This window comes from Hafnia alvei (assembly GCF_900095695.1).
Classification (GTDB): domain Bacteria; phylum Pseudomonadota; class Gammaproteobacteria; order Enterobacterales; family Enterobacteriaceae; genus Hafnia; species Hafnia alvei_B.
Genome location: NZ_FMIQ01000035.1, coordinates 1 through 57671 on the forward strand (window position 1 = coordinate 1; position 57671 = coordinate 57671).

General features: G+C 47.4%; 58 protein-coding genes and 1 pseudogene (1 of these 59 running past the window's edge). 32 read left to right on the plus strand and 27 right to left on the minus strand.

The annotated features are described in order from the left end of the window. Both BN1044_RS23570 and BN1044_RS09635 read left to right on the plus strand, forming a co-directional pair. A pseudogene (locus tag BN1044_RS23570) lies at window positions 1-748 on the plus strand (hypothetical protein); the annotation flags it as partial. A 106-nt stretch (window positions 749-854) separates the two neighbouring features. Next, window positions 855-1283 carry a hypothetical protein gene (locus tag BN1044_RS09635; protein ID WP_072308490.1) on the plus strand — a complete coding sequence of 143 codons (429 nt, stop codon included), beginning with the start codon at window positions 855-857 and terminating at the stop codon, window positions 1281-1283. Window positions 1284-1380: 97 nt separating this feature from the next. On the opposite strand, the gene BN1044_RS09640 is transcribed toward BN1044_RS09635, so the two are convergent. The 5 genes from BN1044_RS09640 to adiC all read right to left on the minus strand — a co-directional run bounded on the left by BN1044_RS09640 (window position 1381) and on the right by adiC (window position 8513). Next, window positions 1381-3159 carry an FUSC family protein gene (locus BN1044_RS09640; RefSeq protein WP_438830565.1) on the minus strand — a complete coding sequence of 593 codons (1779 nt, stop codon included), beginning with the start codon at window positions 3157-3159 and terminating at the stop codon, window positions 1381-1383. Window positions 3160-3359: 200 nt separating this feature from the next. Beyond that, complete coding sequence (mdtN, locus tag BN1044_RS09645; protein ID WP_072308492.1) at window positions 3360-4379, minus strand: multidrug transporter subunit MdtN; 1020 nt, start codon at window positions 4377-4379, stop codon at window positions 3360-3362. Window positions 4380-4391: 12 nt separating this feature from the next. Further along, entirely contained in the window at window positions 4392-4685 is a 294-nt protein-coding gene (locus BN1044_RS09650; protein WP_072308493.1) for a YtcA family lipoprotein, read from the minus strand. 106 nt (window positions 4686-4791) lie between these two features. After that, a complete protein-coding gene (locus BN1044_RS09655) occupies window positions 4792-7098 on the minus strand; it encodes an Orn/Lys/Arg family decarboxylase (protein WP_072308494.1) in 2307 nt (768 codons plus the stop codon). Between the two features lie 83 nt (window positions 7099-7181). Beyond that, window positions 7182-8513, minus strand: coding sequence for an arginine/agmatine antiporter (gene adiC / locus BN1044_RS09660; RefSeq protein ID WP_072308495.1), 1332 nt, complete (start codon window positions 8511-8513; stop codon window positions 7182-7184). Window positions 8514-9187: 674 nt separating this feature from the next. Between adiC and evgA the strand changes: the two genes are divergently transcribed. Next, a complete protein-coding gene (gene evgA / locus BN1044_RS09665) occupies window positions 9188-9802 on the plus strand; it encodes an acid-sensing system DNA-binding response regulator EvgA (protein ID WP_072308538.1) in 615 nt (204 codons plus the stop codon). Window positions 9803-9806: 4 nt separating this feature from the next. Continuing rightward, a complete protein-coding gene (locus BN1044_RS09670) occupies window positions 9807-13400 on the plus strand; it encodes a response regulator (protein WP_081329563.1) in 3594 nt (1197 codons plus the stop codon). Window positions 13401-13467: 67 nt separating this feature from the next. Here the strand turns inward: BN1044_RS09670 and BN1044_RS09675 are convergent, their stop codons facing one another. The 5 genes from BN1044_RS09675 to hha form a co-directional block, all read right to left on the minus strand. Then, entirely contained in the window at window positions 13468-14388 is a 921-nt protein-coding gene (locus tag BN1044_RS09675) for an ion transporter (protein ID WP_247650280.1), read from the minus strand. A 59-nt stretch (window positions 14389-14447) separates the two neighbouring features. Continuing rightward, window positions 14448-15386: a glutaminase A gene (glsA, locus tag BN1044_RS09680; RefSeq protein ID WP_072308496.1), complete on the minus strand. Its 939-nt coding sequence runs from the start codon at window positions 15384-15386 to the stop codon at window positions 14448-14450. A 106-nt stretch (window positions 15387-15492) separates the two neighbouring features. Beyond that, the gene (gene gadC, locus BN1044_RS09685; protein ID WP_072308497.1) at window positions 15493-17040 is read right to left on the minus strand and encodes a glutamate/gamma-aminobutyrate antiporter; all 1548 of its coding nucleotides are present in this window, start codon (window positions 17038-17040) and stop codon (window positions 15493-15495) included. A gap of 152 nt (window positions 17041-17192) precedes the next feature. Next, window positions 17193-18593: a glutamate decarboxylase gene (locus BN1044_RS09690; protein WP_072308498.1), complete on the minus strand. Its 1401-nt coding sequence runs from the start codon at window positions 18591-18593 to the stop codon at window positions 17193-17195. A 228-nt stretch (window positions 18594-18821) separates the two neighbouring features. Further along, complete coding sequence (gene hha / locus BN1044_RS09695; protein WP_072308499.1) at window positions 18822-19031, minus strand: hemolysin expression modulator Hha; 210 nt, start codon at window positions 19029-19031, stop codon at window positions 18822-18824. Between the two features lie 738 nt (window positions 19032-19769). Between hha and BN1044_RS09700 the strand changes: the two genes are divergently transcribed. The 4 genes from BN1044_RS09700 (at window position 19770) to BN1044_RS09715 (ending at window position 22757) form a co-directional block, all read left to right on the plus strand. Continuing rightward, the gene (locus BN1044_RS09700; protein WP_072308500.1) at window positions 19770-20084 is read left to right on the plus strand and encodes an HdeA/HdeB family chaperone; all 315 of its coding nucleotides are present in this window, start codon (window positions 19770-19772) and stop codon (window positions 20082-20084) included. Window positions 20085-20297: 213 nt separating this feature from the next. Then, a complete protein-coding gene (locus BN1044_RS09705) occupies window positions 20298-21758 on the plus strand; it encodes an NAD-dependent succinate-semialdehyde dehydrogenase (RefSeq protein ID WP_072308541.1) in 1461 nt (486 codons plus the stop codon). A gap of 256 nt (window positions 21759-22014) precedes the next feature. Then, window positions 22015-22473, plus strand: a complete 459-nt coding sequence (locus tag BN1044_RS09710) for a ribonuclease domain-containing protein (RefSeq protein ID WP_072308501.1) — start codon at window positions 22015-22017, stop codon at window positions 22471-22473. Window positions 22474-22478: 5 nt separating this feature from the next. Further along, window positions 22479-22757 carry a barstar family protein gene (locus BN1044_RS09715; RefSeq protein WP_072308502.1) on the plus strand — a complete coding sequence of 93 codons (279 nt, stop codon included), beginning with the start codon at window positions 22479-22481 and terminating at the stop codon, window positions 22755-22757. A gap of 87 nt (window positions 22758-22844) precedes the next feature. On the opposite strand, the gene yjgA is transcribed toward BN1044_RS09715, so the two are convergent. Beyond that, window positions 22845-23402, minus strand: coding sequence for a ribosome biogenesis factor YjgA (gene yjgA, locus BN1044_RS09720; protein ID WP_072308503.1), 558 nt, complete (start codon window positions 23400-23402; stop codon window positions 22845-22847). A gap of 188 nt (window positions 23403-23590) precedes the next feature. Here yjgA and pmbA point away from each other — a divergent pair, with 188 nt between their 5' ends. The 3 genes from pmbA (at window position 23591) to BN1044_RS09735 (ending at window position 26377) form a co-directional block, all read left to right on the plus strand. Next, complete coding sequence (pmbA, locus tag BN1044_RS09725; RefSeq protein WP_072308504.1) at window positions 23591-24931, plus strand: metalloprotease PmbA; 1341 nt, start codon at window positions 23591-23593, stop codon at window positions 24929-24931. A 538-nt stretch (window positions 24932-25469) separates the two neighbouring features. Continuing rightward, window positions 25470-25862 (plus strand): cytochrome b562, encoded by a 393-nt coding sequence (cybC, locus tag BN1044_RS09730; protein ID WP_046459780.1) that lies wholly within the window; start codon window positions 25470-25472, stop codon window positions 25860-25862. A 14-nt stretch (window positions 25863-25876) separates the two neighbouring features. Continuing rightward, window positions 25877-26377, plus strand: coding sequence for a cytochrome b/b6 domain-containing protein (locus BN1044_RS09735; RefSeq protein WP_168780229.1), 501 nt, complete (start codon window positions 25877-25879; stop codon window positions 26375-26377). A gap of 61 nt (window positions 26378-26438) precedes the next feature. Here the strand turns inward: BN1044_RS09735 and BN1044_RS09740 are convergent, their stop codons facing one another. Both BN1044_RS09740 and rnk read right to left on the minus strand, forming a co-directional pair. Next, a complete protein-coding gene (locus tag BN1044_RS09740; protein WP_072308506.1) occupies window positions 26439-27533 on the minus strand; it encodes a transglutaminase-like domain-containing protein in 1095 nt (364 codons plus the stop codon). Window positions 27534-27690: 157 nt separating this feature from the next. Then, window positions 27691-28101, minus strand: a complete 411-nt coding sequence (rnk, locus tag BN1044_RS09745) for a nucleoside diphosphate kinase regulator (protein WP_025801109.1) — start codon at window positions 28099-28101, stop codon at window positions 27691-27693. Between the two features lie 430 nt (window positions 28102-28531). Between rnk and BN1044_RS09750 the strand changes: the two genes are divergently transcribed. The 9 genes from BN1044_RS09750 (at window position 28532) to BN1044_RS09790 (ending at window position 36644) form a co-directional block, all read left to right on the plus strand. Next, entirely contained in the window at window positions 28532-28879 is a 348-nt protein-coding gene (locus tag BN1044_RS09750) for a transcriptional regulator (RefSeq protein ID WP_072308507.1), read from the plus strand. A 2-nt stretch (window positions 28880-28881) separates the two neighbouring features. Further along, a complete protein-coding gene (locus BN1044_RS09755) occupies window positions 28882-29244 on the plus strand; it encodes an SFCGS family glycine-rich protein (RefSeq protein ID WP_072308508.1) in 363 nt (120 codons plus the stop codon). 3 nt (window positions 29245-29247) lie between these two features. Beyond that, window positions 29248-29547, plus strand: a complete 300-nt coding sequence (locus tag BN1044_RS09760) for a DUF4312 family protein (protein WP_072308509.1) — start codon at window positions 29248-29250, stop codon at window positions 29545-29547. Between the two features lie 169 nt (window positions 29548-29716). Continuing rightward, the gene (locus tag BN1044_RS09765) at window positions 29717-30493 is read left to right on the plus strand and encodes a DUF4311 domain-containing protein (protein WP_025801113.1); all 777 of its coding nucleotides are present in this window, start codon (window positions 29717-29719) and stop codon (window positions 30491-30493) included. An 18-nt stretch (window positions 30494-30511) separates the two neighbouring features. Then, window positions 30512-31159: a DUF4310 family protein gene (locus BN1044_RS09770; protein WP_046459776.1), complete on the plus strand. Its 648-nt coding sequence runs from the start codon at window positions 30512-30514 to the stop codon at window positions 31157-31159. A gap of 76 nt (window positions 31160-31235) precedes the next feature. Next, window positions 31236-32369, plus strand: coding sequence for an amidohydrolase/deacetylase family metallohydrolase (locus BN1044_RS09775; protein WP_072308510.1), 1134 nt, complete (start codon window positions 31236-31238; stop codon window positions 32367-32369). Next, window positions 32359-33471 carry a DgaE family pyridoxal phosphate-dependent ammonia lyase gene (locus BN1044_RS09780; RefSeq protein ID WP_072308511.1) on the plus strand — a complete coding sequence of 371 codons (1113 nt, stop codon included), beginning with the start codon at window positions 32359-32361 and terminating at the stop codon, window positions 33469-33471. Before BN1044_RS09775 ends, BN1044_RS09780 begins: the two co-directional genes overlap by 11 nt. A 16-nt stretch (window positions 33472-33487) precedes the next feature. Next, window positions 33488-34228, plus strand: coding sequence for a 2-dehydro-3-deoxy-phosphogluconate aldolase (dagF, locus tag BN1044_RS09785; protein WP_072308512.1), 741 nt, complete (start codon window positions 33488-33490; stop codon window positions 34226-34228). A gap of 496 nt (window positions 34229-34724) precedes the next feature. Continuing rightward, window positions 34725-36644 carry a BglG family transcription antiterminator gene (locus BN1044_RS09790; RefSeq protein WP_072308513.1) on the plus strand — a complete coding sequence of 640 codons (1920 nt, stop codon included), beginning with the start codon at window positions 34725-34727 and terminating at the stop codon, window positions 36642-36644. Window positions 36645-36716: 72 nt separating this feature from the next. On the opposite strand, the gene npr is transcribed toward BN1044_RS09790, so the two are convergent. The 11 genes from npr to BN1044_RS09845 form a co-directional block, all read right to left on the minus strand. Continuing rightward, entirely contained in the window at window positions 36717-36989 is a 273-nt protein-coding gene (npr, locus tag BN1044_RS09795; protein ID WP_025801118.1) for a PTS phosphocarrier protein NPr, read from the minus strand. A gap of 11 nt (window positions 36990-37000) precedes the next feature. Next, entirely contained in the window at window positions 37001-37852 is an 852-nt protein-coding gene (gene rapZ / locus BN1044_RS09800) for an RNase adapter RapZ (protein WP_072308514.1), read from the minus strand. A gap of 142 nt (window positions 37853-37994) precedes the next feature. Continuing rightward, complete coding sequence (ptsN, locus tag BN1044_RS09805) at window positions 37995-38459, minus strand: PTS IIA-like nitrogen regulatory protein PtsN (protein ID WP_025801120.1); 465 nt, start codon at window positions 38457-38459, stop codon at window positions 37995-37997. A 124-nt stretch (window positions 38460-38583) separates the two neighbouring features. Continuing rightward, window positions 38584-38871 (minus strand): ribosome hibernation promoting factor, encoded by a 288-nt coding sequence (gene hpf / locus BN1044_RS09810; RefSeq protein ID WP_040047149.1) that lies wholly within the window; start codon window positions 38869-38871, stop codon window positions 38584-38586. A gap of 23 nt (window positions 38872-38894) precedes the next feature. Then, window positions 38895-40328 carry an RNA polymerase factor sigma-54 gene (rpoN, locus tag BN1044_RS09815; RefSeq protein WP_025801122.1) on the minus strand — a complete coding sequence of 478 codons (1434 nt, stop codon included), beginning with the start codon at window positions 40326-40328 and terminating at the stop codon, window positions 38895-38897. A gap of 131 nt (window positions 40329-40459) precedes the next feature. Further along, complete coding sequence (lptB, locus tag BN1044_RS09820) at window positions 40460-41185, minus strand: LPS export ABC transporter ATP-binding protein (RefSeq protein WP_025801123.1); 726 nt, start codon at window positions 41183-41185, stop codon at window positions 40460-40462. Between the two features lie 6 nt (window positions 41186-41191). Further along, window positions 41192-41821, minus strand: coding sequence for a lipopolysaccharide ABC transporter substrate-binding protein LptA (lptA, locus tag BN1044_RS09825; RefSeq protein ID WP_072308515.1), 630 nt, complete (start codon window positions 41819-41821; stop codon window positions 41192-41194). Beyond that, window positions 41790-42368, minus strand: a complete 579-nt coding sequence (gene lptC, locus BN1044_RS09830; RefSeq protein WP_072308516.1) for an LPS export ABC transporter periplasmic protein LptC — start codon at window positions 42366-42368, stop codon at window positions 41790-41792. Before lptC ends, lptA begins: the two co-directional genes overlap by 32 nt. Then, on the minus strand, window positions 42365-42931 hold the full coding sequence (gene kdsC / locus BN1044_RS09835; protein WP_072308517.1) for a 3-deoxy-manno-octulosonate-8-phosphatase KdsC: 567 nt from the start codon (window positions 42929-42931) through the stop codon (window positions 42365-42367). Before kdsC ends, lptC begins: the two co-directional genes overlap by 4 nt. A 25-nt stretch (window positions 42932-42956) precedes the next feature. After that, complete coding sequence (kdsD, locus tag BN1044_RS09840) at window positions 42957-43943, minus strand: arabinose-5-phosphate isomerase KdsD (protein WP_040047151.1); 987 nt, start codon at window positions 43941-43943, stop codon at window positions 42957-42959. A gap of 75 nt (window positions 43944-44018) precedes the next feature. Further along, window positions 44019-45002 (minus strand): calcium/sodium antiporter, encoded by a 984-nt coding sequence (locus BN1044_RS09845; protein ID WP_072308542.1) that lies wholly within the window; start codon window positions 45000-45002, stop codon window positions 44019-44021. 578 nt (window positions 45003-45580) lie between these two features. Here BN1044_RS09845 and mlaF point away from each other — a divergent pair. The 7 genes from mlaF to murA all read left to right on the plus strand — a co-directional run bounded on the left by mlaF (window position 45581) and on the right by murA (window position 50475). Further along, a complete protein-coding gene (gene mlaF / locus BN1044_RS09850; protein ID WP_072308543.1) occupies window positions 45581-46411 on the plus strand; it encodes a phospholipid ABC transporter ATP-binding protein MlaF in 831 nt (276 codons plus the stop codon). 4 nt (window positions 46412-46415) lie between these two features. Beyond that, a complete protein-coding gene (gene mlaE / locus BN1044_RS09855; RefSeq protein ID WP_025801130.1) occupies window positions 46416-47198 on the plus strand; it encodes a lipid asymmetry maintenance ABC transporter permease subunit MlaE in 783 nt (260 codons plus the stop codon). 4 nt (window positions 47199-47202) lie between these two features. Continuing rightward, window positions 47203-47742, plus strand: a complete 540-nt coding sequence (gene mlaD / locus BN1044_RS09860) for an outer membrane lipid asymmetry maintenance protein MlaD (protein WP_072308518.1) — start codon at window positions 47203-47205, stop codon at window positions 47740-47742. Window positions 47743-47759: 17 nt separating this feature from the next. Further along, the gene (mlaC, locus tag BN1044_RS09865) at window positions 47760-48401 is read left to right on the plus strand and encodes a phospholipid-binding protein MlaC (RefSeq protein WP_072308519.1); all 642 of its coding nucleotides are present in this window, start codon (window positions 47760-47762) and stop codon (window positions 48399-48401) included. Continuing rightward, window positions 48401-48715 (plus strand): lipid asymmetry maintenance protein MlaB, encoded by a 315-nt coding sequence (gene mlaB, locus BN1044_RS09870; RefSeq protein ID WP_072308520.1) that lies wholly within the window; start codon window positions 48401-48403, stop codon window positions 48713-48715. Before mlaC ends, mlaB begins: the two co-directional genes overlap by 1 nt. Window positions 48716-48894: 179 nt before the next feature. Next, entirely contained in the window at window positions 48895-49149 is a 255-nt protein-coding gene (gene ibaG, locus BN1044_RS09875; RefSeq protein WP_008815209.1) for a BolA family iron metabolism protein IbaG, read from the plus strand. 66 nt (window positions 49150-49215) lie between these two features. Beyond that, window positions 49216-50475, plus strand: coding sequence for a UDP-N-acetylglucosamine 1-carboxyvinyltransferase (murA, locus tag BN1044_RS09880; protein ID WP_072308521.1), 1260 nt, complete (start codon window positions 49216-49218; stop codon window positions 50473-50475). Between the two features lie 79 nt (window positions 50476-50554). Here the strand turns inward: murA and degS are convergent, their stop codons facing one another. From degS to zapG, 3 genes are all read right to left on the minus strand, one after another. After that, complete coding sequence (gene degS, locus BN1044_RS09885) at window positions 50555-51631, minus strand: outer membrane-stress sensor serine endopeptidase DegS (RefSeq protein WP_072308522.1); 1077 nt, start codon at window positions 51629-51631, stop codon at window positions 50555-50557. A gap of 122 nt (window positions 51632-51753) precedes the next feature. Further along, a complete protein-coding gene (locus BN1044_RS09890; RefSeq protein WP_072308544.1) occupies window positions 51754-53082 on the minus strand; it encodes a Do family serine endopeptidase in 1329 nt (442 codons plus the stop codon). Window positions 53083-53415: 333 nt separating this feature from the next. Then, window positions 53416-53811, minus strand: coding sequence for a Z-ring associated protein ZapG (zapG, locus tag BN1044_RS09895; RefSeq protein WP_072308523.1), 396 nt, complete (start codon window positions 53809-53811; stop codon window positions 53416-53418). Window positions 53812-54095: 284 nt separating this feature from the next. Here zapG and zapE point away from each other — a divergent pair, with 284 nt between their 5' ends. The 5 genes from zapE to sspB form a co-directional block, all read left to right on the plus strand. Beyond that, the gene (zapE, locus tag BN1044_RS09900; RefSeq protein WP_072308524.1) at window positions 54096-55244 is read left to right on the plus strand and encodes a cell division protein ZapE; all 1149 of its coding nucleotides are present in this window, start codon (window positions 54096-54098) and stop codon (window positions 55242-55244) included. Between the two features lie 291 nt (window positions 55245-55535). Then, entirely contained in the window at window positions 55536-55964 is a 429-nt protein-coding gene (gene rplM, locus BN1044_RS09905) for a 50S ribosomal protein L13 (protein ID WP_004091281.1), read from the plus strand. 15 nt (window positions 55965-55979) lie between these two features. Continuing rightward, window positions 55980-56372 carry a 30S ribosomal protein S9 gene (gene rpsI / locus BN1044_RS09910; protein WP_025801139.1) on the plus strand — a complete coding sequence of 131 codons (393 nt, stop codon included), beginning with the start codon at window positions 55980-55982 and terminating at the stop codon, window positions 56370-56372. A gap of 347 nt (window positions 56373-56719) precedes the next feature. Then, window positions 56720-57361: a stringent starvation protein SspA gene (sspA, locus tag BN1044_RS09915; protein WP_004091284.1), complete on the plus strand. Its 642-nt coding sequence runs from the start codon at window positions 56720-56722 to the stop codon at window positions 57359-57361. Window positions 57362-57363: 2 nt separating this feature from the next. Next, on the plus strand, window positions 57364-57671 hold the 5' portion of the coding sequence (gene sspB / locus BN1044_RS09920; protein WP_072308525.1) for a ClpXP protease specificity-enhancing factor. It continues 190 nt past the right edge of the window; the window shows 308 of its 498 coding nt (coding positions 1-308); the start codon lies at window positions 57364-57366; its stop codon lies beyond the right edge, outside the window.

The window sequence follows — 57671 nt, forward strand, 5'->3', positions numbered from 1 at the left end:
TGCCATCCAAAATAGCGATGTGGGTCAGGTGCTGGAAGTGTCGGTACGGGCTAAAAACGGTGCCGATGTGTATGGCAACAGCGCCACGGTAGACACCGCGCAGACTGGCGGCGGCAATAATACTACTGGCGGAGATGCTGGTAAGGTTGTTGGAATTCCTGCACTAAAAAATATTTTAGCTAATGATTATACGTTTGAACTCAGTAGTGGTTTTCCAACCATTGGCTTTATTGGTGCTGCATTTACTTTGAACGTCGAGCATGACTCAGCTGAAAATTATACTTGGGTTGCTGACGCACAATGGGTGACTGTAAATAATGGTGTTGTGAGTTTTATCTCTATGGGAAATAAGAAGCCGGTTACTATCACCGGTACGTCTAAAGATGGCATCACAAAACTTGAATACACTTTCACGCTTAATAAGTGGACCATGAGCGACTCTAATCCTGTAGGAACTGATTGGTCAACTGCGAATCGTTTATGCCAAAATAATGGTTATACATTAGCTACACGACAGCAAATTTCTGGGTCGTCGACGTCTCGTGGAAATGTAGGTTATATTTGGAGTGAGTGGGGGGCGCAAAGAAATTATACAGGAAGTAGTTTTAAAAATGGAGATTATTGGACTTCAGATGCTGCTGGAAGTAATAAACATTATGGTATGGGGTTAGGTAATAATTTATCCTCTAGCAGTTGGGGGGATTCGGATGGTGGTACCCATTCCGCAATGTGCATAAAAGGACTTTAGTATTTGTTACTCCCTTTCGTGTTTAACGCGCAAGGGAGTCTCAATGTAAAATGTTATTATAAAAATGGTGTTGCTATTTTTATAATATTTATTTAGGTGTAACTTAATGAAATTAAATTTTCTCTCAACCCTACTCCTTACCACAAGTTTCACTTGTTTTGCTCAATCCGACGTTAATCTAGCCTTTCATATGGGGCTTGGTGCCAATGGGCATTATGAAATTGGTGGCACCATGGAGAATAATAGTTCAGAAACATTGCCGCATAGTGCAGTGACTTATATCACTATTGATAAAAACTGTATGCCAAGCAGTGCGAAGGTAGTCAATCTTGGTCCAATAAAAGCCAATGGAACGTTGGAGTTTAGGGTCCCCGTTGATGGCGTATTATCTTCATACCGAGTTTTAAGCGTATCAGCTTGGAATGATATGGGTGTTCCCGTCGATGTTGATGACAAAACGGCGGAGGTCATTAAAAACCGAGATGCGGAGTTTATGAATAGCTGCAAGCTAAAACGCGCGGGCGGCGCTCATTGATTGATAATTTATGACAAATTAAAAGGGAGTCCGCGTAATCACACGGACTCCCTTTATTGTTCCAGAATAATGGTTCACTCATTAATTGTAGAACGAATTATATCTCGCGAAGAAGCAACCAAAAGCTATAAATTGAGTCACTGAGCAAAGTGAGCATAGTCGATACCTCTTTGGATAGCCCTGCCGGTAAATCAGGCAGCGTCATATTATCGTTTTTCCCCCCTGTTTTTAGCCGCTTAACTATAACGCCGATATTTTCTACATTTTGCTGGATAAAACATCCAATTTCGGGGTTAACAGGCGCGTTTTGCTGACACCAAAGCACCACCGAATCGGTATTGATCAGCATGCTTTTCGCCTGTTGCAGGATCTCCTGTAGTTTTTGGCAGGTTGCATCATGGGAACCTTCTGCTTTCATCCAAGTGGGCTCAAGGGCAATCTCGGTGGCTAAATCCTTACACCCTTTAAAGCTCACCATTAACGCGCCTCGTTTATCTTCGGCAGCATTTTTCATGGATAGGCTGGTTTTCATTAAGTCCATTAGGCCAGCGAGTTTAAGCTGTAATACTTCGCCATTTCTTTCGGGCTTGATTAAGGTTTGAATCAGCCCTGCGATAATAATGCCTAGAATAACGCCGACAATTCTGTCGCGTACCTCGGTGAGATCGTTGACCGGCGTAAAACCATTGAGTACGGCGAGTGAGAAGGTCAGCAACATTTGGATGCCAGCATAGCTAATATTCTCTGGGCCAGTGGCAACCCATGAACAAAGCATAAAGATAGGAACTGAAAGTAATAGCAGCCCAAATAGCGTGGTTAAATTTGGCAGAATAAAAACAATGGCAATCAGTGCCGCAATACTTCCGGCAATAGCACCTAATAAACGTAGCGTGATTTTCCGCTGCGTTTTTCCTAAACCGGGCTGGGCCACAACGAGGCAGGTCAGCATGATGGTGTGAATACCAAACCAGTCAGTGGCGGTATAAAAAATATAGCAAATCAGCGCGCTAAGTAATGTTTTTAATGCATAGGTAACATAGATTTTATTTGAGAATGCATCAGGAACGAAGAATGAGAAATTTTTCTTTTGGCTCGGGCTATTGTCGTAAGAGACATTTTTATTTTGATCGTAATTATTTATCACCTTTGCCATTTGGTTTAAGGTGACATTTTCAGCATTCGTATTGATGATCGTTGGTGTATGGCAAACTGAGGGAGTTTTTAAACAGGCTACCATACCTTCGCAAACAGACTTAATACTTAAGGCCGCGTCGCGGGCTTTGGGGTTAATCAATTCCACAGGCAAATGGCACGAAAGAGAGCGTAGTTCAGAAACCATTGTCACCATTGCTAACTGCGCCGTATGATCGTTGGAACTTAGTCGATCGCGGGATTTAGTATATTGCAGTAGTTTATACAGCGATTGTAAATCTTGCCCAATCGAGGCGAGGGTATTTTCTTTTCTCTTGAGTTCATTGTCAGGAGTTAAGAGATCCGCTATATGGTTAAGTTGCGATATAAGCGTTTTATTGAGTAATTTCTCCGGCTCTGAGGGAAGAAATAAAGCATTAATAATGAGAGTGACGGCAATGGCATAGCTCATCGCCACCCATACCCATAAAATGTTTCTGATGATTTCTTCTGAATCTGAGCTTACATCAACAAAGCTTTGTGAAAAAATAACGATTAGAGCAACTAAGTAGAATATCACGCCATATTTTGAGGCTCGCATCATAAATAGACTAATAAAAGCCACCAATGATGCCAGTAAAATGCGTAAAAAAGGCACGTCCCAAGTTATTTTTAAAATTAACAGCGACGCTGCTACGGCCAGCGCGATAGAAATAATAAAAAATAGGCCGGTGAGTTTGGTCACCACAATATTGGTTTGGGTGACAAAAAAGACCACGATAAGTGATAGCGCTAGATCGGGGATCTGTAACGTTTGGCTGAGAATAACCACAATGATACAGGCCACGGTGGTTCGCAGGATCTGATTTGCTCGGCCCGGATAAAACCCAAGCCCCTGATAAAATCGAGAGACGAAGAGGTCAAATGATTTCATTCTGATTTCCTCTAGGGTGCGGTATCTCGATAGACGATGGCAATCGCCGAGGCACCAACGCGAAATAGCGCAGGCTCTGGGTTATCGACGCGAATTTTGACAGGAAAGCGTTGGGATACATGCACCCAGTTGATGGTGCGTGCTACTGAAGGGAGGCCGTTGCTCACGCCGCCATCTTGGGGAGATACGCCGTAGCCTACGGAATCAACGCTGCCGCTAAAGGATTTACCGGTATCACCCATGACGTATATGCGCGCAGGAACGCCATTACAGACATTTTTTAGGTCGGTTTCACGAAAATTAGCCACCACATACCATGCTTGGGTATCAATGAGCGTCATTACCGACTGCTGCGGCGACGCATATTGCCCAATTGTGGTATTCAGGGACGTCACTCGGCCATCGAAAGGCGCACGAATTTCACTGTATTCAAGGTTTAATTGGGCTTTTGCGATATCCACGCAGACAACTTTACGCTGCGCAATGAGTGCATCTACGCTGCTTACCGCTGATTTGGCCTGTTCTACTTCGCTGCGAGAGGCTTTATACATAGCCTCGGCGCTATTTTTTGCCGTTCTAGCTTGATCAAACTCTTCCGCAGAAACGTATCCCTTGCCTTTAAGCGCCAATATACGTTGGTAGGTGCTGAGTGCCTGCAGGTAGTTCTCTTTGGCGCTGACTTCTTTCGCTGAAACGGCCTGAGCATTGTATTGCTGGGCATCAACGGTTCGCTGTGCGAGCTTTATTTGTTCATCTAAGGTAGCAAGCTGAGCGGTGCCAGATTCGATGGCATGTTCATAGGGTCTTGGGTCGATTTTAAACAGCAGATCGCCTTTGGAAACCAGTTGGTTATCTTTAACGGGGATCGTTACTATATGCCCTTCAATAACAGGAACCACATTAATGGTATCGGCATAGATATAAGCATCGTCAGTCTGTGGGGCTTCATCGATCTTTAACATCACAATGAATAGCGCAATTAGCGTTATTAATATGAGAAAAAAAATATAAAATTTATTCTTAAGGGACATTCTGTATTTCTCTTAATGGGTAAAAAATAATAACCAAGTCAACATTGCGCTGAGAGCGGTAACACAGGGATAGACAATCACGGCAGGCTCAAGCCAGCACTGGTGCTCTCCTTTTCTTAATATTGTGTGCATGAGTGTCATAGCGATAACGCCAATGCCTGAACATATCAGCCAGTCAGGAAAAGATGCGCCAAAGAGAACTATTGATGGTGCATAGGAACAACCAGTTAGAGACAGAATAATACAAACTAAACCGATCGCTTTTGCTGAATGGAACTTGATCCATTTAGTCGCTAATTTCTGCATATAAATTTCTGCATAGGATTTTTCATAAAGTGACGAAGTGGCTAATAGAAATGAAACAGAAGAGATCCATAAAGAATCTCCTCTGTAGATTATTTTATTGGGTGACTTAGTCTTTCAGTGCCCATATATAATATTGGCCATCTTTCAGCTCGGCACCCTCGAGTTCTTTTTCGAACCCTGGGAATTTCTTGCCCCATTGTGCAATGCTGTAAATATATTGCAGCCATGGTTGCTCAGTGGTGCCGAAGCTTTCGCCTGGCATCACGATCGGAATACCTGGTGGGTAAGGGATCACCCCAACGGCGGAAATACGTCCGGCAAGTCTATCAAGCGACAGTAATTCGCAGCGCCCAGCCATATGATCTTGGAAAGCGGCGCGAGGGAGTTTAACCGGCGTTGGGATATGGCTGAAGGCGGCTGCCTGAAGCTTATCCATCTGGCTGGTTTTCATGTAAGCAAACATCTCATCACACAGATCTTTCATGCCCATACCGGCATAGTTCTTAGCATGAGATGCGGCAAGATCGGGCAGACAGACCGACAGCGGCGTATTGCTGTCGTAGTGTTTTTTGAATTCGATAAGAACGTTGATCAGCGTTCCCCACTTGCCTTTGGTGATCCCCACGGAGAATAGACATAACACCATGAAATCTGTAGTGCGCGACGGAACGATGCCGTGCTGATACAGGAATGCGGTGACAACAGCGGCAGGAATACCGGTTTCCTGCATCTCGCCGTCGTCACCCATGCCTGGTACTAAAATGCCGGCTTTGATTGGGTCGAGCATGCACCAATCGTCTTCCAACTGTTCAAAACCATGCCAATTTTCGCCCGGACGAAGTACCCAGCACTCAGGATCGGTGGTGAGCTGTTCTTTAGACGCACTCATGAACGGCACTTTTTTGCCCGTTGCAGCATCAATCACGTCTGGCGCATTCCACGGAGAGAAGAACCATTCCCCTTTAGCGGCAAAGGCGGCGTGAACTTTGGCGAGTGCAAGACGGAAATCGACCGCCTCATCAATCACTTCCTGAGTCAGCGCTTCGCCTTGCTGGTCATCCATCATGGCTGCACCAATTTCATTGGCCGCGATAATGGCATACAGCGGTGAGGTGGTGGATTGCAGCATGTAAGACTCATTGAAACGCGAGTGTTCAATGGGTTTTTTGCCATTACGAATGTGAATGTAGGAAGCCTGAGAAAGCGCCGCTAAAAGCTTATGAGTCGACTGCGTAGCAAATACCGTTGGACCGGCTGCGTCATGCTCTGCAGGATTTCCACGCATCGCGAAACGATCGCGATAGAGTGGATTGAAGCGTGCATAGGCATACCAAGCTTCATCGAAATGAATAGTATCGACGCTCTCAGCCAGAAGATCTTGAGCCTGTTTTGCGTTGTAGCACATACCGTCGTAAGTACAGTTGGTGACCACGGAATAAACCGGTTTAGGGTCAACGGCAAGCTGTTTCAGTGGATGCGCATCGATTTTCTGCTGGATAGATTCTGGTTGGAACTGTGACTTAGGGATCGGCCCAATGATGCCAAAACGGTTACGTGTTGGAATGAAGAACACCGGGATCCCGCCGGTCATCACCAGCCCTTGCTCGATAGATTTATGACAGTTACGGTCGCAGAGCGCAAATTGGCCCTCTCCAACGACGGCTGACATGACGGCACGGTTAGAACCTGATGTGCCGTTCAGAACGGAATAGCTTTGGTGGGCTCCAAATACTCTGGCAGCATAGGCTTCGGAGTCTTTTACTGGGCCGCTGTGATCGAGCAGCGATCCAAGCGAATCACGTTCAATCCCGGTATCGGTACGGAAAAGATTTTCGCCGAAGAAATCAAGGAACTCACGACCAACCGCCGATTTGGTAAACGCGACACCGCCCTGATGACCCGGTGCTGCCCATGAGTATTCAGGCGAGCCGTTGGTGTAGTTGAATAGGGCTTTTGTGAATGGCGGTAATAGCTGGTCGAAATATTTTTTGATTAACGCGATGCTGCGTGAAGCGATGAATTCTGCGGTGTCTTCTTGCATCCAGATAAATTCATTCGCTAACTCCATTGTTTCGAGCGTTAGCGTCTCGAGGCAGGCATGCTCTGCCATCAATAATACCGGCACTGTTTTATTTCGACGACGAACTTCTTGCAACAGTTTTAATGCTTGGCTGTGTGACTCAGTATCGTTCTCTTCAGAAGTCCAATCTACAAATACACAGCAAATAGAGGCGTCAGAGCTGATGCTGGCGATCCCATCGGTGTAGGTTGTTGCAATAACAACCGAGAGATTTCTTTCTTCTAGAGCCTCGATTAAATTACAGATAGCCTGTCCATTAGCGGTCTGTTTATTTGCAATGTTACTATTTACCACTAACACTTTACGTTTTTTGAGATGATTTAATTCAATCATTTTTAGTCCTATCTAGCTATTTATTAAATTCATTGTGTTCTTATTTTTTCGTGACCTAAAAATAATTAGGCCACGTAGTATTGCTATTCCGCCTGAGCGTCCAGTGGGAACGGATTTTTGTGTGTTCGGTTATAATTCAGAGCGTAAAGTGCGGTTACGATCATTAACGCAACAAACGACCACATAACCTCTTGTGCGCCGGAGCCAATAACAGCCCATATGCAATAAACAAAGGCAATAAATGTGATAAAGGTAAATAACCCTTTTTGATTCCCTAAGTGCCCGTGTCCAACCAGCAGCAATGCCGCGCAGGTGTAAAGATAAGGTACTAAGGTGAAAATAACGGATACCGAAGAGACGACACCAAATTGCGCTGCCGCATTAGGTGATATCGAGGCAACTTGGAATATTGTCATGAGTACGCCAAGTACAATCAGGCCTTGTACCGGAACGCCTTTTTTATTCACTTTGGCGAAAATCGGCGGGAATAGGCCATCGTCTGCGGCCGCTTTGGCGGTTTGGCTGGCAAGCAGCGTCCAGCCGCCCAGTGAGCCGAGACAGCCCGCTGCCGCACAGAATGTCACGATGGCGCCTGCGGTTTCACCCAATGCCATACGCGCGGCATCACCGAACGGGGATGTTGATACACGCAATGCCGCATTCGGGATCATACCCATGATGGCGGTGGTTGAGAGCACATAACAAACGGCGGCAATCAGAACACCACCGATAGTGGCGATCGGGACGTTTTTCTTCGGGTTTTTGACAACGGCGGCGGCAACGGACGCGCTCTCTACGCCGATAAATGACCATAGCGTTACGTTTAGAGTGCTTTGAATTGCGCCCAACGTACTTTTTCCGCTGACGTTCCACGCGGCCATATAGGTATCGCCGCTAAACCAGAACCAGCCAAAAATAGCAACTGACAGAATAGGAACCAGTGCTAACACCGTGGCCACAGCCTGCACACGCGTTATCATTTTGGCGCCGATAATGTTCAAAATAACGAAGAACCAGAGGACTAAAACGCAGGTCAGCGTCATGATCATGGGATCTTTTAGCGCAGGGAAGAAGTAGCTGAGATAGCCCACGCCGATAACAACCATCGCAATGTTACCGACCCAACAGGCTAACCAATACAGCAGGTTAGTTTGATATCCGATGAATGGGCCGAAAGCTCGACGAGCATAGGCATAAGATCCACCAGGGCTTGCATCCAGCGAAGACATTTTGGCGTACACCATGGATAACGCTAAAGCACCGATGATGGTGACCAACCAGCCATAAATAGCGACGCCCCCTGTGGATGCTAGGTTTGCAGGAAGGAGAAAAACACCCGACCCCATGATATTGCCTGAAACCATTAAAGTGACAGGTATGAGCCCTACTTTATGTGAATCTGATTCAATTGCCATATATAAAACCTTAACGGATCCTATTTGTTTAATTAAATATTGGATGAACAACGTTATTTGAATGAGTATTAATATTATTAGTCATGATGGGGTTTATATTAAATCCTAACTAATATAAATAAACACAGCATTACATAGTGAATAAGCGAACAGTTCATAATTGAAATTTATGCAAAAAACTATAGCGGTTGCAGGAGCATAAATATATAAGACTCGGCATTTTGCAAGAGTAGGTAGCGTCCTACGTATGTAGGCGTTAGATTGCGTATGTGTAAGATATATGCAGAAATAATGATAGTGAAATTGGTAGCTAAATAATTCAATGAGGAATATCGACGGTATAAACTAATGGTTTCATTTAGACGCTGTTTATTTTATTAGCATATAATCAACTCAAGTTTACATTCGCGCTATCTAGAACATATTGCTAATCTTAGGTTTATAAGATGACGCTATAGCGTGCTTCTTGTTTGTAATCAATGGGCCTTTCCAAGCAAAGCGAGTTCCTGTAAGGGATGTGTAAGGTTGCCTACATCAATAAAATGATCGAATGCTCACCACGGTAAACGTGATGGCCTCAGCCATGACAGAAATCGCTGTTGAGGTTTTTCGCTATATTTATCAATACAGTATGATTTACGTTTGAGGTGGTAATGGTGAGTGAAAATAACAAGTTGAGCGCGATAATTATAGACGATCATCCTCTGGCGCGAGTGGCAATCAGAAACTTGCTGGAAAATGACGACATCAACGTGATTGCTGAATCTGGAGATGGCGCGGAAGCTCTGCAGGTCATTAAAGAAATGCAGCCAGATATTGTCGTGGTCGATATTGATATCCCTGTTCTGAGCGGTATAGAAGTTGTCGAGAAGCTAAGACGACAGCAAAATAGCTGCATTATCGTGGTGGTTTCTGCTAAAAACGATCGCTTCTATGGCAAGCGTAGCGCTGATGCTGGGGCAAATGCGTTTGTGAGCAAGAAAAAGGGTATGTCTAATATTGTGGCAGCGGTAAAAGCTGCGCGTAATGGCTATAGCTATTTTCCTTTTTCGCTAGATAGCTTTGTCGGTAAGTTAACGTCAGAGCAAGAAAAGCTGGATTCTTTATCAACACAAGAAATCAAAGTTATGCGCTATATTTTAAATGGCGTAGACAACATCCATATTGCCACTGAAATGAATATTAGCAGCAAAACGGTGAGTACTTACAAAAGTCGTTTGATGGAAAAACTGGAGTGTAAGTCTCTGATGGAGCTATTCAATTTATCAAATAGAAATAAGATTGGCTGACTTTATGCTACAACGAGCAATCAGACTTACGCTGTTTATCATTGCAACGTTATTCGTTGCTCAGGGTGCATCTGCTAACCAAGAGCCAGTAAGACTGGAGATTTTTAGTAACAGCGGCCCCATGCTCCCTAATCTCAAATTGAGTACTGCCGAGCAACTGTGGCTGGCGGAAAAAAAGACGCTCGTTATTGCCGTTTATTCTCCTGAATCGCCTCCGCTGATGTTGGATAGCTCTTCCGGCCGTTTCCGTGGCATGAATGCTGAATATCTGTCTTTGTTGCAGAGAGCGCTGGGTATTAACGTTAAGATTGACCACTATGAGAGCGAAAAACTTGCGCTAAATGCTGTCAAAGTTGGTAAAGCTGATTTGATGCTGACTTCGCTTAAAACCGGTTTTAACGCCACGGCACCTTTCGTTGCGTCCTTACCGATGATTAGCGCTTATCCGACCTTAGTCACCACCCAAAAAAATGTTATGCAACCGCTGCATACGGATAGTCCGGTAACCATTGCTATTGCAGAGGGTTATCCTAGCGAACAGTTTGTAAAAGCTTCATTTCCGAATGCTAAAATTCTTCACTATGAGACTGCGTATCAAGCGTTCGCCTCGTTATATAACGGAAAAAGCAACTATTTCATTGGTAATAATCTTGCCAGTGGCACGAGTATAATGCGTGATTTCCATCAGACATTAAGTATTATTAAATTCTGGCGCTCCTCGCCGATACATAATCAATTTATCGCTTTAGATACGCAATCACCTTTGATTCCTATTATCAATAATTTTTTAGGTGGCTTGACGAATCCTATTACTAATCATATTTCTCAGCCGTGGTTAGAAAGCGGTAATCCAGCGTTGTTAACAAAATCTTTATCATTAACACCTCAGGAACAGCGTTGGTTAGAGAAGCATCCTAAACTTAAAGTATTGATTAATCCATATTACGCGCCTTTTTCGCTATTGGATGAGAACAATGAAATAAGAGGTGTGACAGGGGATATCCTCAATCTTATTCATTTACAAACAGGGTTAGAGTTCGAAACTGTAACAGCTAATTCCAATACCGAAATGGTTGATAAAATGCTAAACGGTGATTGGAATATACTCCCTACGGCGACATATAGCCCTAGCCGTGAGGAGCTGATTTCATTTACTCATCCTATTATCACGACGCCTTTTGCCGTCGTGGTGAGAACCTCTGCTAGCAATGCTGAGCTGTCACCGGGGATGAAAGTGGCGGTGACAACGATGCATATTCTTACGGAAAAATTGCATACTAAATACCCTGGGATCGAACTTGTGCAGGTCGAAAATACCAGCCTTGGGCTTAATCTGTTGGCTGAAGGGAAAATTGATGCGGTCATATCAACGCAGCTAACTGCCCGCTATATGATAGACCATTATTATCCCAACCAACTCAAATATGAGATCATGGCGGATGAAGCCCCAGCCTTAGTCAGTTTTGCTGTTCCGCGTGGAGATCAAGAATTAAAGCAAATATTGAATAAGGCACTAGATAATATTCCACCTAAAACGATATTATTCATTTCGTCTAAGTGGGTTAAACTTCCTGATATCAAAATTGATACCTGGCATCTTTATAATAAGCAGTTTTATATTGTAATAACGCTGTCTGTTTTTATTATTTTAAGTTTCCTACTGTGGGGCGGGTATCTATCACGAGAAGTACGCATGAGAAAACAATCTCAGGCGGATTTAGAAAACCAGCTTAGCTTTAGAAAAACATTATCTAATTCGATCCCTATACCGGTTTATACCATTTCTCTCGATGGTGAAGTTCAAAGCTATAACAGTGCTTTTATGTCATTTTTTTCAACTGACCAGAAAAATGTGACCTCTACATCTTTGTTTGATAGTCGTAATCCACTGTCTGATATTTTTTCGGTTCTTAACCGAGACATTCAAAATGGTCTGATCCCTGATAAGGTTATTGAGCACAGCATTATGCTGAACAATGGTCGAGAGGATCGCCATATTATTCATTGGATTACGCTTTGTGTTATGCCATCCGACAATGTTCTGCCAACGCTAATCTGTGGATGGCAGGATGTGACGGAATCGCGACAGTTGCTCGGCGCATTGCAAACTGAAAAGGATAAAGCGATTCAGGCTAATGAGGCGAAAAGTACTTTCTTAGCCAGCATGAGCCATGAAATTCGCACCCCTGTCAGCGCGGTGATGGGGTTTCTTGAATTACTCGCTCTCCATAACCAAAGTCCTGAAGAAGATAAAGAGTCTATCTCGTTGGCCTACGCCACGGCTCAGTCATTGCTGGGGCTAATCGGCGATATTTTAGATATGAATAAAATCGAGTCTGGGAGTTTTGAATTATCGCCAGAATGGGTCAATCTTGAGGTGCTGATTACGACGGTGATGAGAGGCTTCGAAGGTCTTGCCAAGCAGAAACAGCTCAAACTCACCTTTGTTAACCGACTGGTCAAAGGGGAGTATTTACGTCTAGATCCTCAGGCAACCAAGCAATTACTCTCCAATCTGCTAAGCAATGCCATAAAATTCACAGAACACGGTGGGGTTGAGGTCAGCGCAGAGTCCATCGCCACGCGTTCTGGCCAAACCCAGCTTATATTGCGTGTGACAGATACTGGTGCGGGCATTAGCCAAGAAGATCAGGAACGGCTCTTTAAGCCATACAGCCAAACCGAAACGGGTAAACAGCAGACAGGGTCGGGGTTAGGGCTTTTGATTTGTCGCGAGTTAGTGACGCGTATGAATGGAAAGTTGGGGTTGCTGAGTCAGGTTGGACAAGGGACAACGATGACGATCGATCTGGTAACGGCGGTATCTCATGAAGATATCATCAGCTCGGTTGAACTGCAGCCTGCGGTGTACCCAGCCAAGAAACTAAAAATATTAATCGTTGACGATCATCCGGTTAACCGTCTGCTGCTGCGTCGTCAATTAGATACGCTGGGATATAAAGTCGATGAGGCGAGCGATGGAAATGATGCATTAATTTTGATAAATGAACATAGCTATGACTTGGTGATAACAGATGTCAATATGCCGAATATGGATGGGGTTACCTTGACGCGTCATATTCGAGGCTTTGACAGCGATATCGTTATTTGGGGCTTAACTGCAAATGCCCAAGCGCAGGAAAAAGATCGATGCCTTGCAATTGGCATGAATGCATGTCTTTTCAAACCGATCAATTTACAACAATTGGCTTCCGCATTAGCCTCTGTGGGATCAGTAAATATGACTTATCAGCTAGACGAGCTTATTGATATTGCGACACTAAAATCGCTGGCATTAAATGATCCAAAATTAATGCAGCAGATGTTGGAACAATCGATGCTAGAAAATAATAAAGATTTCTTAGCTGCTCAGGAAGCCAAAATGGCGGGTGATTGGACCGCATTCAAAATGCATATGCATCGCATTAATGGCACTGCTCAAATTATTGGTGCGACTAAATTACAGGAATTAGCGGAAAAGTTAGAGAATCATTCAGTTGTTCAGACTGATGATTCTGTCATTGAACATGGAATGAAGCAGCTTGAAGTTGAGCTAAATCGCTTAAGAGAGGCGATTAACAGCTTTTCCCAAGCATGATTGACGCTTGTTTTTTGCGTCATATTTTATGCTTAAGTCGAATCACGTGGAGACAGTGTTTTACTGCTTAGCCATCATTGCGTGATACGCTAAAAGGGTGCCCGCAGACTTTGCAAAATGCGGCATCCTCATCATGACCCGTTTTATTACAATTCGAACACCTATGAGTGTGACGGCGGCGTTGCAACAGGTCTGTCATATGTGCCGTTAATACCCCAGTAGGTATGGCGATAATCGAATAGCCAATCAATATAAGAATGGATGCCAGACAGCGTCCTAACGCAGTATGAGGCGTGATATCGCCGTATCCTACCGTTGTCATTGTGACAACCCCCCAATAAACGGCAACGGGAAGGCTGGTAAAGCCATTTTCTGGCCCCTCGATGACGTACATAATCCCGCCAAATAAACACAGTTGGATAAAGACGAAAGTAAAAAATATCAATAACTTTTTGCGTATACCATAAATACTCTCCCATAGTAAATTGACTGACCCCATATAATGCATGATTTTAAATACACGTAATATTCTCATGACCCGTAGCATTCGCAAGAGCGTAAAATACTCACATGCAATATCAGGATATAATAATAAAATATAAAGAGGCAACGTGGTTACTACGTCTACGACCCCGAGAAAACTAAAAACATACGTGCTCATTCTCTTTTCAGATAACAGACGTAAAATATATTCCAAAGTAAATATTGCGGTAAACAAAACCTCAAGGATGAAATAGACGTTTTTTCCTGTAGGGATATTGTTATTAACCTCTGGGTCCGCTGACTCAAGGAAAATAAGAGCAACGCTTGCGATTGATATAGACATCCAAACCCACTCAGCTCTTTTTCCATGCTTAGTGTGAATGTCGAAAAGAAATGAATATAAATTCTGATGCCAATTGCTAGTTTGGTTATTTTTCATATGGTTATTTGTCGTCATGAATGGCTCTATCGGAATCGTTAAATTTTGGATAGAAGATGGAGCCATCGAATTCTTCCACCGGTTTCAACCGATTTGTCTATCGCGAGAAATAATGGCGTGTGATTTTAGCGATTCTTGTACAAGTTATAATTCAGCTGCTGGGCGAAGGATGCCGTCATCTTCTGACCTCGGACGCTGTTGCCCATGGCATCAAGCGTCGGAGAGAATGCCGCGATCCCCATCACGCCCGGAACTACCGCTAAAATTCCGCCACCGACGCCGCTCTTTGCCGGCAAGCCAACGGTATAAGCCCAATCGCCAGAACTTCCATACATCCCCTCCATGGTCATTTCAGCAAGAAGGAAAGGAACATTCGCTGCGGTTAATACTTTTTTCTGGGTAATTGGATTAATGCCGCCGGCGGCAAAAGTGGCCGCCATAGTTGCAAGCTCAACGGTGTTTACTAACGTTGAGCACTGGCGGGTATAAACATCACAGGCCTCCATGGGATCACAGTACATAGCATCTGCAGAATATAGCAGCCAAGCAATGGCTCTATTATGAAAGTTAGTGGTTTGCTCTGAGTGATTAAGCTCTTCGCACAGTGAGATCGGCGCTCCTGCCAGTTGCTGCTGAATATTAAGAATACGCTCCCACCGATGTTCGCTACTATTTGCGTTAAGAAGGCTCACGGTAGACATGGCGCCAGCGTTCACCAAAGGAGATAAGGGCTTTCCGCTATGCAGTTCCAGCGCAATAACTGAATTGAAGGGAAGTCCAGTAGGGTCTGCACCAATTTTGTTTTGTACCTCTGTTGGCCCAACGTCTTCGAGTGCTAAGGCAAGAGAACATACTTTGGAAATAGATTCTAAAGCAAACCGGAAGTCAGAATCTCCTTGAGACAGAATATCGCCATCAACGGTGACAATAGCCATTGAGGAGACGTTACTGGGGATGCTTGCTAAATAAGGAATATAGTTTGCGTTTTCTCCGCCCGCGAGTGTTGAAAATTGGGAGTACGCGTTCACTAATGCTTCTTGTACATTATTTAGAACCATAGTCATAAAGTTAACCCTATAGTGAAATATTTTAGTCTCTAAAGCGTAGAAAACGCCTAATAAATAAATTAGGCGTTTAGGTGAGTTGTATTTATTTGAAGAAAAATACTAACTATTTGCTATCAATTTTCTTTTCGCTGCCAACGACAAAATGATGTGTTGAACGGGCACGTGGGTGCATGAAGAAATGACCCTCTGGTGCGTTGTGAGACTTGATAGGTACTAGCGTTGCATTGGTTGTTTTCCCTTTCTTAGTATGTAATGCATAAACGATGAAAGGAATGGACAATACAATGAGGAAGCTAACAACTAAGAGTTCAACGTAAACATCATTCGCCTCACCGCCCGGTAATGAACTTGGCGGGAAGAATGAAACAATGAAAGCAATTAATGAAATTGCCAGCCCAACCACGGCAATAAGAATTTTGAAGTTCTTGCCGCCAGGGATATGGAAAGCACGTTTTTTATCTGGCTGCTTACGGATTAATTGAATATAACCCAAGAACAGCATGAAGTAGCTGCAAAGATAAATAACCACCGTTAATGACAATGCGATTAGGAACGACATATTGCTGCCGCCACCGGTGTTTGTCAGAATAGTCAACGCGATGGTCGTAATAGCCAATTGAGAAATAACTAAAGCAACGGGCACGCCGTTCTTGTTCACTTTTGCAAAGCTTTTAGGAAGTATGCCCTTTTGTGCGGTGACGAACATACCTCGTGAAGGCCCGACGATCCAAGAAGCGACTTCGGCTAAAACACCCAACATCAGCAGTGCGGCAATGATACGCGTCGCCCATTCAAAGCCGGGGCCGTAATGTGAAATAAGCACGTTGAATGTCTGAACGACGCCGCTAGACAAGTTAATGTCATTATGTGGGATAACGGAAGCAACCGAAAGTCCGCCGATTGAGCTCAAGCAAATAGCAGCAATCATCAGCAGTATCATCGCAATAGGATAATCACGGCCTGGATTTTTCATTTCATTGACGTGAGTTGCTGATGCCTCAACGCCCATATAACTCAGAATAAAGGCAACGAATACCACTAATGTCCCGATCTGTGTGAAATCAGGGAAGAAGGTCGCCGTGCTCATTTCAATTTGTAAAGGTGCACCGCTCGCTAAGTAGCTAATAGCCAAAACAACCAGAATAAGAGCAGGGAGTAAAATACCCGCAAAGAAACCGATTTTCGCAATGCGGGCGGTATATTTTGTACCGCTGAATTGGGTAATGGCTAATGCCCAGAGGATAACTAATCCCGCTATGGTTTTTGTTATCGGATCTTCATTGAGTGCAGGCCATTTTAGAATGAAAGATAAAGCCCCCAAAATAAAGTACAGCATTGGGATAAAACCGACTGCAATTTGCAGATACCCAAATGAAATTGCTGCGAATCCCCAGCGTTCACCGAGGGTCTTAGATACCCAAGTAAAAACGCCGCCTTCTTCCCAACCTTCAACCGTGGCCATCTCTGCCGCGCACAGGCCTACGGGAATAAACCATAGAATACCGCCGAGTAGCAGGAAGAAGACTAAGCTAAACCCTGAGGTTGCAAAGGTGGGATATTCATATACTGCCATAACCATTGATGCCGTTATGGCAAAGAAGCCTAATAACGATAATTGGTTTGTTGCGGGGGAGGCTTTTATATTCGCCATTGTTATTTCCTTGAAACAACAATTACCCTCTCTATCCCGGATGGAATATATTTGTGAAAGGGCAGCTGTTGTCTATTAAATATAGGGAGGCCTAGATCATTTCAATCTAATAAAGTTATTGATTAAATAATCATAGGAAAAGCTAATAGAGTTTAACCGTGATTAAATCCACTGGCTTCTTTTTCAGACAGAGCATGGCTTACTGGGTGTTTTTCGAAATAATCCAGCGCCCGCTTCATATCATCAATCAATAGGCTACCGAGATCGCGGCTAACGCCATGTCGCACTAGGATGCGTTGTACCACAAGGTCTTCACGTTCAGCAGGCATGGAATAGGCCGGCACCTGCCAACCACGGCTGCGCAGTCTGTCTGCCAAGTCGTACAGGGTATAACCATTGGTTGATGCGTTGTCTTTAAGTTTCCAAGCAAGCGCAGGAATGCCTTTTTCACAATCACCATCAAAGATCATTTCGAATGGTCCAAGTTTTTCAATTTCTTGTGCCAAATATTGAGCCGTTGAATAGCAGGCATTATGAATTTTGGCATAGCCTTCACGGCCTAAACGCAAGAAGTTGTAATACTGCGCAATAATTTGACCGCCAGGGCGTGAGAAATTCAGCGCGAAGGTTGGCATGTCGCCGCCAAGATAGTTAACGTTGAAAATGAGTTCTTGAGGTAGGTCAGCCGCTTCACGCCACACAACCCAGCCAGTCCCGAGCGGAGCAAGTCCGAATTTATGGCCGGAAGCATTAATGGATTTTACGCGAGGTAGGCGGAAATCCCACTCAAGATCGGGTGCGCAGAATGGGGCCAAGAAGCCACCACTCGCACCATCGATGTGCATTGGGATATCCAGACCCGTCTCTTTTTGCAATTGGTCGAGGGCATCGTGAACCTGCTTAACAGGCTCATATTGGCACGTGAAAGTGACACCGAGCGTTGGCACGACACCAATTGTATTTTCGTCGACGCGCTTGAGGACTTCTTCTGGGCTCATAATGAGGCGGTCGCCCTGCAGCGGAATTTCACGCAGCTCAACGTCAAAATAACGAGCAAATTTATGCCAGCAAATTTGTACTGGGCCACAGATCAAGTTTGGCTTATCGGTTGATAGACCTAAAGCTGCACGCTTTTTACGCCACTGCCACTTAAGCGCTAATCCACCCAGCATGGCGGCTTCTGATGAACCGATAGTAGAACAGCCCAGCGTGGTTTCAGGTGTTGGAGAGTTCCAAAGATCGGCCAGCATATGCACACAGCGCGTTTCAATTTCGGCCGTCTGTGGATATTCATCTTTATCAATCATGTTCTTATCAATTGATAAATCCATTAGATCGCGAATTTCTTCATCAACCCATGTTTGGCAAAAAGTTGCCAAGTTTTGACGAGAGTTGCCATCTAACATTAATTCATCACGAACCGCATTGAAAATATTACGAGGGTCATGCTCTTGGGCGGGGAACTTTGTTTTTGGTAGTGAGGTTGATAATTCAATGGAAGCGTAAACATCGTCTAGGCCATCATTGCATTTCAGCGTTTGTTTATTATTCATATATTACCTCTAAAAGGTTGATGTCATATTTAATCTAGATACTAGATTCACTCCAGTGACATGATTAAACATTATTATTGCTCTCAGTTTTATCAACGAAGATGTTCTTATTTTTGCCATGATAATATTTTGTTTAACGATATAAGATAGGATTCCTGTAAATGAAGTCATATTCCTACACGCGTAAGATGTCGCCTTTAGTTTTAATTTTTATGCGCAAAATAGTCATTACCTAACAAAGGACCAGACACAAGAAGGTATTTTATCGTAGAGTTTATTCATTATGATTTCAGCTAACCGATGATCGGCTGCAGAGTAAAAAACGATGAGATCGCCTTGGCTGAGTTTGTAATTATTGGCTTCAATAACTTTCTCTAGTGTGTCTTTACATGTACAACGACGAAGCTGAAACAGCCAATCCTGCTTTGTTTTTTTCATGCTAACAATGCTCAAATTTGATTTATTATTCACGTGTAAATATTTTCAATGCTAAATTATTTTATAAGTTGATGAATGTTTTTTTGTTGTATCTACTTTGCATCGCATCTCCATGTGAGAGATACGCATTTTTTGTTATTCTTTAATAGTGGGTTATTTATGATGTCTTTTGTAAGATCTTTTATGTTTATCATATGAATCAGATTATTGCATGATCTCTTAGCGGTGATGTACTCATGATCTGAATGTAGGGAGGGTATAAACATACAGCTGATAACAAATATATATATAATTTTCACAAAAATACCTTGTCGGATATAACTGGGTTGTCATATACGTTAGTATACGGTTCGGTATAGTGATGCGCATGTTTCGGCAACGGGTTGCAATGAATTTGTTTGCACTGAAAAAATGAAATTTATTAATTTAACGATGAGTTATTTTTATAATGTTAAATCAGAAGCCTCAAAGTAAATAAGCTACTATGGATAGGATAAACACCTTGAATTATATAGTCTATAGGGCTTGCTCTAGATAGGTGTAGTCTAAGGATTACATGTGTAAGATAATTCATAAAATAGTGATTTGAACGATGGTGGAAGATGTTTTTTTAGCGAGTAAATCTCTTTATTAATTTGTAAACTTTGCATAAACAGAGTCTTTTATTTATTTGAGTTTACAATTTAAAAATGTATTGTTCTTTCATCAATAACCCATCATTAATTACTTGAGGTTTTTATGAAAAAATCAATTCTTGTCGCCACTCTTTCTGCTGCGTTGTTTATTCCACTGAGCTCAAGCTTTGCTGCTAATGTGGAAGTGACACCTAAAGACATGAACTGTAAAGAGTTTCTTGACCTTAATCCTAAAGCTATGGCCCCAATTGCCTTCTTTATGCTTGATGATGTAACCGACTACAAAGGTGGTGATTCTGTTTCTTTGCGTGAATCTGCAGTGATTGCTGTGCCGCCGATGGTTGAATTCTGTAAGAAAAACCAAGATAAAAAAGTTTATGAATTCAAAAACAAATTACAGGATTTAGTTGTGCACTAAGATTTAATTCTAACGCCAAGCGCTAAGACTTCTTAGGCTTGGCGAATAATAACGCGCCTTGACTAAAATAAAGGGCGTAGCTAGCACCTGCTAAAATTCATCGACTTCTTATCTCCACCTTAAAAATCTTCCTCTATACTCTTCGGTGTGCATTTTTTTTACCACTCACAGTGGACCTCATTTGTGAGCATCGCGGCGATTCTGGAGGCAGAAGTGAACCCCTTACACGAAAAACTTAAGAAAAATGAATTCTTTAAAACCGGCTTTTTTGTTGCTGGTCAATGGCAGGACGCCTCGGATACCTATGAAGTCACCAACCCTGCAACGGGTGAAGTGGTAGCTAAAGTCGCCAATGCGGGGCAGAAAGAAACTCAGGCAGCGATTCGTGCCGCCAGCGAAGCGTTACCTGCATGGCGTAAAACAACGGCCAAGCAACGCTCTGAAATCCTACAGAATTGGTATCACCTGATCGTTGAAAATAAGCCATTTTTGGCCGAACTGATGGTGGCTGAACAAGGGAAGCCGCTTAAAGAAGCGCTGGGTGAGGTCGATTATGCCGCCAGCTTTATTCAGTGGTTTGCCGAAGAGGCGAAGCGTGCCAACGGTGAGATAATTCCGCCGGTGAAGCCGGGTTCGCGCATTTGGGCGACGCGTGAACCCGTTGGCGTCGTCGCCGCGATTACGCCGTGGAACTTCCCGTTAGCGATGCTAACGCGCAAATTAGGCCCTGCTCTTGCTGCGGGCTGTACCGGTTTGATCAAACCCGCCAATGAAACTCCACTGTGTGCCTTTGCACTGTTAGCGCTGGCGCAGAAAGCCGGTGTCCCAGATGGCGTGTTGAACGCGGTATCGGGGGATACGCTGGCTATCAGCGACGTCATAATGGCCAGCAAAGATGTGCGTAAAATCTCATTTACCGGCTCAACGGGCGTGGGTAAAACCTTGGTGCGTAACGCCGCTGAAACCATGAAAAAGGTGTCGATGGAGTTGGGTGGCAATGCGCCCTTCATCGTTTTTGAAGACGCCGATTTAGATGCCGCAATTAAAGGTGTGATGGCAAACAAGTTCCGCAATGCGGGCCAGGTGTGCGTATGCATCAACCGTATTTATCTTCACGACAGCATTTACGATACGTTTGTGAGCCGTTTGGCCGATGAAGTGCGCAAGCTGAAAGTGGGTAACGGCATGGACGAAGGTGTGAATGTCGGCCCGTTGGTGAGCGAGAAGGGCGTGGATAAAGTGGAGCAACACGTTAAAGATGCCTTAGAAAATGGCGGGAAAGTGATTGTGGGCGGACAGCGCCACGCGCTGGGCGGCAATTTCTTCCAGCCAACGCTGATTGCTGAAGCTAACGAAGACATGCTGATGGCATCGGAAGAGACCTTTGGCCCTGTTGCTGCTTGTTATCGTTTCAAAACTGAAGATGAAGTGATCAAACGTGCCAACGATACACCGTTTGGTTTAGCGGCTTATTTCTATACTCAGAATCTGTCGCGCGTGTTCCGCGTATCTGAACTGTTGGAAAGCGGGATGATCGGTATTAACGAATGCTCGGTCTCAACTGAACTCGCGCCATTTGGCGGGGTGAAAGAGTCTGGCTTGGGCCGTGAGGGTTCCACGCTGGGTCTGGAAGAGTTTATGGAAGTGAAAACGCTGCACCTCGGTAATCTCTAAATCCTGACGGGCGAACTGCGTGTGCTCACGTATTTCGCCCGCATAAGACAAAACCCCACGCTATTTTCCTATTTGTTCAATCTATACCTACTGGTGTTTCCTTATTCTGCGATTATGATAAGTACGAGGGCTGGTTGTTCAGTTCTGCGTAATCACGTGGATCACGCAGCCTAAATAAAAATGTGGGTTTCATCTGTGCTTCATTTTTCGCAATTATTTTAGTTAGATCCTTTATGCAATGGTTGGGTGAGGATGTATGGCAAAGCGTTTATGGACCGGATTACTGATTATTCTGGCATTGAGCGGGGTGGCTTTTCTTAACAGTCAGGCTGCCAACAGCAGTAGCAGTAATGAAGGGCAATCAGTTTCGACGTCAGAAGATATTGAGCAGCTTACCAAACAGGATCGTGTTATTAGCTATTTACGCGAACACCAACGACTGCCTAGTTTTTACATCACGAAAAAACAGGCGAGGGTGGAAGGATGGGAACCCAGCGCGGGAAATTTATGCAGCGTGCTTCCCGGCAAAGCGATTGGCGGCGATCGTTTTTCTAATCGTGAAAAACGCTTACCGCAAAAAGCAAAACGAGTGTGGCGAGAAGCTGATATCAATTATCGCTGCGGACATCGGCAGGCCGATCGGTTGATCTACTCTAATGATGGGCTGATTTACGTAACGCGAGATCACTATCGCAACTTTACTAAAATGGAGTGATCAGCATGAATAAAGTTAAGTTCGATTTTAGTCATATTGCCGATCTTCCGGCATTTTACCGCCAGTTTAGCCTAGCATTTTCTCTTGATAGTGAGTTTGGCAATAATCTTGATGCGCTCTGGGATGTGGTGACGGCGGGTATCAAACTACCGGTAGAGATTGAGTTCGTAAATTTTAACGGCCATAAAAAACGTCGCTTTGCCGCGCTGGTTCTGCTTTTTGAAGAAGCTGAAGAGGAGCTGGAAGGGGCGCTACGTTTTAATACGGCAGAAAAAAACCTTTAGGGCAAACATACATTCATTAGCAACTGCAGCAGTGCATCCTTCAAGCGGTCATCCGCTTGGCTGAAAGATGCACTGGCAGGGGCGCCATTACTCGCTTTCTTCAGACAGTTCGCGCAGGTATTGGAAAATCTGGCGGGCTGACTTAGGCGGCTTGTTGGTAGCCTTCTCTTTCTTCGCATTGCGGATCAGCGAACGTAGCTGCTGACGATCGGCCTGCGGATAGAGATCCAATACAATCGAAATTGCGTCATCGCCTTCATCAATCAAACGGTCACGAATTTGTTCCAGTTTATGGAACAGTGCGACCTGCTGGTTGTGACGGTTGTTGAGTTTATCTAGCGCAGTCTGGATTGGTTCTGGATCACGTTGACGCAGCATTTTACCAATCAGCTGTAGCTGACGGCGGCGGCCTTCTTTTTTGATGCGCTGTGCTAGCTCAATGGCAGCACGCAGATCGGCGTCCAGCGGGATTTTATCCAGCGCGTTTTTGCCGAGATCGACCAGCTCTGCGCCAAGATCTTTCAGGGCTTCTGCATCGCGTTTGATCTCGCTTTTGCTGACCCAGATGATCTCGTCGTCTTCGTCTTTATCAATGTCGTTTTCGGGTACTTCGTCTAACCAGTCTTCGTCTGGATGCTTCTGCATATCTGATTCCTTAAAAAAAGACGCTAATCCTATCAGGTTGTAGCGATTGTGCGAAATTGATCTCAGTTCCTGATAAACTCAGAGACAGCTAAGCTTTAGAAACTGGCACGTTAAGGTGCCTATCATAACGGCCTACGGCGATGATTGCGCCGGTGGTTTAATCCATTTCTGATAATTATGGCAGATTGATGAAAGTAATCACTCAGGTTGCAGAACAACGCAAGACGCTGGAAAACGCGGTTGCACAGGCGTTGGAACTGGCTAAAGTCGGTGCCGATGCCGCCGAAGTGGCCGTCACCAAAACCACCGGCATCAGTATTAGCACTCGTTTTGGCGAAGTTGAAAATGTTGAATTTAACAGCGATGGTGCTTTAGGCATCACCGTTTATCACCAGCAGCGCAAGGGGAGCGCGTCGTCGACTGACCTGAGCCCTGATGCGATTGCCCGCACCGTGCAGGCCGCGCTCGATATTGCGCGCTATACCTCTCCCGATCCGTTTGCTGGCCCGGCAGATAAAGAGCTGCTGGCGTTTGATGCGCCGGATCTAGATCTGTTCCACCCTGCCGAATTGGACGCGGAACGCGGCATTGAATTAGCGGCGCGTGCCGAGCAGGCTTCTTTGCAGTTTGACCCGCGTATTACGAATACCGAAGGCGGCAGCTTTAACAGCCACTATGGCATCAAAGTTTTTGGTAACAGCCACGGTATGCTGCAAAGCTACAGCTCCAGCCGTCATTCGCTTTCTAGCTGTGTGATTGCCGAGCACGAAGGTGATATGGAACGCGACTATGCATACACCATTGCGCGTGATATCAACGATCTGAAAACGCCTGAGTGGGTTGGTGAGGAGTGCGCTCGCCGTACGCTTTCACGTTTAGCGCCACGTCGTCTGCCGACCATGGAAGCGCCGATCATGTTTGCTGCCGAAGTGGCTACGGGGCTATTTGGTCATCTCGTAGGTGCAATTAGCGGCAGCAGCGTTTATCGCAAATCAACCTTCTTACTCGATAGCCTTGGCAAGCAGATCCTGCCTGAATGGCTGACCATCAATGAACAACCGCATCTGTTGAAAGGAATGGCCTCTACGCCGTTTGACAGCGAAGGTGTGCGCACCGTGGAACGTAATATTGTCGAAAATGGTGTGTTACAGACTTGGCTGATGACCAGCTATTCAGCGCGTAAGCTGGGTATGCAAAGCACTGGGCATGCGGGTGGTATTCATAACTGGCGTATCGCGGGCCAAGGTTTGGGCTTTGAGGATATGCTGAAGAAAATGGGTACCGGCTTCTTAGTGACAGAGCTGATGGGCCAAGGCGTGAGCGGCGTAACCGGTGATTATTCTCGCGGAGCGGCTGGTTTCTGGGTTGAGAATGGTGAAATCCAGTATCCAGTAAGCGAAGTGACGATTGCCGGTAATCTGAAAGATATGTGGTCGAATTTGGTCACCATGGGTGATGACATCGAACTACGCAGTAATATCCAGTGCGGCTCGGCGCTGCTGGAAGCGATGAAGATTGCGGGGGAGTAGGGTTTAGGGGCGATACAGAATTTGTTGTATTGATGATAGGTTTCGAACGCTAGTTAGCAAATATATCTCCATTTAAGTGCTGACGTAAGCGTCCGAGAAAAGGTTGCTAGCGCGCAACCTCTTCACTCTCGCGCTTTTTCCTGAGTTGTTTGGCCGACCGGTTTCGGAGCGTGCATCCCTGCACGCCCTCAACCTTTCACCATCAACCCTGATGGCGAATCTAAAATGTGCTTCATGGAACACTAAAAATACAAAACCGGTTATTTTTGTTTTTAAAGGTTAAGTCATGGTAGTTCGAGCAACGTCGACAGGATGTCGACGTTAGGTTTGGGGCCACCCGACTCGGACGCCTTCTAACCAAGTCATATGTGAAAGCCGTTACTGATAGGCGGTCGAAACCTTTCTCAAAATCTTCAAATTACGCACAATTACCCCGTCAATAAACGTAAATTCCTCTTTCATATCTTGCACATCCCGCCCCTACTCTCTATGTTGATAAACGTGAGCAAATGTTATCAATAAGTAAGGATAAAATAAGATGCGTAAAACATTACTGATGTTGGCAAGTGCGGCAATGTTGATGGGGAGTTCTTTGGCCTATGCAGCTGGAGAAGATGTGGGTGATGCAATGGATACCATCGCCAGCAACTATAAAACCGCGTTAAAGACGGATAACCCGCAAGAGTTTAAAAAAGCGCTGGAAGGCATGAAGGCAGGAGCTCAAGAAGCACAGAAGGGGACTCCGCCTAAGCTGGAAAAAGAGCCTGCTGATGGTGCAAAAATGACAGATTTTCGTCATGGGTTAGATATTCTGATTGGCCAAATCAACGATGCCGAGAAGCTCGCTGATGCAGGGCAGTTTGAGCAAGCGAAAGCCGCTGCTGAGAAATTTAAAGATACGCGCAACGCTTACCATAAGAAGTATAAGTAATTATGGCGCTGGGGATGCGTTGGGATGGGGTCGTGCGCGTCACCCATTGGGGCGTAGCGCTGGGCTTTTTGCTTAACCGCCTACATGTCACCAAGCCGGGCAGCGATTGGCATCAGGGGATTGGGCTTGCCGTGGCGAGCCTAGTGATCCTACGCCTGCTGTGGGGGCTGACGTTCGCCAAAGGCCCCGCGCGTTTGTCTGCCATCGTTCCAACGCCCTCATCTCTGAAGAACCATTTTCGCGAGCTGAAAATGCGAACTTCCCCAGCGGGGTTACATCATAATCCGCTAGGCGCTATTGGGATTTGGCTGTTCTGGATCTTGTTGCCACTGGTTGCACTCACCGGCTGGGCACAAGATACGGATTTCATCGATCTCTATCCGGTTGATGATTGGCATTATTGGTTAGTTAACGCTGTCACTGCGCTGGTTTGTGTGCATATTGTGGCGGTGATTGTGATGTCGATTTGGTTGCGTAAAGACTTGGTGCGCGCCATGTTGCCGGGTAAACGATGAGCGACTCTGTAAACGTCCAACCCTCTCTTCGAGTGATGAAAGGGTTGGCGTAGCGCGATGATTAAAGCTTCACGCTGTTAATCGAGTATTTGAAAGCGTCTGGCTTCAAGCTATCCAATTTTGTATCCCCAACCTGGGCTTGTGGATACATCAGGTAAGCCGCTTGATCTTGGGTACCTGGAAGTTTGAGGTCATGGGCATGGTTGTAGGCCATCCAGTTCATCTCCCAACCGCCAAACATCCAGTCGTTGGCTTTTTGTACCTTAGGATCGCTAAACGGTAGACCACCGGCTTGTTCTTCCAGCATCACTTTGCGCACATCGGCAGGATCGACCGGGATCCAACCATAACCTTCCATATAAAACTCCGCGCGGCAGTGCTGGGCTTTGGTGATATCGCCATCTTTGCCTAGGCTGTTAAAGCCCATGTCTGACTTGCCCAAACGCACGCCGTAGGCGTCGCGAGCAGGAATACCAACCGAGCGCGCTAGCGCCACAAACAGCGCATTGATGTCGGCGCATTTACCGGAAAGATTACCGCTGTCGAGCATTTGCTTAACGTTACCGTCGCCGCAGCCCTGCGTTTTGGGATCGCGCTGGGTATTGGCCACCACCCAGTCATAGATCATTTTGGCGCGATCGATGTTGTTGTCGCCGCGTCCTTGAATGATTTTGTTGGCTGTTTTAGCCACGATGCCGTCAGTCGGTAAATAGCGCATTGGCTGCAAATAGAGCGCCATTTCTTCTGCTGTTAGCTTAACGGGATTGGCCGGAGGGGTTTTAAGATCGATATGGCGATTGCGAGTGCTCACGCTTTGCGTCATGGTCACGCTATGTTGACCGGCGGTTGTGGTGGGCCAACTGACATGCAGCACCAGCGTATTATATGGCTTTATCAGCATCAGCTTGGCTTTGCCATCGTCTGATACTTTCCAATGTGGCGTTTGAGCCCGCTGGTAGTCGCCTAAGCGGGTAGCGGGCAATGGCAGCCACAGCTGCACCGCTTCGTTGGTAGCCGGAATATCGACCTGTGTTGTGACGCGATAGTGGTTCCAATCTTTGGTTTCATTTGCTGCGTTAGCGTGGTTAACGCCCATAAGGGCCGAGGCAATGAAAGGAACGGCAGCGCTAAGGCGAAGAAAACGACGTCTGTTCATGAATTTCCCAAATTTATGTTGTAGGAAAAGGAAGCCAGCGAGTCTGATGTGGCTTCCCTATTTTCATCCGCCGTTTCTGTTTGCCTGAAGCCAACCGCTAACCCAGCGAGGTGAGAGAGATATTTTACCCGTTAAAAATGATTACGAGCGGTGATGATTAACGATGATACTCACCGGCCGCTTCGGGCTGGTACTGTAATTCCAAGACTTCGATATGGGTTTTCTGGCCGTTTGGCAGCTCCCATGTAATGGCATCGCCTACGCGCAAGCCGAGTAATGCCGCGCCAATAGGTGCCATAACAGACAGCTGAGTCGCGCTGTCTTTCAGGCTCGCAGGATAAACCAGCGTGCGCACATGCTCTTCTTTGGAAGAGAGGTCGCGGAATTTCACCCGGCTGTTCATGGTTACCACGTCAGCAGGCATGTTTGCAGGGCTGAGCATTTCAGCGCGATCGAGCTCATTGTTTAATGCTTCAGCGACCGGCAGGCTGGCGAAAGCAGGCTGCTCAAGCAGCGTGTCTAAGCGGGCAGCATCGAGTTCGTTCAGAATAATGGCTGGTCGTGACATAGTTCTCTCCATGTAAGGTAGACAGGAGGCTTTCCTGTTCTTGTTGTCTTGTGTCAAAAGAAAACCCTCGCGCCCGTAAGCGCAAGGGTTCAGAGTTCTTCTAAATTTCTATAACGTGATAATAGATAGCTTGCCAGATTTTTAAAAGTGAGCTGTATCACGAATCGGACAGTCTATATCCGACTCTTTGATAGTATCAAAATCTATCCGGGTTTATAACCTCTCAACTGTTTTTTCCTGATAAATCAGGGAATAAAATATTTTCTACTGGCGAACTTTAAACGAAATTTGAACTGGAAATGGCTTTTGGCATTAATTTCCAGTTTGAATTGGAAAAAGACCCTCTGCTCACTTTTATTTATCCGCTGTAGGGTACAAACATCAACAGAGATAACGCTCCGGTTGAAATGAATAATAGGGGAGAGAAGGCGTGGCAGAACAACAACTCTCAGTGGATGAGAAAAAAGTAGAATCAGAAACTAATACGACGCTTGAAAAAGTTGTCAGCCTGCTTACGGATAAAGGTATTTATCCTAATGACGTGCAAAAACAGATGTTATTTTCTCACGTTAAAGCCATGGTGTTACGTTCTCATACGGGTGAAGCATTACCTGAAGTCGATATTTCTCTCTTCGATGAAATTTCGCCTTTATCTCTAAATTTAGCAGAGCAGGTTGTTAGCTGGTTTAATAATCTGGCCTATGAAGAAGCGCATTTATTATCTGTCCACTTTGAAGTGGCCAAAGAAAACGAATTAAGTTGTGTAACGGGAGAATAATCATGACTGCAATTAAGGTGGTAATCGGTGATCGTCTGGGTAAAGGTCAGAAAGTGGGACAGGGTGTCGAAGCTGCTGGCGGTGTTGCAGTTGTCATCCCAGGGGTTGCGGCTGATATGAAGCTGGGCGACGTAATGAAGCAGGAAGACGCGAATCTGGGGATCTCTTTCTGCGGCAGCGGCGGCGCTGGTGCAATTACGGCTCAAACTAAGCATGGTTACAAAGCAAAATACGGTATGCGTTCGGTTGAAGAAGGCGTAACCGCAATTAACGAAGGCTATAACGTGCTGGGTTTTGGTTTTATGGATAAAGAAGAGTTAGGACAGAGATTAGTTGAAGCGTATGCCAAAAAATACGGTGGCTAATTTATGAAAGAAAATATCACGACGACGGTCACCGTCAGTGGTAAAAGTGATACCAAGCAGAAAGCTTTTGCCGCCGCTTTAAGTAGCGTTCAGGGTGCATTACTGCGGGAATCCAAAAAGGTATTCCTGAGAATTGAACCAGTCGATATTAAAGTCATTAGGGCAGAAGAGAAAATAACGACCGAAAAGTTTCTTTTCTTTTTCTTGCCAAGAAAGAAATACCTCTATTCTGTAACCATTGACGTTACGGTAAATATGACAACGGTTGATACCGATAAAATTGATTTTAAATTAGCACCCTAAATATTTGATGCTGCGTCAAATATAACGGTATGTAACTACTCCAGTGTATTATCACAATAGGAGAATATTAATTATTTAATGTTCTCCTGTACTCCATCGTTTTCAGCATGCATGCCAAAAGCGGCAGTTTGAAAGACGACGGGTATATAACATTATAAGGAATATGCTGATGTTTCTAATTATCCTCCTGAAGTCGATTATTATCGGCGGATTGGTTGGCGTGGGGGTTGGCGCAGGGGCCGCGCGTATGTTTCATGCGCCCACGGTTCAGGGTATGGGGGCGTTCCGTACTTTAGGCGAGTTGAATTCCTGCGAAGGCGATCCGGCTTCCCACTTCTCTTTTGGCTTGGGCTTCTTCTTTAACGCCTGGGCATCTTCCGTTGCCGCCGGTGCATTCACGCAGGACGTCGATCACCGCATCATCCCTAACTGGGGTGCCGCCGTATTGTTGATGAAAAACCGCGACTTAGCTACCACCATGCACGACCCTAAAAAGATGGCGATTGCCTGCGGCATCATCGGTGTGATTGTGGTTGCCTTCCTGAACTCAACGGCTTCGGCGGTACCTGCCGCGTTGCAAATCACCGCGGTGAAAGTGTTGGTGCCTGCGGCGAACCTGCTGGTGAATACCGTGATGCCAGTGATTTTCTGGTTAGCTGCCATTGATGCAGGGCGTCGCTCTGGCTTCTGGGCCACGATTTTCGGTGGTTTGGCGCAGCTCATCATGGGGAACGCCGTACCGGGGTTGGTATTGGGCATCCTGATTGGTAAAGGCGTGGAGGAGAGCGGCTGGAACAAGGTTACTAAGATCATGATGGCGGTTATCGTGCTGCTGTTTGTGCTGAGCGGGTTCTTCCGTGGTTTCGACATGAAAATGCTGGAGTCCTTCCATCTTGGTGTGCCGTTCTGGTTAGACCAAATCCACAATACCCTTAGCGGCAAATAATCAGGCGGAGTACAGATAATGGACGAGAAATTAAAGAATAACTTCTGGTACGCCGACTGGTCATTCCCGATCTTTGTTGGTTTGCTCTCTGCCGGTGTGTTCGCCGGTACACATATGTACTACCTGTACGGTATCGGCGCATTTAACGAAGTGGCGTTTGTTTCTATGCTGCGTGCGGGTATCGATACGGGTTCTTACGGTGCGGTCGCGGCATTCGGGGCGAGCTTCCTGTTTGCCCGCATTATCGAAGGTTCCTTAGTGGGGATTTTGGATATCGGCGGTGCTATCCAAACCGGCGTCGGTTTGGGGGTTCCTGCACTGCTACTCGGGGCTGGCTTTGTTTATCCGGTAGAGAACTTTGGCGCTTCGCTGGTAACCGGCTTGGCGATTGGTTTAGCGATTGGCTATCTGATTATTCTGGCGCGTAAATTTACCATCAATCAGAGCAACTCAACCTACGGTGCTGACGTGATGATGGGCGCGGGGAATGCTTCCGGTCGCTTCTTGGGGCCGCTGATTATTCTGTCTGCGATTACCGCGTCGATTCCTATTGGTATCGGCTCACTGATTGGCGCTCTGCTGTTCTATCTCTGGCAGAAACCGATCACCGGTGGTGCAATTCTGGGTGCCATGATTTTTGGCTCAATTTTCCCAGTCGCGATTTAACCATTCAAATCTCCTCAATGCCCGCGCCGTGGTGCGGGACATTCTTCACCTGAACTAAGAAGTAAGAAGGTGTGCGATGTACGATTTAATTATTAAACAGGGAAAATGTGCCGACGGCAGCGTGGTGGATATTGCTGTCAAAGAGGGAAAAATTGCGGCGCTAGGCTCGCTGGAACATAACGCGACGGCGACTAAAACACTCGATCTGCAAGGCCGATATTTCATCAGCGCTGGCTGGATTGATTCCCATACCCACTGTTATCCCTCCTCTCCCATTTATAACGACGAGCCCGATCTGGTGGGTGTTTCCAGCGGCGTGACCTCCGTTGTTGATGCGGGAAGCACCGGCGCTGATGACATCGATGAGTTTTATCGCCTAACCCGTAGCGCTAAAACCAACGTGTTTGCCTTTCTGAATATCTCCCGCATTGGTCTGCTGCGCCAAAATGAGCTGGGAGATATGAATGATATTGATGATGCGCTGGCGCACAAGGCGATTCGGGCGCACCAAGGCTTTGTGGTCGGTATTAAGGCGCGAATGAGCAGCAGCGTGGTGCAGCAAAACGGGATTCAGCCATTGGTTCGCGCCAAAGAAATTCAGGCCAATAACGGCGGTTTACCGCTGATGGTGCACATCGGTAACAATCCACCAAACCTCGATGATATTGCTGATTTATTGACTCAGGGTGACATCATTACCCACTGCTATAACGGCAAACCGAACCGCATTTTGACCCCAGAAGGGGAGTTACGCAGCGCGGTGAAGCGTGCGTTGGATCGCGGTGTTTTACTCGATGTGGGGCACGGTAGCGCCAGCTTTAGTTTTGATGTGGCTGAAGTGGCTATCGCGCAGGGGATTTATCCGCACACCATTAGCTCTGATATTTACTGCAAAAATCGTATTAAGGGGCCGGTTTATAGCCTGGCCTACGTGATGTCTAAATTCCTGCTGGTAGGGCTCTCGCTGCCACAAATTATCAATTGCGTCACTGCTAATGCCGCACAGGCGCTGCGCTTGCCAAATAAAGGCCGCTTAGCCGTGGGCTGCGACGCTGACTTTACGATTTTTGATGTGGTTGAGCAGGCGCAGGTTTATGCCGACTCAGAACAACAAAGCAGGAGCGGGCAAACCCTGATCCTGCCGCTGGCCGCCGTTGTGGCAGGGCAGCCAATGCTTACTCAGGATGGAGAATCCAGAAATGTCTTCTAATCAGTCTATCTATCAGAAATATAACCTGAAAACGGTGATCAATACTTCAGGCCGTATGACCATTTTGGGCGTGTCGACGCCGCGCGAAGATGTGGTTGAAGCCGTTAACTTTGGCCTGAATCACTATTTTGAAGTCAAAGATTTGGTGAACAAAACCGGTCGCTATATTGCTGATTTGCTTGGCGTGGAAGATGCGGTGGTGGTGTCTTGCGCTTCTGCGGGGATCGCTCAGTCGGTGGCTGCGGTAATCGTTAAAGATAATCTGTACCGTTTGGAAAACCTGCATGCACATCCGCATGATGTTCCCAGCGAGATCGTAGTGCCAAAAGGCCATAACGTAAACTTCGGTGCGCCAGTAGGCACCATGGTGCAACTGGGGGGCGGTACGCTGCGCGAGGCGGGATATGCCAATGAATGCTCCCCAGCGCAGCTGGCTGCGGCAATTACGCCAAATACGGCCGCCATTCTGTATATCAAATCCCATCACTGTGTGCAGAAAAGCATGCTGAATGTGGCACAGGCCGCTGAAGTCGCGAAAGCTCACCAGCTACCGCTTATTGTTGATGCGGCGGCCGAAGAGGATTTGCAGTGCTATTACCACATGGGCGCCGATCTGGTGATTTATAGCGGTGCTAAGGCGATTGAAGGCCCAACCAGTGGTTTAGTGATCGGTAAGCAGCAGTATGTTGAGTGGGTGAAGCTGCAGTCCAATGGGATTGGGCGGGCGATGAAAGTGGGTAAAGAAGGCATTCTTGGCCTGACTCAGGCCATCGCCAGCTATATGACGCTTGAAAAAGAGAGCGGCCAGCAGATGGTCGAAAAAATGACGGCGTTTATTAAGAACCTGAATTCACTCAACGGCGTACAGGCAAAAGTCGTTTGGGACAGCGCCGGTCGCGATATTGCGCGCACTGAAATCGCTTTCGATCATGCGGCATTAGGGATCAGCACGCAGGAGATCGTTGATCGTTTGAAGAACGGCGATCCCGCGATTTATTTCCGTGGCTATAAAGCTAACGAAGGAAAAATTGAAGTGGATGTGCGTAGCGTTAGCGCCGAGCAGCTGCATACCGTTTACCAATGTATTAAAGCATTGTTCTAATTAAGGGAGTTAACTGATGCAACTGACACCTAAATTTTATAAAAATCGTGTTTGCCTGAATGTGCTAGCGGGTTCCAAAGAGAACGCCCGCGAAATTTATGAAGCAGCTGAAGGCTATGTGCTGGTTGGGGTGCTATCGAAAGACTACCCTGACGTTTCTTCTGCCGTGGCGGATATGAAGGAATACTCAGCGCTGATTAATAATGCGCTGTCTGTGGGGCTGGGAGCCGGCGATCCTAACCAGTCGTTGATGGTGTCGCAGATTTCAGCGGAGGTACAGCCACAGCATGTGAATCAGGTATTTACCGGCGTGGGCACCAGCCGTGGAATGCTGGGGCAGAATGCATCCGTGGTGAATGGCTTAGTGTCGCCCACCGGAACGGTCGGACAGGTGAAAATATCTACTGGCCCGCTGAGCAGCCAAGGCCCCGATGCGATTGTGCCTGTCGAGTCTGCGATTGCGCTGTTGCAAGATATGGGCGGCAGCTCGGTGAAATACTTCCCAATGGGCGGGTTAACATGCCGTGCGGAGTTTGAGTATGTGGCTAAAGCCTGTGCGAAACAGAACTTCTGGCTAGAGCCGACGGGCGGGATCGATCTAGATAACTTTGAAGAGATCCTGAAAATCGCGCTAGATGCTGGCGTAGAGAAAGTGATCCCGCATATCTACAGTTCGATCATTGATAAAGCCTCGGGGAATACGCGTCCGCAAGATGTTGCACGGTTGCTTGGGATGGTGAAGAAGCTGGTGGGTTAGTCTTTTTTTGGCTGGGAGAGATAACTTCTCCCAGTCTCGCTCGTTGGCAGAAGGAAGAGCCGATCGAGAACCATTGAACCGCAGTGAGTGATCCCCTTTTCTGAGAAGGGATAGAGGGAGATAATTTTTTAAGGGTGTTTCAGCCGTTCTCTTTTTTCTCGCCGCGAAGTAATTCCGAATTCTGCCCGTTAGATCACATTACTTGCCTGTCTGCATCTGTTAGTGAACGATATAATTCCAATGCAACCATTCACCTTATACCCGTCATACTTCAAGTTGCTTATGCGTTGGCTGCACCCGCTCACCCCAGTCACTTACTTGAGTAAGTGACTGGGGTGAGCGGGTTTGCCGCCTTCAAGCAACGTGAATTATTTTGGGTATATGATCTGATACATCAGTGTAAAGTTGGTCCATAAATTGCCTCTGCATATTTGGTTTTCTCTATGATTTTTTTGCGCAGGGTTGCGTCCATCAGTAAGTTAGCAGCGGTATTAGCATGATCTCATTTCCTTATCCTCGTTTAAATCAGGTATTTGACGCGCTTCTTGAGGAGACATTGCCTCAAGAAGAGTTAGCGCGGCGTTTTGCTGTCTCTACTCGAACCGTGCGAACCGATGTTACCGCGTTGAATGATATTCTGAGCCAATATGGTGCCGAGTTTGTGCATTTGCGGGGCAGCGGCTATCGATTAGACGTGCATGATGCCGACCGTTTTTCGCTACTACAGCAGCAAAGCCGAGCGACGCGAAGCGTTCCGCGCTCGGCAAAAGATCGTGTAACTCATCTATTGCTACGTTTTTTGGCACAGGGCGATCCAATCAAACTTGATGATGTGGCGGATAGCTGGTTTGTCAGCCGAGCATCGCTACAAAGTGATATGGCCGATGTGCGTGATATGGTGGGTAAGTACGGATTAACGATAGAAAGTAAGCCGCACTATGGCATGAAGCTGTTTGGTAGTGAGAACGCGGTGCGCGCCTGTTTGGCAAACCTGCTGTTTCAGTATCCTGCGGGCGACCCGCTGTTTGGTGAGCTGCGGGGCAAAGTATTGCCTGAAATTGATATTGCCCAACTGCGCGAACAGCTACACCTCACCATGCAGCAGTATCAAATCCGTTTAACAGATGAGGCGGAGCAGCAGTTGCTGATCTATTGCGGCATTATTTTGCACCGCATTCGCACCGGTTTTGTGTTAGAGGCGCTGGATGTTAGCGACGTTGAACCGGTGTTTACTCAGGCCGCGCGTGACGTTGCCCGTTACCTGGAAGAGCGATTTGGCTGCGGTATTCCTGAAACCGAAGCGGCCTATCTGAGCGTGCAAATTGCCGCCCGACGTATCACGGACGCCAGCAGCCTGCAAAATATCGACGGTGATGAAAACCACGCGCTGGTGAACCACATTCTTGATTTTATCAACGAGCATTATAACTACGATTTACGCGGTGATGAGCAACTGAGCAGCGATTTGCTATCGCATATTGCGACCATGATGACCCGTGCTAAGTACCAGATAAATATTCCTAACCCTCTGCTTGAGCATATCAAACAGCATTATCCGCTAGCGTACGATGTGACGCTGGCCGCGGTATCGAGTTGGGGAAAAAATATGCCCTATACCATTACCGATAATGAAATTGGCTATCTGGTTTTACATATTGGCGTGGGTTTAGAGCGGCATTATGACATTGGTTACGAGCGCCATCCGCAGGCATTACTGGTATGCGATTCTGGTATGTCTACGCTGCGCTTGTTGGAAACTAAGCTGAAACGTGAGTTTCCACAGTTGATCGTTAATCAGGTGGATTCGTTAAGAGAGTATGAAAAGCTTGAACATATCGAAGAAGACTTTGTTATCTCGATGGTGAAAGTGCCTGAAAAGAATAAACCGATTGTGACCGTAGCCCCTTTCCCAACCAGTTTTCAGCTAGAGCAGCTAGCCAAACTGGTATTAGTCGATCGTACTAAGCCTTATATGCTGGAAAAGTTTTTTGATGCGGCGCATTTCTGTATCTTGGATGAACCTGTTTCGCAGGCTGATTTGTTTGCCCGAATTTGCCATCAGATCCAGCAGGAAGGGTATATCGACGCTGATTTCCATCCTTCGGTGGTTGAGCGTGAAAGCATTGTGTCTACGATGCTGGGCGAGGGCATTGCCTTACCCCATTCATTGGGATTGCTGGCCAAGAAAACGGTGATTTATACCGTGCTTGCTCCGCAAGGCGTGCGTTGGAGCGAGAACGAAACGGCGCATGTGATCTTCCTGCTCGCCATTAGCAAGCAGGATTACGAAGAGGCGATGGCTATTTACGACTTGTTCGTGACCTTTATGCGAGAACGCGCTGTAGGACGGTTATTGGCTAGCACTGACTTTGAACAGTTTAGGGCCATTGCGATGGATTGTTTGAGCCGCAGTTAATTCCATCCTATTGATAGAGTTGAATAAAAAAGCCTCTGCATGCAGAGGCTTTTAAATATAAAAATTTAACACTCAGTCTTCATCAAACCCGGCTTCAAACAGCGAAATGACGGCTTCTAACGCTTTGTCTTCATCCGGCCCTTCGGCCTGAACCTCAATATGACCGCCTTGAGCAGAATCTAACATCAGAAGTGCGATAACGCTGCTGGCTTCAGCTTCAACGCCGCTTTCGTTACGCAGCAATACTTCAGCATCAAAGCCTTGAACCAGTTCAAACAATTTCATCGCTGGGCGAGCATGCATACCCAAACGGTTTTTGATTTCCACGGTTTGCTTTACGGTCATACAACGGGTGCCTATTTACGTTTTTCAAGCGTACGGTGGCGAGATTGCACGTTTTTCCCGCGTGAGCGGAAATAGTCTGCAAGCTGCTCCGCCACATAAACAGAACGATGTTTGCCGCCGGTACAGCCGATGGCTACCGTGAGATAGCTGCGGTTGTTGGTTTCCAGCATTGGCAGCCACTGTTCCAAATAGCTGCGTGTCTGATAAATAAAGTTATGCACTTCGGTATGACGATCCAAAAATGCAGCAACTGGTTTATCTAGACCTGTCATTGGGCGCAGTTTAGGATCCCAGTGCGGGTTAGGCAGAAAGCGAACGTCGAAGACATAATCGGCATCAATGGGAATACCGTGTTTGAAGCCAAATGATTCGAATACCATCGTCAGCTCGCGCTCGCGTTTGCCAAGCAGGCGCGTACGCAGCATTTCTGCCAGTTCATGTACCGACATTTCGGACGTGTCGATAATAAGATCGGCGCGTGAGCGTAATGGCTCCAGCAAATCACTCTCTTCATCAATGGCGCTTTCCAGCGACAGATTTTTAGCTGAGAGAGGGTGCAGGCGACGGGTATCGCTGTATCGACGGATCAGCGTATTACGATCGGCATCTAAAAACAGCAGCTGCGGAGAGAAGCTGTCAGGCAGACTGTCCATCGCTATTTCCAAAACTTCTGGAGATTCTGGCATGTTGCGCACGTCAATACTGACGGCGGCGGAGGTTCCACGATCGGCCAGAGAGCGAGCTAAATTTGGCAAGAGCTCAACGGGAAGATTGTCTACACAATAAAATCCCATGTCCTCAAGCGCACGTAACGCAACGGATTTCCCTGAACCGGAACGGCCGCTGACAATCATCAGCACCATGTCACAACTCCCCTTGAGTTCGGACAGCCGCATGGCTGTCTGTGGAAATTTGACCTCCCAAAGGAGGTCTATCACAAATTGTTATACCCAATGTAACGTGACGCAGCACATCCTGCCACTGTTTTGACAGCGTGCTAACGCATTATTCTGTAATGATTTTGTACAGCTCATCATCGCTTTGCGCGCTGCGTAGTTGGCGGCAGACGCCTTTATCGGCCAATTTCTGCGCCATGATAGCGAGTGTTTGTAAGTGGGTTTTGCATTGGTCTGCAGGGACCAGCAAGGCAAACAGCAGGTCAACGGGTTGATTATCGATAGCATCAAAGCTTATCGGCTGTTCTAGATGAATGAAAACCGCAATGGCTCGCAGGGTGTCTTCCTCAAGCTTGCCGTGAGGAATCGCAATGCCGTTGCCAATGCCGGTGCTCCCCATACGCTCACGCGTTAAGATCGCATCAAAGACGATCTGTGGTGGCAGGTTCAGCTGTGCTGCCGCCAGTTCGCTGATAATTTCCAGTGCGCGCTTCTTGCTGGAACAGTGAACTGCATTGCGTGTGCACTCCGGACTCAGTACGGAGGTTAATGGCATAGTTAAATCGTTACTCATCTCATCTTCTTCATTTAAATCAGACCAAAGGGCTGATTTTTCATGCTCCCCATGATGGCTTATCGGCCCGTTTCATGGAAGAAACAGGCCGATGAAGTCAGCAGGCGTTTAAACTATTTAAACGCTAGTGTTGTTTCAATTTGTCTTTATGTTTATTGAGCTGGCGCGCCAGTTTATCAACCAGAGTATCAATAGCAGCATACATATCTAGCTGCTCCGAGGTAGCATGCAGCTCACCGCCGTTAATATGTACCGTTGCTTCCGCAATGTGTTGGATTTTCTCCACGCTCAGTACGACATAAACCTGATTTATTCGGTCAAAATATTGCTCGAGCTTGCCAAATTTTGTGGTGACGAATTCGCGCAAAGCTTCGGTAATTTCGACATGGTGTCCGGTAATGTTGAGCTGCATAGTGTCTTCCTTCTCTGTTATGGTCAAACCAATTGTTTGCGTTGGTTTGACGGTGGGATGGACAAAGACTCTCGGTATTTAGCAACGGTACGTCTGGCAACCATAATACCCTGATCGGCAAGCAAGGTCGCTAGCTTGCTGTCGCTCAACGGTTTGGCAGGGTTCTCCGCCGCAACGAGTTTCTTCACGAGTGCACGGATCGCCGTTGAGGAAGCTTCGCCGCCATCTTCGGTGCTGACGTGACTTGAGAAGAAATATTTCAGTTCAAATATGCCTCGCGGGCTGTGCAGAAACTTCTGCGTTGTTACGCGCGAGATGGTGGATTCATGCATTTCGACCTGCTGGGCAATATCAGCCAGCACCATCGGCTTCATGAACTCAGCGCCATTATCAAAAAATGCCTGCTGCTGTTCTACGATACAGCGTGACACTTTCAGCAAGGTCTCATTACGGCTTTCCAGACTTTTAATCAGCCACTTCGCTTCTTGCAGATTGCTGCGGATGAACTGGGTATCGCTATCGCTTCGGGTTTGTGCGCCGAGCGAGACGTAATGCTGATTAATTTTGAGACGTGGAACGCTGTCCTGATTTAATTCAACGGCCCAACGGCCCTGATGTTTGTGCACCAAAACATCTGGGATCACGTAGTCGGATTCGCCGGTATTGATAGAAAGCCCTGGGCGCGGATCGAGCGTTTGGATCAGCTGCATCGCCGCTTTGAGGACATCTTCTTTTAGCTTAGTCGAACGCATCAGATTACGGAAATCGTGATTCGCTAAGAGATCTAAATGCTTATCAACAATGAGGCGTGCTTCGATAAGGAAAGGTGTTCCATCGGTGAACTGGGAGAGCTGAACGAGTAGGCAATCACGCAGATCGCGAGCGGCAACGCCAACGGGGTCGAAACGCTGTACGCGTTTAAGTACCGCTTCGACTTCATCCATCATGACGTGCTCATCGCCCATGCTCTCTAAAATATCGTCGAGAGAAGAGGTGAGGTAGCCCGTATCATCCACGGCATCGACGATGGCGGTGGCAATAGCCAGATCGGTATCGCTAAACGGTGTGAGTTCAACTTGCCACATTAGATAATCTTGCAGGGTCTGGGTAGTTTCCCCCTGATAGATCGGTAGCTCGTCGTCGCTGTAGTCCGTTCCTGTTCCTGATGGGGTGCCAGCCGTATAAATTTCGTCCCATGTGGCATCGAGAGGAAGTTCTTCCGGCATATCCGGCTGCTCTAGCTGTTCGCGTGTGTCCAGCTCTTCGTTGACTTCTTCCGTTGAAGTTTCGATTTCATCGTGAGTGTCATCTTGTTCAAGCAGCGGGTTGCTTTCTAATGCTTGTTGAATCTCTTGCTGAAGCTCTAGCGTTGATAATTGCAACAGGCGAATCGCCTGCTGCAGCTGTGGAGTCATCGCTAGCTGCTGACTTAGCCTGAGTTGCAAACCTTGCTTCATAATCGCGAGCTCATTTCCATTGGTGTAAGCAGAGTGCCTGCTAAACTAAAAAGAGTCCGGCCGCATGAAGACCACCGTGCGGTATACCCTGCACGATGGCGCAGAGTAAATATGACGCAAGATAGCCGCCGTTACAGACGGAATTCTTCACCCAGATAGACGCGTTTAACCTGCTCATCGGCCAAGATTTCAGATGGCGTACCATGAGCAATCAGGTTGCCCTGGTTCACGATATAAGCACGTTCACAAACGTCTAGCGTTTCACGCACGTTATGGTCGGTAATCAATACGCCCAAACCGCGGTCGCGCAGGTGTTCGATAATTTTTTTAATATCAATAACAGAGATTGGGTCAACGCCCGCAAAAGGTTCATCTAACAGGATAAACTTAGGATTTGCGGCTAGAGCGCGTGCAATTTCAACGCGGCGGCGTTCACCACCGGACAGCGATTGTCCGAGGTTGTCACGCAGATGAGCGATGTGGAACTCTTCCATAAGCTCATCGGCACGATCGGCACGCTGCTCTTTGGTTAGATCTTCGCGAATCTCTAACACGGCCATAAGGTTGTTATACACACTCAGGCGGCGAAAGATAGAGGCTTCTTGCGGCAGATAGCCGATCCCACGGCGAGCACGTGCGTGCAGCGGCAGTAGGCTGATGTCTTCATCGTCAATCTCGATGCGGCCCGCATCACGAGGCACGATACCAACAACCATATAAAAGGTGGTGGTTTTACCCGCACCATTCGGCCCTAACAGCCCTACGATTTCGCCTGAGTTAACGGTGAGGCTAACATTTTCAACGACGCGGCGGCCTTTGTAGGCCTTGGCCAGATTTTCAGCGATTAAAGTTGCCATAACGAATTAGTTACTCTTGGTCTGTGAGGACTGACTAAACGGAGATTTACCCTGCGGCGTTGCAGGTTTGCTCTGCGGTTTCGATTTGGCTGGAGCTGCCGCCGGAGCTGCTTTGCCGCCTTTATCCTGCAACTGGGATGGGATCAGCACCGTGGTTACGCGCTTGCCTTTATCGCTAAAGGCTTCCATCTGCTGTTGTTTAACCAGATAGGTGATTTTGTCGCCTTTAATGCTGCTATCAACCTGTTTCAGGAAGGCATCGCCGGTCAGAATGACAAAGTCTTTATCCAGTTCATAACGCAGTTTCTGTCCATGACCACTCACCGGTTTGCCGTTGTCTTGCATCTGGTAGAAAGTGACGGGATTACCGTAACCTTCAACAACTTCTTTTCCTTGAGCACCGTTAGGACGGATCACCACAACTTTATCGGCGTTGATTTTGATGGTGCCCTGAGTCACGACCACATCACCGGTAAAGGTCACGGTGTTGCCTTGCATGTCCAAAGACTGCTGAGCCGAATCAATATGGATCGGTTGCTCTGTATCTCCGGTCAGTGCCAGCACAGGTGCGCTGGCTGCGATCAATGAACCGGCAATGATAAGGCTAAGGATTTTGTTGTTTGTTTTGAATTTCATAATAGGTTTTTACCTTGTCAATCAGCCTTGCGGATTTTTCCCGCATGTTCCCGCGCATCTTCAGACCATGGGAGGTGAAGTTTGACCCATAAAGAGTGACTTCATCATCAGAGCTGACGTCCTGAGTCACTAGATTTACCTGCGCATTATCGGTGGTAATCCTTTCCAATTGCGAGGTCGTCGTCAAACTGTTTACTTCAACGTTACCGTATAAATAAAGCATACGGTCATCGGTAAGTTTTGCTTTGTCAGCGCGAATAGACCAAGTCGGTTGAACGTCCTGATCGTAAGTCGTCAGCACCGGGTGGTTAAACCAACTGGTTTTATCCTCGGTGAAATGCTGAACATCTTCTGCTACCAGCTTATAGCTTAGTTTACCTGTCGGGTCATAAACCACGGTCAGAGTATGCTGGCTGCGGTAGGTCGGTTCCTGATTATTCACGGGGGTTAGCACGGTATCGGAATCATTTTCGGTGAGATTCCATCCAATTAGTGCCAATGCAATAACCGTTAATAGCAGGATGACCCAGCGTTTGGTTTTACTCATATTGATAGTCCTTTGGCCTCATCCAGCTTGTTCTGTGACTGGAGGATAAGGTCGCATAACTCACGAACTGCACCGCGCCCGCCTGCAATACGGGTAACATATTGAGCGCGCTGCAATAAAATAGGGTGCGCGTCTGCTACGGCAACAGAAAGTCCTACTTTGGCCATGACTGGCCAGTCGATCAAATCATCGCCAATGTATGCAACCTGATGAGGCTGCAAATTCAGATCGGAGAGAATTTTTTCAAAGGCAATCAGTTTATCAGATTGCCCCTGATATAGGTGTTCAATTCCCAACGTAGCCGCGCGGTCGGCGACTAATTTGGATTGACGACCGGTAATGATCGCCACATGAATGCCTTCGGTAATGAGACAGCGGATACCATAGCCATCGCGAACGTTAAACGCTTTTAGCTCTTCGCCATTGTTGCCCATGTAAATCAGACCATCAGATAGCACGCCGTCTACGTCGCAGATGACGAGACGAATATCTGCTGCACTGTCCATGATTTTACGGGCAACCGGGCCGTAACAGGTAGCGATATTCATACCTTGTTCACTCATTAATTTTTCACCTAAACGTTAAATCTTAAACCACGCCAGCGCGCAGCATATCATGCATATGAACGACGCCGATCAGTTGATCGCCATCAGCAACCAACAACGACGTGATATGACGAGCTTGCATCAGGTTTAATGCATCGACCGCTAAGGCGTTTGGACGAATACGAATTCCGCCAGATGTCATCACGTCGGCAATTTTCGCATTGTTTAAATCAACACCCAAATCAAAAATCCGGCGTAGGTCACCATCGGTGAAAATGCCTTCGATTTTCATCAAATCATCACAGATAACGGTTAACCCAAGGTTTTTGCGCGTGATCTCCAGCAGGGCATCGCGCAGTGAAGCATCACGGCTGACGTGCGGTAATTCGCTTCCGGTGTGCATGATGTCGCTGACGCGCAGCAACAATTTACGACCCAGCGCGCCGCCAGGGTGCGAAAGGGCAAAATCCTCAGCGGTGAAACCGCGCGCTTGTAGCAGGGCAACGGCGAGCGCGTCGCCCATCACCAACGTTGCGGTCGTGCTGGTGGTTGGCGCTAGCCCTAACGGACAGGCTTCCTGCGGGACTTTAACACACAGATGGATGTCTGACGCTTTACCCATTGAACTTTCAGGGTTATTTGTCATGCAGATCAGCTTAACTTTTTGGCGTTTTAGAACCGGAATCAGTGCTTGGATCTCGTGAGATTCGCCAGAGTTAGAGATCGCCAGCACGATATCGTGTGAGGTGACCATGCCAAGATCGCCGTGGCTAGCTTCGCCGGGATGCACAAAGAACGCCGGGGTTCCTGTGCTGGCGAGCGTGGCGGCAATTTTGCGGCCAATATGACCGGATTTGCCCATGCCCATCACGACAACTTTTCCCATGCAGGAAAGAATAGCCTCGCAGGCGTGGGTGAAGTCCTGATTAATATATTGATCTAGCTGTGCCAGTCCTTCGCGTTCAGTCTGAAGAACCTGCTTTCCCACATGCTGGAAATCAAATCCCGGCTGTAAATCCAAATGTGACATGTTTTTTTCTCACTCGATTCAGCGGTTTAATCGGTGGTACGTGAAATAAATCGGTACTCACCGTCTCGTACTTATTTAATACATACCCATCGGCTGATGCATGAACAGCAGCACGACGTAGGCTACAAATCCGCAGAGCAGCAGCGCTCCGGCTGTTCGTCCAATTTTGTGCTTTCGTCTGATACACAAAGCAGTAAGCATCACGCTCACGCCAAGCATGACCCAGTAGTCGCGGCTAAAGGCGCTGGGATCGAATTGGATATCCCCCTGTGATATGAGGGCTGGAACACCAAGTACAATCAAAATATTGAAAATATTGGAGCCAATAATATTACCCAATACGATATCGTGCTCGCCTTTTATCGCTCCCGCGATGGACGTTGCGAGCTCTGGCAGGCTAGTGCCAATGGCGATAATGGTCAGGCCAATGACTAATTCACTCACGCCGAAATAACGGGCAATGACCGTTGAGTTATCAACGATTATCTTGGCTGACAGAGGCAAAATAATCAGTCCCAAGGCAATCCATAATAAAGCCACAGTATTGCTGGTATCCTTGGGAAGCTCTGCCATTTGCTCGTCGGTGAGCGGATCGTTGCCGTCGCGCATTGCCAGCCGTGCCATTTTTAACATCAGCCACATAAAAGCCGCAAAGGCGAGAATCAAAATGACGCCGTCTACGCGTGTTAGCTGATTATCATAAAGAACAAAACCGCACAGGATAGTTACGCCTAACATTAACGGCAGTTCGCGCCTGAGAATATCAGACCGAACTGAAAGTGGGCGTAATATCGCGGCACTGCCTAAAATAAGTAAGATATTCGCGATGTTTGAACCAATGACTGTGCCAACCGCGGTGTTTATTTGATTATTCATTACCGCGGTAAGGGAAACTGTCAGTTCGGGCAGGGAGGTACCTATCCCCACGATTGTCATCCCAATAATCATCGGCGGGACACCGAATGAGCGTGCTATAGCTGCGGCACCGTAAACTAAGCGGTCTGCGCCATAAACTAAAAGTATTAAACCAACGATCAACAATAGGGTGGCGAGCAGCATGCAGAGTCCTTTGTTGGGTATAATCCAGCGTTTTACAGGTTCTGTACCCGTCATACTTGAAGTTGCCTGTGTGTTGGCCGCATTCGTTTACCCGAATCACTTACACAAGTAAGCCTATCGGGATCCTCTCTCTTGCCGCCTTGATGCAACTCCAATGATTTTGGGTATAGTAAAAAACGTTAAGCGAAAAACCTATTTCCGAAGATCTGGCTTATCAAATGAGGCGGAAATTCTTGAAAATGAGCTACCGAGGCAGCGCTAAGCCATAACTATCGTGAATCTTAACAATTCTGACTGTCGGAGAGGGAAAAGTAAAACCCATGGCACCTTTAGCCAGAAAAACATGAGAATTATTTGCCAGAATGAGCCGGATAAGTCTGGTTTTAGCGTCGTACTCGCAAAATTGTTATAAATATAGCCAAAGTATTGGCGCGGTATTGGGGCAGAACGTGAGAGAATCCCGATCTTTGGAATACCGTTTGGAACGCGTGTGCTGTGAAACCTAATGCAGCTTCATGGATGAAGGCGAAAATCGCCATAAAATCAGTGCCATAAAGATGACTAAGAGAATCTTGCTCATGAATCAACAGGCAACAAATTTGGTGGAAATCAACGGCATGAGTTTTAGCCGTGGTAACCGGCAAATTTTTACCGATATTACGATGACCGTCCCGAAAGGAAAAATTACCGCCATTATGGGGCCTTCGGGGATCGGTAAAACAACGCTACTGCGTTTGATTGGCGGACAGATCCGCCCAGATAAAGGTGAAATCTGGTTTGATGGGCAAGATATCCCATCGCTTTCGCGCCATAAGCTGTTTGAAGCTCGCAAAAAAATGAGCATGCTATTTCAATCTGGCGCGCTGTTTACCGATCTGACCGTATTCGATAATGTGGCGTTTCCGCTGCGTGAACATACCCAACTGCCAGAATCGTTAATCCGCACGACGGTATTGATGAAATTAGAGGCGGTAGGGCTGCGTGGTGCCGGCAGTTTGATGCCGTCAGAGCTGTCGGGGGGGATGGCGCGCCGCGCCGCGCTAGCACGTGCTATTGCGCTCGATCCTGAAATGATTTTGTTTGATGAGCCTTTTGTTGGGCAAGATCCAATAACAATGGGTGTGTTGGTCAAATTGATTGATGAGCTAAATCACTCGCTGGGTATTACCTGCGTGGTGGTGTCGCACGACGTGCCTGAAGTACTGAGTATTGCGGATTACGCTTATATTGTGGCGGATCAGCGCGTTGTGGCTCAAGGTGGTTCAGCGGAGCTCAGCGGCAATAGCGACCCGCGAGTCCGACAGTTCCTTGACGGCATCGCGGATGGACCCGTGCCATTCCGCTATCCGGCTGGCGATTATCGCTCTGCGCTGCTTGGATTAGCCCCATTAGGATCAGGGAGTAAGTGATCTCATGCTGTTAAATGCGTTGGCGTCGTTTGGACGCCGAGGAATCAACGTCTGTGCTTCATTTGGGCGCGCAGGCTTGATGATGTTTAATGCCTTAATAGGTAAACCAGAATTTGCCAAGCAATGGCCGCTGCTACGTAAGCAGCTGTACAGCGTTGGTGTGCAGTCTCTGCTGATCATTGTGGTTTCTGGTTTGTTTATCGGCATGGTGCTCGGTTTGCAGGGCTATCTCATCTTAACCACCTACAGCGCTGAGGCGAGTCTGGGCATGATGGTGGCGCTGTCGCTGCTGCGTGAACTTGGGCCGGTAGTCACCGCGTTGCTGTTTGCGGGTCGTGCCGGTTCTGCGGTGACGGCTGAAATTGGTTTGATGAAAGCCACAGAGCAGATCTCCAGCATGGAGATGATGGCCGTCGATCCGCTGCGGCGTATCGTTGCACCACGCTTTTGGGCTGGCCTTATCAGCATGCCTTTGTTGACGGCGATTTTTGTGGCCGTTGGTATCTGGGGCGGTTCTGTAGTGGGCGTCGATTGGAAAAGCATTGATAGCGGTTTCTTCTGGTCCGCGATGCAGGGCTCGGTCGATTTCCATACGGATTTAGTCAACTGCATGATTAAGAGTGTGGTGTTTGCCATTACTATTATGTGGATTGCTTTGTTCAACGGATATGATGCGATACCCACCTCTGAAGGGATTAGTCGCGCGACCACGCGCACCGTCGTGCATTCGTCACTGGCGGTCTTGGGATTAGATTTTGTGCTGACAGCACTGATGTTTGGGAACTGATGCAATGCAAACGAAAAAAAGTGAAATTTGGGTTGGCGTATTCATGCTTATTGCGCTGTGTGCGGTGGTATTCCTGTGCTTGCAGGTGGCAAACGTTAAATCGCTGGGCAATGAGCCAACCTATCGTATCTATGCGACATTCGATAACATCGGTGGCTTGAAAGCACGTTCGCCAATCAAAATCGGCGGCGTCGTGATTGGACGCGTTGCGGATATTACCTTAGATCCTAAAACGTACCTGCCTCGCGTAGCGATGGATATCGACGAGCAATATAACCAGATCCCAGATACCAGCTCATTGGCTATTCGCACGTCAGGACTGTTGGGTGAGCAATTCTTGGCATTAAACGTGGGCTTTGAAGATCCTGAAATGGGAACGTCTATCCTTAAAGATGGCGGCACCATTCAAGACACCAAGTCGGCAATGGTATTGGAAGATTTGATTGGCCAGTTCTTATATAAGAGCGGCAATGATGACGCCAATAAGAAAGACAGCGCTTCGGATGACGCAGCTGCGCCAACTGAAGCTCCGGCAGCACATTAATTTAAGGGGATTTATTCATGTTTAAACGTATGTTAATGGTGGCACTGCTGGCGGTAGCCCCACTGGTTCCAACACTGGCAAATGCTGCCGTCGATCAGACAAACCCTTACAAGCTGATGGATGCCGCAGCTAAGCAAACGTTCGATCGTCTTAAAAACGAACAACCTAAAATCAAGCAGGACCCTAACTATCTGCGCACCATCGTACATGAAGAGCTGATGCCGTATGTGCAGGTCAAATACGCAGGCGCGCTGGTGCTGGGTCAGTATTATCGTGGTGCGACGCCTGCACAGCGTGACGCGTATTTCAAGGCGTTTCAGGCATACTTAGAACAGGCTTATGGGCAGGCTCTGGCGATGTATCATGGCCAAACCTACAACGTTGCTCCAGAGCGTGCTTTGGGCGATGCGACCATCGTGCCGATTCGCGTTACTATCATTGATCCGCAGGGGCGTCCTCCGGTTCGTCTGGATTTCCAATGGCGTAAAAACAGCCAAACGGGTAACTGGCAGGCATTCGACATGATCGCAGAAGGTGTCAGCATGATCACCACTAAACAAAATGAGTGGGCATCGATCCTGCGCCAGAACGGCGTTGACGGCTTAACCAAACAGCTGATCTCGTCTGCTCAACAGCCGATTACGCTGGACCAAAAATAATGACGCCGAATGTCCTGCAATGGCGTAGCGAAGAAGATACCCTCAAGCTGATTGGTATTCTCGATCGAGATTCACTGATGAGCTTTTGGGACGATCGCCACACGTTGCTTGAAGGTAAGAAACGTCTGGATTTAAGCGAGTTGGTGCGTGTTGATTCAGCAGGCCTTGCTATGCTGGTTCACGTGCAGAATACACCTGCGACCAGCGCTTCTCAGATTGTGATTACCGGTGTGAGCGAGCGTCTACGTACGTTGATTGCGCTCTACAATCTCAATGAGGTCCTGATCATCGATGGTGCTGAGTTAGCCTCCTAACCCAGTGCAATAATTAGGATTATTTCTAAAGCCCTCGATAACGATGCTATCGGGGGCTTTTCTTTGTTTAAGATAGAGCATATTTCCTCTAATATGGGCGGCTTAGTCCTTTTGGCTTAAAAGATCGTTTATGCCAAAACGATGTTCATATTTTTTCTTTATTCAATGATTGAGCGCCCATGGACAACAACGAAATTAAAGATGTGTTGATGAACGCATTATCCCTGCAGGAAGCCCATGTAACCGGTGACGGCAGCCACTTTCAGGTGATTGTTGTCGGCGAACAGTTTGCTGGTATGAGCCGTGTTAAAAAACAACAGACGGTGTATGCACCTCTGATGGAATACATTGCAGATAACAGAATTCACGCACTGTCGATCAAGGCTTTCACCCCTGAAGAATGGCAGCGCGATCGCAAGCTTAACGCGTTGTGATCCCAATACTCGCTATTACCGTTCGCGGTGATGGTTGTTTCAAATATTTAACTGAGATCGGTAATAATGGATAAATTTCGTGTGCAGGGGCCCACTCGCCTAAGCGGCGAGGTCACCATTTCTGGTGCAAAAAATGCAGCCCTGCCAATTCTTTTCGCCGCGCTGCTGGCGGAAGAGCCTGTAGAAATTCAAAACGTGCCGAAGTTGAAAGACATCGACACCACGATGAAACTGTTAAGCCAGTTGGGCGTGCGCGTTGAGCGTAACGGTTCTGTTCACGTCGATGCGAGTAACGTGAATGAACTGTGTGCTCCTTACGATCTGGTGAAAACCATGCGTGCCTCTATTTGGGCGCTGGGCCCGCTGGTTGCTCGCTTTGGCTATGGTCAAGTTTCTTTGCCGGGTGGTTGCGCGATTGGCGCTCGTCCCGTCGATTTGCACATCACCGGTTTAGAACAGCTGGGTGCAGAGATCAAGCTGGAAGAAGGCTATGTGAAAGCTTCCGTTGATGGTCGCTTGAAAGGCGCGCATATCGTTATGGATAAGGTGAGCGTTGGTGCCACCGTGACTATTATGAGCGCTGCTACGCTGGCTGAAGGCACAACGATTATTGAAAACGCCGCGCGTGAGCCGGAAATCGTAGATACCGCGAACTTCCTGAACACGTTAGGGGCAAAAATCTCAGGCGCCGGTTCAGACCGTATCACCATTGAAGGTGTTGCGCGCTTGGGCGGCGGTGTTTACCGCGTGCTGCCAGACCGTATCGAAACCGGTACTTTCCTGATTGCCGCTGCGGTTACACGCGGTAAAATTATCTGCCGTAATACCCGTCCTGATACGCTGGATGCTGTTTTGGCGAAACTGCGTGAAGCGGGTGCAGATATTGAAACCGGTGAAGACTGGATCTCTTTGGATATGCACGGCGAGCGTCCAAAAGCCGTTACCGTTCGTACTGCTCCGCATCCCGGTTTCCCAACCGATATGCAGGCTCAGTTCAGCTTGCTGAATCTGGTGGCTGAAGGTACCGGTGTTATTACTGAAACTATCTTCGAAAACCGTTTCATGCACATCCCTGAGCTTATCCGTATGGGCGCTCATGCTGAAATCGAAGGTAATACTGCGATTTGCTACGGCGTTGAGAGACTGTCTGGTGCGCAGGTAATGGCCACTGACCTGCGTGCGTCAGCAAGTTTGGTTATTGCTGGCTGCGTTGCGGAAGGTACCACTATCGTCGATCGTATTTACCACATCGACCGTGGCTATGACCGCATCGAGAACAAGTTAAGCGCTTTGGGCGCGAACATCGAGCGCGTAAAAGGCGAGTAATTTAGCCTACGTTTGAAAGCAAAAACGCCATCTTCCGATGGCGTTTTTTTATGGCATTTTTTCGTTGCTGCGAAGGTTATCAATCGACGTTCGGAAACTCTTCGATGGTCACGCTTAGCGTCATGCGTTCACCGTTACGCATGATAATCACTGGTACTACCGTTCCAGGGCGAATTTCAGCCACCTGATCCATCGTTTCTGCCGCGCTGACCGCCGGTTTACCATCGACGTTGAGAACGATGTCGCCCGGCTGAATCCCTGCGTTAGCCGCAGGGCCATTAGCGGCCACGTCACGCACGATAATACCTTGAATACGCTCCATGGCATTGGCCTGCGGCTGATTGCGTGCAGGTGCAATTTCTCGCCCGCTCACGCCGATAAAGCCGCGAATAACGCGTCCATCGCGAATCAGCTTGGCCATGATCTTGGTAGAAAGGGCGGTTGGAATGGCAAAACCAATACCTTCGGGCGTTTCACCGTCGTTGCTTTTATCAAGCGATAGGGTATTGATTCCCACCAACTCACCCAGCGTGTTAACTAATGCACCGCCTGAGTTACCGTGGTTGATTGAGGCGTCGGTTTGCAAGAAGTTCTGATGCCCATAGGTGCTTAGCCCCACACGGCCGGTTGCGCTGATAATTCCTTGGGTTGTGGTTTGCCCAATGTTATAGGGGTTGCCGATAGCCAGTACCACGTCGCCAATGTGAGGAACGCGTTTCGGGTTGATGGTGATAACCGGCAGATTAGTCGCCTGAATTTTCAGCACGGCCAAATCGGTGAGCGTATCTGAACCGGCGAGCATAGCTTCAAAAACGCGACCGTCTTGCAGAGCGACCACGATTTGGTCTGCGCCGCTAACAACATGTTTATTGGTGAGTATATAGCCTCGGCTATCCATAATAACGCCAGAGCCTAGAGTTTTGATTGCTAAGCCATTGCTGCCCTGACCGCTATTATTCATGCTGCCGTTGTAAACGTTAACGACGGCGGGTGCAGCTCGTTTCACCGCAGAATTGTAGCTAATAGGTGCTTCTTCGAATGAGGCCGCTTTAAATAGCGAAAAAAGCCCGACCGGACGCAGTGATGGCACCGCAATCAGCAAAATGATGGCTACCACAAGCCCCAGAAAAACTGAGCGTAATATCTTAGTAAACATGAAGTTTCTGAAAGGGTAAGAAAAGATAGGCGAAGAATAACAGAGAAAATCGGGCACGGCACACGCCTATGCCCGATTTTTGTGCAGTTTTTGTTTAAATGACTCTTTTAGTGAAGTCGCATTTAGCGAATCAGTAGGTACAGGCTTTCACCGTTGCGTAATAAGTGCAACGCAATGACCGGTGGGTTTGCCGCCAGCGCCTTACGCAAAGAGGCGATATCACGAATACGCTCGCTGTTGAGACCAATGATCAGATCGCCTTTGTGCATGCCCATTTGTGCCGCAACAGAGCCTTTGGCGACGTCATCAATTTTAATTCCCGGCGTACCTTTCACATCGCCATCGCTCAGCGTTGCACCTTGAAGTGAAGGGCTGATGTTTTCTGCCTGAGTGGTGGTGACGCCGCTATTCTCCAGCGTTACCGGAATGATTAATGGTTTACCGTTACGCAATAAACCGAGTTTTAGTACGGTACCCGGCGCGGCTGAGCCAATTTTGGCGCGCAGCTCGGCAAAGCTGCTTAGAGGATTGCCATCGAGTGCGGTAATCACGTCGCCTGCTTTAATACCGGCTTTTGCAGCGGCAGAGTTCGGCAAGACTTCGTTCACGAAGGCGCCACGCTGTGCGTCGAGTTTGAAGGCCTGAGCAAGGTCAGCCGTCATTTCTCGACCACGAATACCGAGAACGCCGCGTTTAACTTCGCCGTATTTGATCAGTTGAGCGCTTAGGCTTTGTGCCATGTTACTTGGGATCGCAAAACCAATACCGATATTCCCGCCGCCAGGTGCCAAGATTGCGGTGTTAATGCCGATCAGCTCACCGTTGAGGTTAATCAGGGCGCCACCGGAGTTACCACGGTTGATGGCAGCATCCGTTTGAATAAAGTTTTCCAGACCTTCGAGATTTAACCCGCTGCGACCCAATGCAGAAATAATGCCTGAGGTGGCTGTTTGCCCAATACCAAATGGGTTACCCACGGCAACGGCAAAATCACCCACGCGTAGTTTGTCTGAGTCTGCGATTTTTATCGCCGTCAGGTTTTTGGCGTCGGTGAGCTGAATTAGTGCGATATCCGATTGTTCGTCACGGCCAATCAGCTTAGCGGCGTATTCGCGTCCATCGTTGAGCTGCACTTTGATGGTAGTCGCATTGCTGATGACGTGGTTATTGGTTAGCACATAGCCTTTGGTTGCATCAATTATGACGCCTGAACCTAAGCCTTCAAACTGACGTTCACCGCCTTTAGCCGCCGGCGTTGGTTTGGCATTTTGCATGCCTTCAACGTGGACGCTAACCACTGCTGGCAGCACTTTTTCCAACATTGGCGCTAAGCTTGGCACGCTTTGTCCAGCAACGATGGGCGGTAATGCGGCATTGGCGAACGGTGCGGATAACATTGTTAAGCCCATGCTTAAAGCAAGCGCACTGAGCAATAAAGATTTTTTCTTCATCATGGAATGTTTTCTCATGGTCTTCAAAAGGGTCAATGTGTCTTGGGCAAATTAATCCGGTGTGCTACTCAGAACGAACAGCGCGCATTAAGTTCCATATTATTCAGAATAACAAAGTGGGGATTAAGAAGAGTAATTAAAAGAGGTGACTATTATATCCGTCATAGCTCAAGTTGCAGATGCGTTAGCTGCGTTTTTTCACCCTAGTCACATAGTCAACTATGCTCCTAGGGATCCATAAACTTGCCGTCTTCCTGTAACTCGAACTATTTAGGCTATAGAAAAACAGCCACCGAATTGTGCTATACCCGTGAATTATTTTGGGTATATCTCTTATTTGTCGCGGCGCTCGGCGCGCAGTAATCCAGATGCACCATCGGAGTAATCACGTGGTGGGAACTCAACTGGAGCCTGATCGTTGTCCGCTTCGGTCAAACGGTAACGGAAAGGATTATCCTGCGGCGGCATATCTGGCAGCAGATTGTTTGAGCTCTTCGCCATGTGCTGATACAGCTGGCGGTAGTCGCTCGCCATGTTATCCAGTAACTCGGCGCTGTGAGCAAAGTGGCTCACCAGTTCTTGACGATATTGCTCCAACTCGTTCTTACTCTTTTCGAGCTCGCTTTGCAGCACTTGCTGCTGGCGGAGTTTTCGGTTGCCGAAACGCATCGCTACCGCACCAATCACGATACCGACGACTAAACCAATAAGCGCATACTCCCAGGTCATGATGACTCCTATCTGTATATAGAATGTGCTTGCGTTTGCTATTTTACTTAGTAGGGATTCAACGACATATCCTACACATAAGCACACTATAACCGTTAACCTTACCTGAGTGGAATCCTGAAGGTGCATTGCTGAGAGGTTTACGGGCAAAAACAATTGCCGATACAAGACAAAAGTCACTTAACAGGCGACAATCGGTCGCTAAGCTGCACGAAAAGCAGCGTTTATGATTTTTAAAATTGTTTACAACTAATGATAAAAATTCAGTAGGGACCCTGTACCTAATGCCATCAAATCGCATAACGTCCGTAGTGACGCCAACCATGCTCTATCAACAGGCGCTCGATGCCGGAGACTACCAACCCGATGCCGTTCAGCGGCAAACCGTCGAGGTTCTAACCGCCATTCAGCAAGCGCTTATCGAGAGAGAACGGGCAATACCCTCCGTCGAAAGTCGAGGGTTGCGGGGGCGCTTGCAGAGCCTGTGGGGAAAATCTGCCGCCAAGCCGCAGGAACCGGTGCAAGGACTGTATATGTGGGGTGGCGTTGGGAGGGGCAAAACATGGCTAATGGATCTGTTTTTCCACAGCATTCCCAGCGAGCGTAAGCTGCGTTTGCATTTCCATCGCTTTATGCTGCGGGTACAAGAAGAGCTTGTCGCGCTGCAAGGGCAAGAAAACCCATTAGAAATCATTGCCGATGGTTTTAAAAATGAAGCGGATGTGCTGTGTTTTGATGAGTTTTTTGTGTCGGATATCACGGATGCTATGCTGCTAGGCACGCTGTTGCAGGCTCTATTTGCCCGTGGCATTACGCTGGTTTCTACTTCAAATATTCCTCCTGATAACCTTTATCATAATGGCTTGCAGCGCGCTCGATTTCTCCCCGCGATTGACCTGATTAAACGCTATTGCGCCGTAATGAATGTGGATGCGGGTATTGATTATCGTCTGCGCACGTTGACGCAGGCTGGGCTGTATTTTACGCCGATGACTGCCGAGACGCGGCAGAACATGGATGAAATGTTTGCCAAATTAGCAGGCAGCGTGGGGGAGATTAACCCGGTGTTAGAGATCAACCATCGGCCACTGCCTGCGCTTTGCAGCTCGGGAGGCGTATTAGCCGTCGAGTTCTCGGTTTTGTGCGAGGAGGCGCGTAGCCAGCTTGATTACATTGCGCTTTCGCGACGCTATCACACGGTCTTTTTACACCACGTGAAGAAAATGGACACGCTGAATGAAAATACGGCGCGCCGCTTCCTTGCGCTAGTGGATGAGTTTTATGAGCGTCATGTAAAACTGATCATCAGCGCGGAGCTGTCGATGTTCGAAATTTATCAGGGCGATCATTTGAAGTTTGAATATCAGCGCTGCTTGTCTCGTTTGCAGGAGATGCAAAGCGAAGATTATTTGCGCTTAGAGCATTTGCCGTAACGTTTTGTTTAAAAAACGCTCGCATCCGGTGTTGCTGTCTACCGGATGCAATCACAAAATCAATTTTAGCCCGAAAAATTATTCGATCTTTAGATTCTACTTCTCTATAATCTTGCGACCCCACGTTACAACGAAGTTTTTTTTCCCAAAAACTTTATGTGCCGGCATTGGCTATTCGAAGGGGTAGGTTTGCTGGACGATGGTCGTGTGAGCCTCTAATACATTTACTTTTTTAAACAGGTAAGCGTTTGGGTGTTCACCAACGTGTAACTTAAATTGGGTAAGCTTTTAATGAAAACTTTTACAGCTAAGCCAGAAACCGTAAAACGTGACTGGTACGTAGTTGATGCAGACGGCAAGACTCTGGGCCGTTTGGCTACTGAACTGGCTCGTCGCCTGCGTGGCAAGCATAAAGCGGAATACACTCCGCACGTTGATACTGGTGATTACATCATCGTTCTGAACGCAGAAAAAGTTGCTGTAACCGGCAACAAGCGTTCTGACAAGATTTATTACCATCACACCGGCCACATCGGTGGTATCAAACAAGCGACCTTTGAAGAGATGATTGCTCGCCATCCTGAGCGTGTCATTGAGATCGCGGTTAAAGGCATGCTGCCGAAGGGCCCGCTGGGTCGTGCTATGTACCGTAAACTGAAAGTTTACGCTGGTAACGAGCACAATCACGCGGCACAGCAACCGCAAGTTCTTGACATTTAATCGGGATTATAGGCAATGGCTGAAACTCAATACTACGGCACTGGTCGCCGCAAAAGCTCCGCCGCTCGCGTGTTTATCAAACCGGGCAGTGGTAAAATCGTAATCAACCAACGTTCTCTGGAACAGTACTTCGGTCGTGAAACTGCCCGCATGGTAGTTCGTCAGCCGCTGGAATTGGTTGATATGGTTGAGAAATTCGATCTGTACATCACCGTTAAAGGTGGTGGTACTTCTGGTCAGGCTGGTGCGATCCGTCATGGTATCACCCGCGCTCTGATGGAGTACGACGAGTCCCTGCGTGGCGAACTGCGTAAAGCTGGCTTCGTTACTCGTGATGCTCGTGAAGTTGAACGTAAGAAAGTCGGCCTGCGTAAAGCACGTCGTCGTCCTCAGTTCTCCAAACGTTAATGTTTTTCTGCTTCGGCAGAGCATTAATAGTAAAAGCCCGGCTTGCCGGGCTTTTTTGTATTTGCAAGCAGTCGAAAAACGCGGAAATTTACGTGTCGTAAACTTATTACGCCATGAAATAACTAACGCTTCCCCACAACACCGTCAAATTCTGTTAAACTGTCTCCCACTTTTGCGCCCTGTTATCCGTACAATTGTTGAGCAATAGAGGTACTAAATAGCCTAACCTGTTATTTATGCTTCATTTTTATTGCTTATACGGCTGTCAGGAGTGACAACAAATATCTGGATAGCGCTGCCCGATGGCGGCTATTCATACCGTTTTCTAGATAAACTTGGAGGTTTTCATGGCTGTCGCTGCCAACAAACGTTCGGTAATGACGCTGTTTTCCGGCCCGACCGACATCTTTAGCCATCAAGTACGTATCGTACTGGCCGAAAAGGGTGTCAGCGTCGAGATTGAGCAGGTTGAGATGGATAACCTGCCGCAGGATCTGATTGACCTCAACCCGTACCGCACAGTACCCACGTTGGTTGACCGTGAGCTGACTCTGTATGAATCCCGTATCATCATGGAATATTTGGACGAGCGTTTCCCGCATCCGCCATTGATGCCCGTTTATCCAGTTGCCCGTGGTGAGAGCCGTCTGATGATGCATCGCATCGAAAACGACTGGTATTCACTGCTGCACAAAATTGAAAAAGGTACTGCTCAGGAAGCTGATAACGCGCGTAAACAGCTGCGTGAAGAGCTACTGGCTATCGCGCCGGTATTTACTCAGAAGCCATTCTTCATGAGCGACGAGTTCAGCTTGGTTGACTGCTATCTGGCACCGCTGTTATGGCGTTTGCCGGTTCTAGGCATTGAATTGTCTGGCGCTGGTTCTAAAGAATTGAAAATCTATATGACTCGCGTCTTTGAGCGTGATGCATTCTTGGCTTCGATGACTGAAGCTGAGCGCGAAATGCGTCTGCATACCCGAGGCTAATCATGGAATTGTCTCAAATGTCGCCACGCCGCCCGTTCTTGCTGCGTGCCTTCTATGAGTGGTTGCTTGATAACCAGCTTACGCCGCACTTGGTGGTTGATGTTAACCGCCATGGCGTGATGGTGCCGATGGAGTTTGCGCGCGATGGTCAAATCGTATTGAACATTGCACCGCGCGCCGTTGGTAATCTTGAGCTGGGCGACGATGCCGTTCGCTTCAATGCGCGTTTTGGCGGCGTTCCTCGTAACGTCTACGTGCCTATCTCCGCAGTCATGGCGATCTACTCGCGTGAAAACGGGGCCGGTACGAT

What these genes read in the sequence shown, in the direction of transcription:
- BN1044_RS09770 (WP_046459776.1), top strand. Translation starts at nt 30,512, where the DNA reads ATGGACGAGAAATTAAAGAATAACTTCTGGTACGCCGACTGGTCATTC.
- BN1044_RS09775 (WP_072308510.1), top strand. Translation starts at nt 31,236, where the DNA reads ATGTACGATTTAATTATTAAACAGGGAAAATGTGCCGACGGCAGCGTG.
- mlaF (WP_072308543.1), top strand. Translation starts at nt 45,581, where the DNA reads ATGAATCAACAGGCAACAAATTTGGTGGAAATCAACGGCATGAGTTTT.
- yjgA (WP_072308503.1), bottom strand. Translation starts at nt 23,402, where the DNA reads ATGCAGAAGCATCCAGACGAAGACTGGTTAGACGAAGTACCCGAAAAC.
- ibaG (WP_008815209.1), top strand. Translation starts at nt 48,895, where the DNA reads ATGGACAACAACGAAATTAAAGATGTGTTGATGAACGCATTATCCCTG.
- mlaD (WP_072308518.1), top strand. Translation starts at nt 47,203, where the DNA reads ATGCAAACGAAAAAAAGTGAAATTTGGGTTGGCGTATTCATGCTTATT.
- BN1044_RS09710 (WP_072308501.1), top strand. Translation starts at nt 22,015, where the DNA reads ATGGCAAAGCGTTTATGGACCGGATTACTGATTATTCTGGCATTGAGC.
- BN1044_RS09845 (WP_072308542.1), bottom strand. Translation starts at nt 45,002, where the DNA reads ATGCTGCTCGCCACCCTATTGTTGATCGTTGGTTTAATACTTTTAGTT.
- rplM (WP_004091281.1), top strand. Translation starts at nt 55,536, where the DNA reads ATGAAAACTTTTACAGCTAAGCCAGAAACCGTAAAACGTGACTGGTAC.
- mdtN (WP_072308492.1), bottom strand. Translation starts at nt 4,379, where the DNA reads ATGTCCCTTAAGAATAAATTTTATATTTTTTTTCTCATATTAATAACG.
- murA (WP_072308521.1), top strand. Translation starts at nt 49,216, where the DNA reads ATGGATAAATTTCGTGTGCAGGGGCCCACTCGCCTAAGCGGCGAGGTC.
- lptB (WP_025801123.1), bottom strand. Translation starts at nt 41,185, where the DNA reads ATGGCAACTTTAATCGCTGAAAATCTGGCCAAGGCCTACAAAGGCCGC.
- mlaC (WP_072308519.1), top strand. Translation starts at nt 47,760, where the DNA reads ATGTTTAAACGTATGTTAATGGTGGCACTGCTGGCGGTAGCCCCACTG.
- rpsI (WP_025801139.1), top strand. Translation starts at nt 55,980, where the DNA reads ATGGCTGAAACTCAATACTACGGCACTGGTCGCCGCAAAAGCTCCGCC.
- BN1044_RS09765 (WP_025801113.1), top strand. Translation starts at nt 29,717, where the DNA reads ATGTTTCTAATTATCCTCCTGAAGTCGATTATTATCGGCGGATTGGTT.
- BN1044_RS09780 (WP_072308511.1), top strand. Translation starts at nt 32,359, where the DNA reads ATGTCTTCTAATCAGTCTATCTATCAGAAATATAACCTGAAAACGGTG.
- lptC (WP_072308516.1), bottom strand. Translation starts at nt 42,368, where the DNA reads ATGAGTAAAACCAAACGCTGGGTCATCCTGCTATTAACGGTTATTGCA.
- BN1044_RS09715 (WP_072308502.1), top strand. Translation starts at nt 22,479, where the DNA reads ATGAATAAAGTTAAGTTCGATTTTAGTCATATTGCCGATCTTCCGGCA.
- glsA (WP_072308496.1), bottom strand. Translation starts at nt 15,386, where the DNA reads ATGACTATGGTTCTAAATAATGTACAAGAAGCATTAGTGAACGCGTAC.
- zapG (WP_072308523.1), bottom strand. Translation starts at nt 53,811, where the DNA reads ATGACCTGGGAGTATGCGCTTATTGGTTTAGTCGTCGGTATCGTGATT.
- lptA (WP_072308515.1), bottom strand. Translation starts at nt 41,821, where the DNA reads ATGAAATTCAAAACAAACAACAAAATCCTTAGCCTTATCATTGCCGGT.
- kdsC (WP_072308517.1), bottom strand. Translation starts at nt 42,931, where the DNA reads ATGAGTGAACAAGGTATGAATATCGCTACCTGTTACGGCCCGGTTGCC.
- rnk (WP_025801109.1), bottom strand. Translation starts at nt 28,101, where the DNA reads ATGTCACGACCAGCCATTATTCTGAACGAACTCGATGCTGCCCGCTTA.
- ptsN (WP_025801120.1), bottom strand. Translation starts at nt 38,459, where the DNA reads ATGAGTAACGATTTAACTATGCCATTAACCTCCGTACTGAGTCCGGAG.
- BN1044_RS09635 (WP_072308490.1), top strand. Translation starts at nt 855, where the DNA reads ATGAAATTAAATTTTCTCTCAACCCTACTCCTTACCACAAGTTTCACT.
- rapZ (WP_072308514.1), bottom strand. Translation starts at nt 37,852, where the DNA reads ATGGTGCTGATGATTGTCAGCGGCCGTTCCGGTTCAGGGAAATCCGTT.
- rpoN (WP_025801122.1), bottom strand. Translation starts at nt 40,328, where the DNA reads ATGAAGCAAGGTTTGCAACTCAGGCTAAGTCAGCAGCTAGCGATGACT.
- mlaE (WP_025801130.1), top strand. Translation starts at nt 46,416, where the DNA reads ATGCTGTTAAATGCGTTGGCGTCGTTTGGACGCCGAGGAATCAACGTC.
- hpf (WP_040047149.1), bottom strand. Translation starts at nt 38,871, where the DNA reads ATGCAGCTCAACATTACCGGACACCATGTCGAAATTACCGAAGCTTTG.
- BN1044_RS09670 (WP_081329563.1), top strand. Translation starts at nt 9,807, where the DNA reads ATGCTACAACGAGCAATCAGACTTACGCTGTTTATCATTGCAACGTTA.
- zapE (WP_072308524.1), top strand. Translation starts at nt 54,096, where the DNA reads ATGCCATCAAATCGCATAACGTCCGTAGTGACGCCAACCATGCTCTAT.
- BN1044_RS09760 (WP_072308509.1), top strand. Translation starts at nt 29,248, where the DNA reads ATGAAAGAAAATATCACGACGACGGTCACCGTCAGTGGTAAAAGTGAT.
- npr (WP_025801118.1), bottom strand. Translation starts at nt 36,989, where the DNA reads ATGACCGTAAAGCAAACCGTGGAAATCAAAAACCGTTTGGGTATGCAT.
- mlaB (WP_072308520.1), top strand. Translation starts at nt 48,401, where the DNA reads ATGACGCCGAATGTCCTGCAATGGCGTAGCGAAGAAGATACCCTCAAG.
- cybC (WP_046459780.1), top strand. Translation starts at nt 25,470, where the DNA reads ATGCGTAAAACATTACTGATGTTGGCAAGTGCGGCAATGTTGATGGGG.
- BN1044_RS09735 (WP_168780229.1), top strand. Translation starts at nt 25,877, where the DNA reads ATGCGTTGGGATGGGGTCGTGCGCGTCACCCATTGGGGCGTAGCGCTG.
- BN1044_RS09755 (WP_072308508.1), top strand. Translation starts at nt 28,882, where the DNA reads ATGACTGCAATTAAGGTGGTAATCGGTGATCGTCTGGGTAAAGGTCAG.
- BN1044_RS09790 (WP_072308513.1), top strand. Translation starts at nt 34,725, where the DNA reads ATGATCTCATTTCCTTATCCTCGTTTAAATCAGGTATTTGACGCGCTT.
- BN1044_RS09650 (WP_072308493.1), bottom strand. Translation starts at nt 4,685, where the DNA reads ATGCAGAAATTAGCGACTAAATGGATCAAGTTCCATTCAGCAAAAGCG.
- kdsD (WP_040047151.1), bottom strand. Translation starts at nt 43,943, where the DNA reads ATGTCACATTTGGATTTACAGCCGGGATTTGATTTCCAGCATGTGGGA.
- BN1044_RS09690 (WP_072308498.1), bottom strand. Translation starts at nt 18,593, where the DNA reads ATGAATAATAAACAAACGCTGAAATGCAATGATGGCCTAGACGATGTT.
- pmbA (WP_072308504.1), top strand. Translation starts at nt 23,591, where the DNA reads ATGAAAGTAATCACTCAGGTTGCAGAACAACGCAAGACGCTGGAAAAC.
- BN1044_RS09675 (WP_247650280.1), bottom strand. Translation starts at nt 14,388, where the DNA reads ATGGCTCCATCTTCTATCCAAAATTTAACGATTCCGATAGAGCCATTC.
- degS (WP_072308522.1), bottom strand. Translation starts at nt 51,631, where the DNA reads ATGTTTACTAAGATATTACGCTCAGTTTTTCTGGGGCTTGTGGTAGCC.
- adiC (WP_072308495.1), bottom strand. Translation starts at nt 8,513, where the DNA reads ATGGCAATTGAATCAGATTCACATAAAGTAGGGCTCATACCTGTCACT.
- BN1044_RS09890 (WP_072308544.1), bottom strand. Translation starts at nt 53,082, where the DNA reads ATGAAGAAAAAATCTTTATTGCTCAGTGCGCTTGCTTTAAGCATGGGC.
- BN1044_RS09700 (WP_072308500.1), top strand. Translation starts at nt 19,770, where the DNA reads ATGAAAAAATCAATTCTTGTCGCCACTCTTTCTGCTGCGTTGTTTATT.
- BN1044_RS09740 (WP_072308506.1), bottom strand. Translation starts at nt 27,533, where the DNA reads ATGAACAGACGTCGTTTTCTTCGCCTTAGCGCTGCCGTTCCTTTCATT.
- BN1044_RS09655 (WP_072308494.1), bottom strand. Translation starts at nt 7,098, where the DNA reads ATGATTGAATTAAATCATCTCAAAAAACGTAAAGTGTTAGTGGTAAAT.
- hha (WP_072308499.1), bottom strand. Translation starts at nt 19,031, where the DNA reads ATGAAAAAAACAAAGCAGGATTGGCTGTTTCAGCTTCGTCGTTGTACA.
- sspA (WP_004091284.1), top strand. Translation starts at nt 56,720, where the DNA reads ATGGCTGTCGCTGCCAACAAACGTTCGGTAATGACGCTGTTTTCCGGC.
- dagF (WP_072308512.1), top strand. Translation starts at nt 33,488, where the DNA reads ATGCAACTGACACCTAAATTTTATAAAAATCGTGTTTGCCTGAATGTG.
- gadC (WP_072308497.1), bottom strand. Translation starts at nt 17,040, where the DNA reads ATGGCGAATATAAAAGCCTCCCCCGCAACAAACCAATTATCGTTATTA.